Origin of the sequence: Sphingomonas sp. URHD0057, from assembly GCF_000620665.1 — a bacterium.
GTDB lineage: Bacteria > Pseudomonadota > Alphaproteobacteria > Sphingomonadales > Sphingomonadaceae > Sphingomicrobium.
In genome coordinates this window covers 397,851-454,845 of sequence record NZ_JIAU01000005.1, presented here as the reverse complement: position 1 = coordinate 454,845, position 56,995 = coordinate 397,851, and the positions used below count along the sequence as shown (strand labels likewise).

General features: G+C 65.1%; 51 protein-coding genes and 3 tRNA genes (2 of these 54 only partly in view). 24 read left to right on the top strand and 30 right to left on the bottom strand.

What is annotated here, in order from left to right:
- Positions 1-3,265, bottom strand: the 5' portion of a protein-coding gene (locus N539_RS0102450) for an NAD-glutamate dehydrogenase (RefSeq protein WP_037551729.1). It extends 1,376 nt beyond the left edge of the window; only the first 3,265 of its 4,641 coding nucleotides appear in the window; its start codon is at positions 3,263-3,265; the stop codon falls past the left edge of the window.
- Positions 3,266-3,372: 107 nt separating this feature from the next.
- On the bottom strand, positions 3,373-4,749 hold the full coding sequence (locus N539_RS0102445) for a PAS domain-containing protein (RefSeq protein ID WP_028968979.1): 1,377 nt from the start codon (positions 4,747-4,749) through the stop codon (positions 3,373-3,375).
- 137 nt (positions 4,750-4,886) lie between these two features.
- Between N539_RS0102445 and N539_RS0102440 the strand changes: the two genes are divergently transcribed.
- The 3 genes from N539_RS0102440 to N539_RS18085 all read left to right on the top strand — a co-directional run bounded on the left by N539_RS0102440 (position 4,887) and on the right by N539_RS18085 (position 10,067).
- Positions 4,887-4,962 (top strand) — tRNA-Thr (locus tag N539_RS0102440).
- Positions 4,963-5,319: 357 nt separating this feature from the next.
- Positions 5,320-9,222, top strand: a complete 3,903-nt coding sequence (locus tag N539_RS0102435; protein WP_156029709.1) for an NACHT domain-containing protein — start codon at positions 5,320-5,322, stop codon at positions 9,220-9,222.
- Between the two features lie 68 nt (positions 9,223-9,290).
- A complete protein-coding gene (locus N539_RS18085) occupies positions 9,291-10,067 on the top strand; it encodes a DUF4143 domain-containing protein (RefSeq protein ID WP_156029708.1) in 777 nt (258 codons plus the stop codon).
- Between the two features lie 24 nt (positions 10,068-10,091).
- Here the strand turns inward: N539_RS18085 and N539_RS0102425 are convergent, their stop codons facing one another.
- Together N539_RS0102425 and N539_RS15045 are read right to left on the bottom strand one after the other, a co-directional pair.
- Complete coding sequence (locus N539_RS0102425; RefSeq protein WP_028968977.1) at positions 10,092-10,694, bottom strand: hypothetical protein; 603 nt, start codon at positions 10,692-10,694, stop codon at positions 10,092-10,094.
- Positions 10,691-11,134 carry a helix-turn-helix transcriptional regulator gene (locus N539_RS15045; protein WP_037551727.1) on the bottom strand — a complete coding sequence of 148 codons (444 nt, stop codon included), beginning with the start codon at positions 11,132-11,134 and terminating at the stop codon, positions 10,691-10,693. Before N539_RS15045 ends, N539_RS0102425 begins: the two co-directional genes overlap by 4 nt.
- Before the next feature lie 110 nt (positions 11,135-11,244).
- On the opposite strand from N539_RS15045, the gene N539_RS15040 reads away from it, so the two are divergent.
- Positions 11,245-11,454 (top strand): helix-turn-helix domain-containing protein, encoded by a 210-nt coding sequence (locus N539_RS15040; protein WP_037551725.1) that lies wholly within the window; start codon positions 11,245-11,247, stop codon positions 11,452-11,454.
- Between the two features lie 215 nt (positions 11,455-11,669).
- Here the strand turns inward: N539_RS15040 and fahA are convergent, their stop codons facing one another.
- The 3 genes from fahA to N539_RS0102400 form a co-directional block, all read right to left on the bottom strand.
- A complete protein-coding gene (gene fahA / locus N539_RS0102410; RefSeq protein WP_231462824.1) occupies positions 11,670-12,938 on the bottom strand; it encodes a fumarylacetoacetase in 1,269 nt (422 codons plus the stop codon).
- Entirely contained in the window at positions 12,935-14,218 is a 1,284-nt protein-coding gene (hmgA, locus tag N539_RS0102405; protein WP_028968975.1) for a homogentisate 1,2-dioxygenase, read from the bottom strand. The genes fahA and hmgA overlap by 4 nt, the downstream gene beginning before the upstream one ends.
- Before the next feature lie 112 nt (positions 14,219-14,330).
- Positions 14,331-14,540 carry a hypothetical protein gene (locus N539_RS0102400; RefSeq protein WP_028968974.1) on the bottom strand — a complete coding sequence of 70 codons (210 nt, stop codon included), beginning with the start codon at positions 14,538-14,540 and terminating at the stop codon, positions 14,331-14,333.
- Between the two features lie 81 nt (positions 14,541-14,621).
- Here N539_RS0102400 and N539_RS15035 point away from each other — a divergent pair, with 81 nt between their 5' ends.
- Complete coding sequence (locus N539_RS15035) at positions 14,622-15,194, top strand: hypothetical protein (RefSeq protein ID WP_051531193.1); 573 nt, start codon at positions 14,622-14,624, stop codon at positions 15,192-15,194.
- Here N539_RS15035 and N539_RS15030 read toward each other — a convergent pair.
- Together N539_RS15030 and N539_RS0102385 are read right to left on the bottom strand one after the other, a co-directional pair.
- Positions 15,191-15,406 carry a hypothetical protein gene (locus tag N539_RS15030; RefSeq protein WP_037551720.1) on the bottom strand — a complete coding sequence of 72 codons (216 nt, stop codon included), beginning with the start codon at positions 15,404-15,406 and terminating at the stop codon, positions 15,191-15,193. The two genes, N539_RS15035 and N539_RS15030, sit on opposite strands and share 4 nt — an antisense overlap.
- 22 nt (positions 15,407-15,428) lie before the next feature.
- Positions 15,429-15,650 carry a KTSC domain-containing protein gene (locus N539_RS0102385; RefSeq protein WP_028968973.1) on the bottom strand — a complete coding sequence of 74 codons (222 nt, stop codon included), beginning with the start codon at positions 15,648-15,650 and terminating at the stop codon, positions 15,429-15,431.
- 56 nt (positions 15,651-15,706) lie between these two features.
- Between N539_RS0102385 and N539_RS0102380 the strand changes: the two genes are divergently transcribed.
- Positions 15,707-16,105, top strand: a complete 399-nt coding sequence (locus N539_RS0102380) for a DUF6491 family protein (protein ID WP_028968972.1) — start codon at positions 15,707-15,709, stop codon at positions 16,103-16,105.
- On the opposite strand, the gene N539_RS0102375 is transcribed toward N539_RS0102380, so the two are convergent.
- From N539_RS0102375 to N539_RS0102365, 3 genes are all read right to left on the bottom strand, one after another.
- Positions 16,098-17,063 (bottom strand): DMT family transporter, encoded by a 966-nt coding sequence (locus N539_RS0102375; protein ID WP_081774170.1) that lies wholly within the window; start codon positions 17,061-17,063, stop codon positions 16,098-16,100. The genes N539_RS0102380 and N539_RS0102375 overlap by 8 nt on opposite strands.
- Positions 17,064-17,138: 75 nt before the next feature.
- Entirely contained in the window at positions 17,139-18,140 is a 1,002-nt protein-coding gene (locus tag N539_RS0102370) for a threonine aldolase family protein (protein WP_028968970.1), read from the bottom strand.
- Between the two features lie 45 nt (positions 18,141-18,185).
- Positions 18,186-18,260, bottom strand: a tRNA-Thr gene (locus N539_RS0102365).
- A gap of 5 nt (positions 18,261-18,265) precedes the next feature.
- Here N539_RS0102365 and N539_RS18695 point away from each other — a divergent pair.
- A complete protein-coding gene (locus tag N539_RS18695) occupies positions 18,266-18,478 on the top strand; it encodes a hypothetical protein (protein WP_197018333.1) in 213 nt (70 codons plus the stop codon).
- On the top strand, positions 18,478-19,428 hold the full coding sequence (locus N539_RS17540) for a 2OG-Fe(II) oxygenase (protein WP_028968969.1): 951 nt from the start codon (positions 18,478-18,480) through the stop codon (positions 19,426-19,428). Before N539_RS18695 ends, N539_RS17540 begins: the two co-directional genes overlap by 1 nt.
- 37 nt (positions 19,429-19,465) lie before the next feature.
- Here N539_RS17540 and N539_RS0102350 read toward each other — a convergent pair whose 3' ends face one another.
- From N539_RS0102350 to N539_RS0102340, 3 genes are all read right to left on the bottom strand, one after another.
- The gene (locus N539_RS0102350) at positions 19,466-19,861 is read right to left on the bottom strand and encodes a cupin domain-containing protein (RefSeq protein ID WP_028968968.1); all 396 of its coding nucleotides are present in this window, start codon (positions 19,859-19,861) and stop codon (positions 19,466-19,468) included.
- Positions 19,862-19,871: 10 nt separating this feature from the next.
- Complete coding sequence (locus tag N539_RS0102345; protein ID WP_028968967.1) at positions 19,872-21,671, bottom strand: aminopeptidase P family protein; 1,800 nt, start codon at positions 21,669-21,671, stop codon at positions 19,872-19,874.
- A gap of 332 nt (positions 21,672-22,003) precedes the next feature.
- Positions 22,004-22,423, bottom strand: a complete 420-nt coding sequence (locus N539_RS0102340) for a hypothetical protein (RefSeq protein ID WP_156029707.1) — start codon at positions 22,421-22,423, stop codon at positions 22,004-22,006.
- Between the two features lie 180 nt (positions 22,424-22,603).
- Here N539_RS0102340 and N539_RS0102335 point away from each other — a divergent pair, with 180 nt between their 5' ends.
- On the top strand, positions 22,604-22,978 hold the full coding sequence (locus tag N539_RS0102335) for a PilZ domain-containing protein (RefSeq protein ID WP_028968965.1): 375 nt from the start codon (positions 22,604-22,606) through the stop codon (positions 22,976-22,978).
- A gap of 60 nt (positions 22,979-23,038) precedes the next feature.
- Here N539_RS0102335 and N539_RS15020 read toward each other — a convergent pair whose 3' ends face one another.
- On the bottom strand, positions 23,039-23,713 hold the full coding sequence (locus N539_RS15020) for a hypothetical protein (protein WP_051531191.1): 675 nt from the start codon (positions 23,711-23,713) through the stop codon (positions 23,039-23,041).
- A gap of 358 nt (positions 23,714-24,071) precedes the next feature.
- Between N539_RS15020 and N539_RS18330 the strand changes: the two genes are divergently transcribed.
- On the top strand, positions 24,072-24,248 hold the full coding sequence (locus N539_RS18330; protein WP_156029706.1) for a hypothetical protein: 177 nt from the start codon (positions 24,072-24,074) through the stop codon (positions 24,246-24,248).
- 70 nt (positions 24,249-24,318) lie between these two features.
- On the opposite strand, the gene N539_RS0102320 is transcribed toward N539_RS18330, so the two are convergent.
- Positions 24,319-24,732, bottom strand: coding sequence for a hypothetical protein (locus tag N539_RS0102320; protein WP_156029705.1), 414 nt, complete (start codon positions 24,730-24,732; stop codon positions 24,319-24,321).
- A 270-nt stretch (positions 24,733-25,002) separates the two neighbouring features.
- On the opposite strand from N539_RS0102320, the gene N539_RS0102315 reads away from it, so the two are divergent.
- Positions 25,003-27,069, top strand: coding sequence for a S9 family peptidase (locus N539_RS0102315; protein ID WP_028968963.1), 2,067 nt, complete (start codon positions 25,003-25,005; stop codon positions 27,067-27,069).
- Here the strand turns inward: N539_RS0102315 and N539_RS0102310 are convergent.
- Both N539_RS0102310 and N539_RS18325 read right to left on the bottom strand, forming a co-directional pair.
- A complete protein-coding gene (locus N539_RS0102310; protein WP_028968962.1) occupies positions 27,066-28,016 on the bottom strand; it encodes a PD40 domain-containing protein in 951 nt (316 codons plus the stop codon). The genes N539_RS0102315 and N539_RS0102310 overlap by 4 nt on opposite strands.
- On the bottom strand, positions 28,013-28,945 hold the full coding sequence (locus N539_RS18325) for a TolB family protein (protein WP_156029704.1): 933 nt from the start codon (positions 28,943-28,945) through the stop codon (positions 28,013-28,015). The genes N539_RS0102310 and N539_RS18325 overlap by 4 nt, the downstream gene beginning before the upstream one ends.
- 107 nt (positions 28,946-29,052) lie before the next feature.
- Here N539_RS18325 and N539_RS0102300 point away from each other — a divergent pair, with 107 nt between their 5' ends.
- From N539_RS0102300 to N539_RS0102290, 3 genes are read left to right on the top strand one after another with little or no spacing between them, the layout of a single operon-like run.
- Positions 29,053-29,436: an acyl-CoA thioesterase gene (locus N539_RS0102300; protein ID WP_037551973.1), complete on the top strand. Its 384-nt coding sequence runs from the start codon at positions 29,053-29,055 to the stop codon at positions 29,434-29,436.
- A 10-nt stretch (positions 29,437-29,446) separates the two neighbouring features.
- Positions 29,447-30,088, top strand: a complete 642-nt coding sequence (gene maiA / locus N539_RS0102295; RefSeq protein WP_028968960.1) for a maleylacetoacetate isomerase — start codon at positions 29,447-29,449, stop codon at positions 30,086-30,088.
- A gap of 26 nt (positions 30,089-30,114) precedes the next feature.
- Positions 30,115-30,900 (top strand): class II aldolase/adducin family protein, encoded by a 786-nt coding sequence (locus N539_RS0102290; protein ID WP_037551970.1) that lies wholly within the window; start codon positions 30,115-30,117, stop codon positions 30,898-30,900.
- Here N539_RS0102290 and N539_RS0102285 read toward each other — a convergent pair.
- Positions 30,897-33,761 (bottom strand): DUF2339 domain-containing protein, encoded by a 2,865-nt coding sequence (locus N539_RS0102285; protein WP_028968958.1) that lies wholly within the window; start codon positions 33,759-33,761, stop codon positions 30,897-30,899. The genes N539_RS0102290 and N539_RS0102285 overlap by 4 nt on opposite strands.
- A 92-nt stretch (positions 33,762-33,853) precedes the next feature.
- On the opposite strand from N539_RS0102285, the gene N539_RS0102280 reads away from it, so the two are divergent.
- Both N539_RS0102280 and N539_RS0102275 read left to right on the top strand, forming a co-directional pair.
- Positions 33,854-34,450, top strand: coding sequence for a TetR/AcrR family transcriptional regulator (locus N539_RS0102280; RefSeq protein ID WP_028968957.1), 597 nt, complete (start codon positions 33,854-33,856; stop codon positions 34,448-34,450).
- 40 nt (positions 34,451-34,490) lie between these two features.
- The gene (locus N539_RS0102275; protein ID WP_231462822.1) at positions 34,491-35,618 is read left to right on the top strand and encodes an L-lactate dehydrogenase; all 1,128 of its coding nucleotides are present in this window, start codon (positions 34,491-34,493) and stop codon (positions 35,616-35,618) included.
- Here N539_RS0102275 and N539_RS0102270 read toward each other — a convergent pair whose 3' ends face one another.
- The 6 genes from N539_RS0102270 to N539_RS0102245 all read right to left on the bottom strand — a co-directional run bounded on the left by N539_RS0102270 (position 35,619) and on the right by N539_RS0102245 (position 41,902).
- Complete coding sequence (locus N539_RS0102270) at positions 35,619-37,958, bottom strand: putative bifunctional diguanylate cyclase/phosphodiesterase (protein ID WP_037551717.1); 2,340 nt, start codon at positions 37,956-37,958, stop codon at positions 35,619-35,621.
- 2 nt (positions 37,959-37,960) lie between these two features.
- Positions 37,961-38,584 carry a hypothetical protein gene (locus tag N539_RS15010; protein ID WP_037551715.1) on the bottom strand — a complete coding sequence of 208 codons (624 nt, stop codon included), beginning with the start codon at positions 38,582-38,584 and terminating at the stop codon, positions 37,961-37,963.
- A gap of 47 nt (positions 38,585-38,631) precedes the next feature.
- Positions 38,632-39,912, bottom strand: a complete 1,281-nt coding sequence (locus N539_RS0102260) for a hypothetical protein (protein WP_156029702.1) — start codon at positions 39,910-39,912, stop codon at positions 38,632-38,634.
- Between the two features lie 56 nt (positions 39,913-39,968).
- A tRNA-Pro gene (locus tag N539_RS0102255) sits at positions 39,969-40,045 on the bottom strand.
- Between the two features lie 91 nt (positions 40,046-40,136).
- A complete protein-coding gene (locus tag N539_RS0102250; RefSeq protein ID WP_028968953.1) occupies positions 40,137-41,441 on the bottom strand; it encodes an FAD-dependent oxidoreductase in 1,305 nt (434 codons plus the stop codon).
- 146 nt (positions 41,442-41,587) lie between these two features.
- Complete coding sequence (locus tag N539_RS0102245) at positions 41,588-41,902, bottom strand: polyhydroxyalkanoic acid system family protein (protein ID WP_028968952.1); 315 nt, start codon at positions 41,900-41,902, stop codon at positions 41,588-41,590.
- 62 nt (positions 41,903-41,964) lie between these two features.
- On the opposite strand from N539_RS0102245, the gene N539_RS17535 reads away from it, so the two are divergent.
- From N539_RS17535 to N539_RS0102230, 3 genes are all read left to right on the top strand, one after another.
- Positions 41,965-42,774 carry a D-Ala-D-Ala carboxypeptidase family metallohydrolase gene (locus N539_RS17535; protein WP_051531187.1) on the top strand — a complete coding sequence of 270 codons (810 nt, stop codon included), beginning with the start codon at positions 41,965-41,967 and terminating at the stop codon, positions 42,772-42,774.
- 63 nt (positions 42,775-42,837) lie between these two features.
- Complete coding sequence (clpB, locus tag N539_RS0102235; protein WP_028968951.1) at positions 42,838-45,438, top strand: ATP-dependent chaperone ClpB; 2,601 nt, start codon at positions 42,838-42,840, stop codon at positions 45,436-45,438.
- A 39-nt stretch (positions 45,439-45,477) separates the two neighbouring features.
- The gene (locus tag N539_RS0102230; RefSeq protein WP_028968950.1) at positions 45,478-46,938 is read left to right on the top strand and encodes a tetratricopeptide repeat-containing sulfotransferase family protein; all 1,461 of its coding nucleotides are present in this window, start codon (positions 45,478-45,480) and stop codon (positions 46,936-46,938) included.
- Here the strand turns inward: N539_RS0102230 and N539_RS0102225 are convergent.
- Entirely contained in the window at positions 46,935-48,191 is a 1,257-nt protein-coding gene (locus N539_RS0102225) for an aspartyl/asparaginyl beta-hydroxylase domain-containing protein (RefSeq protein WP_028968949.1), read from the bottom strand. The two genes, N539_RS0102230 and N539_RS0102225, sit on opposite strands and share 4 nt — an antisense overlap.
- A 64-nt stretch (positions 48,192-48,255) precedes the next feature.
- Between N539_RS0102225 and N539_RS0102220 the strand changes: the two genes are divergently transcribed.
- Complete coding sequence (locus tag N539_RS0102220) at positions 48,256-49,269, top strand: hypothetical protein (protein WP_028968948.1); 1,014 nt, start codon at positions 48,256-48,258, stop codon at positions 49,267-49,269.
- Between the two features lie 54 nt (positions 49,270-49,323).
- On the opposite strand, the gene N539_RS0102215 is transcribed toward N539_RS0102220, so the two are convergent.
- Entirely contained in the window at positions 49,324-52,467 is a 3,144-nt protein-coding gene (locus N539_RS0102215; protein ID WP_028968947.1) for a TonB-dependent receptor domain-containing protein, read from the bottom strand.
- Between the two features lie 214 nt (positions 52,468-52,681).
- Here N539_RS0102215 and N539_RS0102210 point away from each other — a divergent pair, with 214 nt between their 5' ends.
- Positions 52,682-53,206 (top strand): hypothetical protein, encoded by a 525-nt coding sequence (locus tag N539_RS0102210; protein ID WP_028968946.1) that lies wholly within the window; start codon positions 52,682-52,684, stop codon positions 53,204-53,206.
- Positions 53,207-53,209: 3 nt separating this feature from the next.
- Here the strand turns inward: N539_RS0102210 and N539_RS0102205 are convergent, their stop codons facing one another.
- A complete protein-coding gene (locus N539_RS0102205; protein WP_028968945.1) occupies positions 53,210-53,413 on the bottom strand; it encodes a DUF2093 domain-containing protein in 204 nt (67 codons plus the stop codon).
- Between the two features lie 4 nt (positions 53,414-53,417).
- Entirely contained in the window at positions 53,418-54,815 is a 1,398-nt protein-coding gene (xseA, locus tag N539_RS0102200) for an exodeoxyribonuclease VII large subunit (protein WP_051531306.1), read from the bottom strand.
- Between xseA and purD the strand changes: the two genes are divergently transcribed.
- The 3 genes in view from purD to N539_RS0102185 are tightly spaced (at most 3 nt apart) and all read left to right on the top strand, a layout consistent with a single transcriptional unit that may run on beyond the window.
- The gene (purD, locus tag N539_RS0102195; RefSeq protein ID WP_028968943.1) at positions 54,808-56,067 is read left to right on the top strand and encodes a phosphoribosylamine--glycine ligase; all 1,260 of its coding nucleotides are present in this window, start codon (positions 54,808-54,810) and stop codon (positions 56,065-56,067) included. The two genes, xseA and purD, sit on opposite strands and share 8 nt — an antisense overlap.
- Positions 56,064-56,618: a hypothetical protein gene (locus N539_RS0102190; protein WP_028968942.1), complete on the top strand. Its 555-nt coding sequence runs from the start codon at positions 56,064-56,066 to the stop codon at positions 56,616-56,618. Before purD ends, N539_RS0102190 begins: the two co-directional genes overlap by 4 nt.
- Before the next feature lie 3 nt (positions 56,619-56,621).
- Positions 56,622-56,995: the 5' portion of a hypothetical protein gene (locus N539_RS0102185; protein ID WP_028968941.1), read on the top strand. Its footprint extends 121 nt past the window's final position; 374 of the gene's 495 nt are visible here — the first part of the coding sequence; it begins with the start codon at positions 56,622-56,624; the stop codon falls past the right edge of the window.

Here is a 56,995-nt window from a genome sequence, read left to right as displayed (position 1 = left end):
CGGCCTGGGTGATGCCAAGATTCGCGCCTTCGCCGATGACCTTGGCCCGGACCTCGTCCCCGTTGGTCCGCAGCGCGTCGTTGGCGGGGTCGCCGACGTCGGCGTTATTTTGCGCCGACGCCTTGATGTAGGTGCCGATGCCGCCGAACCAGAGCAGGTCGACCGGTGCCTTGAGGATCGCGTTGATGAGCGAAGCCGGGTCGAGCGCATGGGCGTCGACACCCAGCACCTCGCGCGCCTCCGCGCTCAGCGGAATGGACTTCTCGGTCCGCGGGAACACGCCGCCGCCCTTCGACATCAGCTTGCGGTCGTAATCTTCCCAGCTCGAGCGCGGCAGCTCGAACAGCCGCTTGCGCGCCTTCCAGCTCACCTCCGGGTCGGGATCGGGATCGATGAAGATATGACGGTGGTCGAAGGCCGCGATCAGCCGCAGCGTCTTCGACAGCAGCATGCCGTTGCCGAACACGTCCCCCGACATGTCGCCGCAGCCGACGACACTGATGAGGTCGGACTGAACGTCGATCCCCATTTCCAGGAAATGGCGCTGCACCGAAATCCACGCGCCGCGCGCGGTGATCCCCATCGCCTTGTGGTCGTAGCCATGCGAACCGCCGCTGGCGAAGGCGTCGCCGAGCCAGAAGTTGCGCTCGAGCGCGATGGCATTGGCAACGTCGGAGAAGGTCGCGGTGCCCTTGTCGGCGGCAACGACGAAATAGGGGTCGTCGCCGTCGTGAATGACGACGCCGTCCGGGTGAACGACCCTGTCGTTGACCAAATTGTCGGTGATCGACAGCAGCGAGCGGATGAATATGCGGTAGGTTTCTGTGCCTTCCGCGAGCCAGGCGTCGCGATTCGACATTGGCGGCAGCTGCTTGGGATAGAAGCCGCCCTTGGCGCCAGTCGGGACGATCACCGCGTTCTTGACCACCTGGGCCTTCATCAGGCCGAGGATCTCGGTGCGGAAATCGTCGCGCCGGTCCGACCAGCGAAGGCCGCCGCGAGCGACCGGGCCGCCGCGCAGGTGGATACCCTCGACGCGCGGGCTGTAGACCCAGATTTCGCGCCACGGCACGGGCGCCGGAAGACCCGGAACGAGCGAGGAGTTAAGCTTGAACGCAAGCGCTTCCTCGGCCGCGGGGGCGAAAGCGTTCGTGCGGACGATCGCGTCGACGACGCAGCGCAGGCGGCGAAGGATGCGGTCGTCGTCGATCGAGCGGACCTTGGCCAGCGAGCGGTCCATTTCCGCTCGGAATTTCTCAACCCGTGTCTCGCGGTCCTTGGCCGAAGGATCGTGCGACGCGGCGAACTGGCCGATCAGCGCGCGGGTGGCGTTGGGCGCGCGGCGCAGGGCGTCGACGATGGTCACCAGGCCAAAGCTGCTGCCGGTCTGGCGAAGGTAGCGGAACCAGGCGCGGAACCAGACCACCGCCTGGGTGTCGAGCGCCGCGTAAAGCACCAGCTGGTTGAACTCGTCGTCCTCCGACACGCCGCACAGGACGTTCGAAATGGCGCGCTCGATCTCGGGGACTCGCGCAAGGATGCTGGCGAGGTCGGCTTCCGGCCCGACTTCGACGACGAAGTCGTGGATATAGCCGAGGCCGTCGGTCAGGGCGCTCGGGCGTTCCTCGAGCACGCGGAAGCCGAAATTCTCCAACACCGGCACCGCTTCCGACAAAGCGATCAGACCACCGCGGCGATAGGTCTTGAGGCGCAGTTGCCGTTCAGGCGCATCTGCCGGGCGCGAGATACGGACGTTGCGGTCGGCATCGCTGGAGAGGCCGCTGAGGCGAAGGATGTCGGCGGCGCCCTCCCGCGGCGGGGTACGTGACCGATAGCTGTCGGTGAAGGCGCCGAGATAGGTCAGCGCAAGCCGCGTCGCGGGCGCGGCGCCAGCCAACTCGATCAGTTCGGCTTCGACCGCCGGGGTCCAGCCGCGAACCATCTCGACGACGGTCGAATCGAGCTTCTTGGCGTCCGGAAGTGGCGCTTCCTCGTCAATGTATTGGGTGTAGCGGATGAGCGCGAGGTCGCCGTCGCCGAGCTCGACCGACCAGCTGGTGATTTCGCGGCCAAGCTCGCCGATCAGGAGGTCGCCGATCGCGTTGCGCCGCGTCGTCGTCAGCTCCTCGCGGGGCAGCCAGACGAAGGTGAACAGCTGGCCCTTGAGGATGCTGCGCACCTGGACGAGGGCAGGCCGCGGGCGATCGGCCAGCGACATCGCCATCATCACCAGCTTGCGCACGCAATCATAGTCGACGGTGAGCAGCAGGTCGCGCGGAAGCGAGGCGACCGCGTGGCGCAAGGCTTTGCCGGAGTGGCCCTTCGAATCGAAGCCGAAATCCTCGTCGAGCTGCTTCAAGCGACGGCGAAGAACGGGCACGTCCTCGGGCGGCACGCGCAGCGCCTCGCTGGTCCACAGGCCCGCATGGACCCCGATTCCGGTCACCTCGCCCCCGTCGCCCAGCGGCACGACGACGAGATCGAGCGGGACGCGGCGGTGAACGGTCGAGCGGCGTTCGGCTTTGGCCATTAAAGGTTGCTCGCCGCCCGTCTGGAGGTAGCGCATCGCCCCAAACGCCCCGCCCTCGTCGGTCGGCGCGCCCGGAACGCTGAAGATGCCGAGCGCTTCGGACGGTTGCTCGTAGGGCCGTTCGACATGATAGCCGAGCAGGGTCATGGCCCCGTCCGCAAACCAGTTCAGCAGCGCGGCGCCCTCGGGATCCCCGATCGCCGCCGCGTCCGCGCGCATGCGATCCTGCAGCGCGTGCCAGTCACGGACTGCCAGGCGAACATCGGAGAGGACGCGCCGCAGGTCGGCCGCGACTTCCTGCCGGCCGCGCGCGTCGGCGCGGTCGAGCTCCAGGTACATCATCGATTCGCGGCGGGTCTTGTCGGCGCACAAGGCTTCGACCTGACTCAAGGTGCCGTCTCGTTCGCGGTCAACACAGACGACGGGATGAAGCAGGCGATAGATGGTCAGCTGGCGCGCGGCGAGCGCATTGGCTACCGAATCGACCAGGAACGGCATATCATCGTTGACGATGCCGATGCGCATGCGGCGGTTGCCCGCCTCGCCGCCGATCGACTCTATCTTCAGCGCGAGGTCGCCCTCGCGGCGCTTCGCCGCCACCTCGGCGAGGAATTCCGCAGCCTGGAGTTGCGCCTCGCGCGACAGGTCATGGGTCTCGCCGGGAAGAGCATCGCGAGTAAGTGCCTGGCGAATGGATTCGACCAGCGGCTGGGGCAGGCGCGTATGGGCCGTCATGGGAAGATTGATCGCTCCGCGACAGTGGGGCTTCGGGCCGCGGCTATAAACCCCTGCTCGCGAGAGGGACAACCCCGCCGAGCGACGAACGCGGCGTCAATTCCGCGTCAGGCGGCCTTGCGGATGGCGCGTTCGATCAGCGCTTCATCGTCGAGGATCGCGACCGGCTCATGGCTGCCATCGGCGCCGCGGCGGGTCACGATCACCGCGAATTCGTCCGCCGAAGGCAGGTTGGCGAGCGAGATCGTCGCGGCATGGCGCAAGCGAGCGCGAGCGATTTCGCCGCGCGTGTCCGGCTTGGCCTCGGGCCGGCGCGCCTGGCGCTCGGCGACGACCAGCGCCTTGAGGCCGCCGTGCTGCTTCTCGATGAAGTCCTGAAAAGTGCCGGCGGCGACGTCCTCGCGGTGCGCGAAGGACAAAGCGGCGGCGAACTCGGTCAGCCGCGCCTTGTCGTAGTCGATGCCGAAGATGAGCTTGACGATCGGCGTCATCGGGGCGCGGGCCTGCGCCTTGACGCCCGATTCTTCCAGCAGCTCGGCGTAATCGGCAGGGTTCTCGGCGGCCGCAATCGCGAAATCATAAGCCAGGGCCAGCGCGCGGTAGAGCGCCGAGCGCGTGCGCCCCTCGCCCGCTTTCACCGATTCGGCGGTCTCGCGAGCGGCCCACAAGCGATCCGCGAGGCCGGCATCATCGTCGAGCATCACTTCGGGAACCTCCGCCGCGTCGGCTTCGGCATCGCCATCGGCTTCCGCCAGCGGACCGTCCTCCCATGAGAAATGCGGCGGAGCGATCGGCGTCTCGGCCTGCAAGTCCGTCGGTGCCTCGACTTCGTCGGTCGACGACTCGCCGTACCAGCGCGGCCCTTCATCCGGTGCAACCGCCTCGTCGGCGCCGAGCTCGAGCACTTCTTCGTTCAAGGCCGCGGGCGTCGGGTCAAAGGCCGATTCCTCGTCGCCAAGCTCGCCGACCTTCTTCCAGTTGATCACGCCGTAGATGAAATCGATGGTGTCGCCGTCCGACGAGAAGGGCATCAGGATGCCGCGGTAGCAGATGTTCTCGTCGCGCTGGTTCTGGAACTCGGCTTCGAAGCCAACCGGAGCGCGGTTGGCGATGATCTGCATATAGTGGTCGGTGAGGCGCGACAGTAGCGAGCGGCTCGGCACTTCGGAGATGGTGCGCATGTCGTCGTCCAGTCCGCATTCGTCGCGGATGGCCGCGCCGAGATAGGGCATGGCCGGATTTTCGACGCCGCAGGTGAAGTCGAGCAGAACGCTGTGCGGCGAAAAATCCGCGACGTCGCCCGGCTCCAGGTCCTCGATCGAGGGAAAGTCGCGGCCGTCGAGCAGGGCGACCCAATGGTTATAGGCGCGGACGTGCATCCGCCGCTCGTCGGTGCCGATCGCCGCCGCAACATCGGCGGCAGCAGACGTTTCCGGAGCGGACTGTGGATCGAAGTCCCCCGAATGCTCGCGATAGCTGTCCATTTCGCCCGCTCACTTCCCTCCAATTTCCAGGCAAAATGGCGGAGCGCGGTTACCAAATTGTTAAGCATGTTTGTTGAAGGGGCGGTGCTTGCCCCTCCGACATCGCGCTGATAGGGGCGCACTTCCTCCGCGAGAGAGCCGCTTTAGCTCAGCTGGTAGAGCACATCATTCGTAATGATGGGGTCAGGTGTTCGAGTCACCTAAGCGGCACCACCCTTTATGGCGGAAAACTGCCATTCTTTGCCGCGCCGGTCAAGAGACACCAAGCGCCCCATCAGTCAAATCATCAGTCAGCTCGCCGGACTTCAGCGAACGTCTGCGGATCGCACTGAACGCTTAAGTCTTTGATTTTTAACAAATTACGAAATTCGTTCGGCGGCGTCCGTCTTTGTTTCAAGGGCACAACCGCAGACCCCATCACTATGAGTGACGTGCTCTCGACCCGTCCGGCTTGCCCCTTTTCATGAGCATTGTAAGCCACTGGGTGTGCAACGGACGTTTCTCCCCCGCCGATTGAGTTACTGGGTTCAGCTCGAAGCCCGAAGCGTAGCGAACGACGAGCTTCCGTCGTTGACGCAGCCGCTCGTGATCGTGGGCGACGCCGGAATGGGAAAAACGAGGCTCCTACAGTGGCTCGGCGACCAGCCGGGCTTCAGATTTGTGACTGCTCGGCAGCTGCTCAACCACCCGAAACCCCGAGACCTTTTGGGTAATGCTGGAACTCTCGTCATCGATGCGCTGGACGAAGTTGCGGGCCAGAATGACGGCGATGCGGTCGATTTCGTGTTGAGGAAAGTGGGAGAGCTTGATCGACCCCGGTTCGTACTTTCTTGTCGAGTTGCCGATTGGAGAAGCGCGACAGGGCTGACTGCGATTACCGAGCTTTACGAGGATTCCCCTTTAGAGCTTTACCTCGATCCCCTCGATAGTGAGCAAGCCCGCGAGTTTCTGAGCGGCAACCCGAAGATTGGGGCCGAACGAGCCCGCCAAGTCGCTGATCAGTTGGCGGCAAGAGGCTTTTCAGAATGGCTAGGCAACCCGCAGACTCTGTTAATGCTGGAGCCACTGCTGGAGGATGGCGAGCCTCCCGCAAGCACCGCAGCGTTGTTCGAACAGTACGTCGACAGGGTGTGGAAGGAGCACAGCGAGAAGAAGGCCCAGACCGCCCTCAACGCAAGCAACAGAGACGAGGTGCTCGATGCACTTGGAGCAGCTTTTGCGGCTTTGATTCTTGCGAACAAGACCGGCGTCTACCGAGGTTCGGCAGCGAATGCCCGAGAGAGTGATCTTCCGCTCGCCGAAGTTGCGAAGCTGCCCGGCGCGGCAAAACTCGATCAATTCGCGGCAAGTCGGCTTCTAAGAATTGATCATGACCGATTGAGCTACCAGCATCGCCGCATCGGCGAATATCTCGGCGCGCAGTGGCTTGCTAAGCGCAGCGATACTCCTCGAAAGCGCCAGCGCTTACTCAGCCTGTTCCGCTCGACGAACAATTTGGTGCCGGCACATCTCCGCGGTCTCCATGCTTGGCTCGCTTGGCATGATCACGAGCTTGCTAATGATGTATTCCGAGCCGACCCTATGGGCGTCATCGAATATGGTGATGCGGATACACTGACCTCCAAGCAGGCGTGTGCTCTTCTCGCGTCGTTGGAGCGGCTTTCAGAACGAAACCCGAGGTTTCGGGGGTGGGGAGAGTACCGCGCCAGAGGCTTGGTTCAATTATCAACGTTCGCCGCAATTCGGAAAATCCTCGCCGACAAGTCCCGGCCCTTCAATCTTCGAATGACCCTCATTGAACAGCTGGATTCCGCCGAGCTAGCCGCAGAATTCAGCGATCAGCTGGTCGCGCTACTCCGAGACGAGAGCGTGGAATATGCGATCCGGTATCGGTCTGGAGAGGTTCTTAGCAAACACGATACAGAACTGGATTGGCCCGCCGAGATCGAGGCACTCCGCGTTGGTGCAAAAGCTGACTCGGTCCGTCTAGCTGCAGAACTTCTCGCCCCGGTCGGGCTCGACAAGTTCAGTGACCAGCTGATTGTCGAAACGCTTCTGGCGGACGCGGGTCTCACGATCTGCGCAATTCCTCGTGAAAAGGTGCCTGACCGGGCTGCACGATTCTTCATCGTTAAGCGCAACCTACCTAGCGACCGGGCCGAAGGTGTCCTCGACTGCCTCAGCGCCTTTGCCACGACTCTGATACCGAGAGATGGCGGGATCGAGCATAACGAACTCATCGACTTTGCCTACGAGTTGGTTTTGGATCGGTTGGCGCTAGGCCCGATCGAGCCGAAGAAGTTGTGGTCGTGGCTTGAACCGTACGAAGAGCTTCACGGCTACAGTCGTGACAACCGCGATCGTTTGTCGGCGTGGCTGAAGGATCACGACGTCGAGCGGCGAGCGATCCAGCGTTACGTTCTTCTTGAGCGACCCGGCAAAAAAACGGTTTGGGAACGCGCTTGGAGGCTGGTTGACGTCATGCCGGGTCTCGCGCCTACCCATAGCGACGCCGTGGAATTGCTTGGACGTCTCGACGCATCAAAGCAGGATAATGGGCGTTGGCGCGACCTCGTCAACATTGTCCGACACGACGGCGAGATCGGCGCAGAGGTTCGCGACGCAGCCAAGCCGTTCGCGGAAGGCGATCCCGACGCGGCGAAGTGGCTGGCTGAGATTGCGACTCCAGCAAAGCCGGAGTGGCAAATTAGGCAGGAACAACGGCAGGCGCGCCAAACTCGAGAGCGCAAGAAAAAATGGGCTGAGCATAGACAGCACTTTGCCGAGCACCGTGATGCTATCCGAGCCGGAGACGCAAACTTCCTTCTGTCACCCGCCCAAGCGTATCTCGGTCTGTTCAGTGACATTGAGCGGGACGGACCCCCGATCGATCGCGTGAGACTCTGGCTTGGGGATGACTTGTCCGACGATGTGCTGGTCGGCTTGGACGCCTTCCTACATGCGGATATTTCCAAGCCTACACCCGAAGAAATCTCTGCCAGCTATGTCGCTGGTCGTCACTGGCGGGCCGCGCACATCATCGTTGTAGCGCTGGCCGAGCACGAGAAAGCACACGGCAATTTTGCCGGAGTGCCCGTTGATCGCCTAGTGGCTGGCCGATTGGAGCTTGAGCAACATGGCTTCGGCCGGATCGACGGCTCACAGCTTCCTGCCCAGCTCGATGCAGCTCTCCGAGCTACGCCTGGCGCGTACGAGCGCTATCTTCGGCTCTTGGTAGAACCGAGCCTAAGGAGTCGGCGAACCTACGTGCCCGGACTCTACCAAGTCATGCGAACGCCGCTGGATAGCGGACTAGCGGACTCGCTGGCGAGTGAATGGCTATCTGTCTTTCCTCGCGTGGCTGGCGAAGTTGAAGAGGAGCTGATCGATCGGCTGATTAGAGCCGGCGAGTTTGAGAAGCTTCAAGCGGTCGCCACCCGCCGCGCGCGAAACAAACTGGATGAGCGTCGCTCGCGAGACTGGCGGGCAGTCCGGTTGCTAACCGACTTTGAAAAAGAAAGTGCGCTCGCACGCGGCGTTGCAACGCAAGACCGCGATTTCCTTTGGACTCTTCGCGCACGATTTGGTGGGCGGCGCGACTCTGACGGGATTAGGATACTCCCAGTTCGGTTGGCCGCGTGGATCGTAAGAGAATTCAGGGCTGCCTTTCCCTTAGTAGGTCATCCCACGGGCGTTTCGAGCGGCGACACCAATCCATGGGATGCATCTGACTATCTTGCCCATTTGATCGGCCGCATCGGTGAAGAGGTTTCCGACGAGGCCATCGCTCTTCTGAGCGGCCTAATGGCAATAGATGACAGCTACACCGAATACCTACGGTCGGTTTCGGCAGAGCAGGCGTCCAAAAGAGCCGACCAAGATCATCAATCGCCCTCGATCGACGATATCAAGGCAATCGTTAACGATGGTCCGCCCCGCTTTGTGGAAGATCTGCAAAGGGTCGTCGTCGAAGAGCTCGACCGTGTTCAGTCGACGGTTCGGGCCGATGACGTCGATAGCTGGAAGGGCTTCTATGCGGATACGAATCCGTCAAAGCTTCAACCCAAGCACGAAGAGGATTGCAGCGACTATCTAATCACGCTGCTCCGACAAAACCGCTACGGGCTGGAGTTCACGCCGGAACCGCATCTCGCTGCCGATCGGGAGGGCGATATCGGTTGCTCGATCGGTGGTCTTTGGCTCCCGATCGAGGCAAAGGGCCAATGGAATCCGGACCTCTGGACGGCCGCTGATAACCAACTTCAGGCGCAGCAATCATGTGACCACCGAGCTGCCAACCGGGGCATCTATCTGGTCTACTGGTTCGGGGTTCGGGGCAAGCGCCTCACTAAGCCGCCCAACGGCATCTCCTTCCCCAATTCGCCAGCCGAACTGGAACAGGCGCTGACGGAGAATAGCGCCGCTGCTCAGAGCGGTCGCATCATCGTCAAAGTTCTCGACGTGAGCAGGTGATCTCTAACCGACCGCCGCTCCCTCGCGTTGAGACGTATCAGTATCTGGAGCTGAGACAGGCGAGTGCCGTGGCGGTCGACACCGAAGCGGAAGAAGCCGAACCCTTGCGGCCATTCGAACTGGTCACTCATTTCGAGCGTGGGGGATTTGTGGACAGTTTATACGCTGCAACCATTCGGCGGAGCGAAGAATGGCGCGATGGGTACATTCGCGAACAGCTCCCCATGCTTCCACAGCGACCGAACGGGGAGGTGATCAATCCATCTGATTTTTGGATCGCACTAGCTAGATTTCAGGGCGAGCCAGAGGAAGCGCTCCGCCGTAATCTTCGATTGGATAGAGTCACGTTCGGATTGATAGTCATGACTCTACTTGATCACGATCTCATCAATCGGCTTGAGTTCTGGCCTGAGACTGAAGCCGACACCCGCACTCCACTCATTTATATTCGCGACAGCGGCCTTTGGCATCGCTTCTACGCGGCAATTCGCGATCCCACTGGCGGAGGTCCGAACACTCGGTTGGAAGGCAAGGCTTGGGAGGCTTTCAATGTGGAAGCGCTGAGAGGAGCGGTGGCTTCTCGGGCGCGCCCTTATGTTTGGCGGCGTGACAACATCGGCGAGATAGACCTCGTCCTTGATTGGGTGAGCGGTGTTCGGTGGGGAATCGAAATTTCCCGATCGCCCTCGAAGCGACCATCGCCGGGCTTCCATCTTGGATGCAATGCGCTGGACTGCCAACGACGCATGGTTGTGTGCCCCTCCACCCACGAAAGCGGTGGCGGGTCTACTGAGACCTTGCGACTTGAAGACGCTCTCTTCGAGATTGCGAGAGGCCCAACCTAGCCGCACGTACGAGAAACGCCGAACTTACTTGAGCGACGCTAGTGCATCCTCAAGCGTTCCCGCTCCGGTCCGAGAGAGGATTTCCCTTTCATAGGGACCGGAGAGTGTCGTCTCAATTTGGTTTGCTTTGGCCGCCATCAGATAACTTATTCCATCTTCGCCGAGCGGCGCGCGGGCGACACTCGCGATCGCAAGGTCAGCAACGTGCGCTGCTGTAAGGGGCTGAATGTTCGCTGCGATGCTGGTGTAAAAGACCAGATCAATCCCGGAAAAGCCGTGGAGCTGCTCGACCTTCACCCTATTCGCGTGCCCAGCTGGAGGATTCGAATAGTGCCTTGTGCGATCGTTAGTGCGCGTCTCTCTGCGCCAGAGCATGTCCATCGCGTTTTCTGACGAGGTATCGAGAACGAGAAGACAGGCCCGAACGTACGCGCCCGCTTCGCTGACCGGGACAAGGGTGGGCGCATCCCCGCGCGTCTGACTCTTGCGAGCAAATTCTACTCTAAAAGGCGTGTCCACGGGGGACAATCTCTCGACGATTACCGCATTGATCTCATCACCGGGATCATCGATGAGCGATCCGTACGCGAGAATGCCGACGGTAGAGTGGCAAGCGCCAAGTGTCATACCTCGTTGCAGTCTGGCGCATTTTCGCCGGCTCGCTCGATCCAAGCTTCCACGTCCGCGCGCCGGAATGCCACGCGGCGGTCGGAAACGCGAATTTGTGGTGGCAGGCGTCCTTCCTTCCGCATCTTCCATAGCGTGGTCCGGGAAACGCTCAGTGCCTTGGCAACCTGCAATTGAGTCATCAGCTCCTTCACCGGCATGCGGCCAATCACATCCCTAACCGGCAGCGTGACTACCGTCGGCTCCAAGACTTGGTTATCGTTTAATTCCATCTGTTCTTTCACCCGTTCCAACTCCTCGATTGACGCACCAAGTTGACGCTCAAATTCCACGAGTTCGGTTATCATCTTCTGCGTGCGCTGGCCGACATACCGCAGTTGGCTCAACTCACGTTCCACGAATTGCCGCGTCGCGCGGCGCGCTGTGCTATGCCCGTTCATGAACCCATCTTATAAGAAATTCTTATTGATAACAAGCGACCTGCTAGGGCCCTTGGGAGTTCGCAATAGCTAGGTCAGCCCCCTCATCTCGATACGCTGCACTTGGGAGCGTGCTGCGCACCGAGCGCAATGCAGCCGAGCTGACCCAAGCCCAGTTGGCATCTGCCCTCGGTTGGAGTCAGCCTACCATTGCGGAGGTCGAGTCCGCACGACGTGGTCTCAATGTTTTCGAGTTCATCGACTATGCGCGAGCGCTCAACCGCGACCCGATTGACCTCTTCCGAGCGGTGGCCCAAGCCGACAGCGGACATGTCGAGTGACGGGATTCCATCAGTCATTCATCAGTCACGCGATGAAGCTTCAGGCCGCCATGTTTGATCATAATTAACACTAAACCGGGTCTTCAGTTAAGTCGGACGCGACTTAAGATTAAACAACGTTAAGCGAGACTAAGCACGATTTCAGGGTGGATAATTCGTAATGATGGGGTCAGGTGTTCGAGTCACCTAAGCGGCACCACCTCGCGACGCGCGGGCTAAAGAACCGCCGCGGAAACCACCCGGCCGACGCATTCGCCAAGGCCTATCCGCACCGCCCCCTCCCCTTCGCACCAGGCGCGCAGGGTCACTTCGTCGCCGTCCTCGAGGAAGCTCCGCGTTTCGCCGGACGCGAGCTCGATCGGCTGCGAGCCGCCGCGGCTGATCTCCAGCAGCGAGCCGAGCCCGTGGCTGTCGTCGGTCGACAGCGTGCCGGTCCCGATCAGGTCGCCGGGCTGGAGATTGCAGCCATTGCTGCTGTGGTGAGCGATGATCTGAGCCGCGCTCCAGTACATCGCGGCATCGGCCGAGCCGCGCGACAGGAGGTGCGGCGGAAGCTTGGCCTCCCGCATCTGCGCGGTCGACAGGCTCGCTTCGAGCTCGATGCCGAGCGCGCCGGCCGCGCGGTCGTCGGGATCGTCGAGATAGGCGAGCGGCTGCGGGTCGCCCGACGGGCGTGCCGGCATCGGCTTGCGGAACGGAGCGAGCGCGTCCGGACTGACGATCCACGGGCTGACGCTGGTCAGGAAATTCTTGGCGAGGAATGGGCCCAGCGGCTGATACTCCCACGCCTGAAGGTCGCGCGCCGACCAATCGTTGAGCAGACAATAGCCGGCGATATGGTCGCCCGCCTCGCCGATCGGGATGGGCGAGCCGAGGTCGTTGCCGCGTCCGACCCAGATGCCGAGCTCGAGCTCATAATCGAGGCGTCCGCTCGGACCATATTCGGGCCCGTCCGCGGTCGGCGCCCGGCGCTGGCCGAAAGGACGGATCACCGGTTCGCCGCTCGCCCGCACCGAGCTTGCCCGCCCGTGATAGCCGATCGGCACATATTTGTAGTTGGGCAGCAGCGGGTTGTCGGGACGGAATTGCCGGCCGACGTTGGTCGCGTGGTGAATGCCTACGTAGAAATCGCTGTAGTCGCCGATGAGGCAGGGAACGTGGAGCCGAACCTCGCTCTGGCCGATCAGCTGCGGCTCGACATCGTCGCGATAGCGCCCGTCGGACAGCAGCTCCGCCACGCGTGTGCGCAGCTCGCTCTGGGCCGAGGGACCGCGGGCAAGCCAGGCGTTGAGCACCGGCTGCGAAAGATCCCCGCGCCAATCCTCGTCGAGCAGGTCGGCGATCGCCGCGAGATCCAGCACATAGTCGCCGATCGCAACGCCGGGACGACGCCTGCCTTTGGCCTCCGAAAAGATCCCGAGCGGAAGATTTTGGAGCGAAAAGTCGCTGCCCTGAGCGCTGTGGACCCAACTGGCGTCGCTCACGGCAATTTCGCCTTGGGAAAGCCGGTCCAGGCCTGATCGTAATCGGGCTGGGCGCGGTCGAGCGCGAACTGGGTCGGCCGGTACGGCCAGCAGCTCTCGACCATGAAGGCGAGCGTGTTTTCGACCTTCGCGGGCTTGAGCTCGGCCGCGCCGGCTTTCTGCCAGCTGTCGAGGTCGGGGCCGTGCCCGCTCATCAAATTGTGGAGCGACAGGCCCCCGGGCTGAAAGCCCTCCGCCTTGGCGTCATAGGCGCCGTGGATCAGTCCCATCGCCTCGCTCATCACATTGCGGTGGAACCACGGCGGCCGAAAGGTGTCCTCCGCCACCATCCAGCGCGGCGGGAAGATCACGAAATCAGCGTTGGCGCGGCCCAGCACGTTGCTCGGGCTGGTGAGAACGGTGAAGATCGACGGATCGGGGTGGTCGAAGCTGACCGTGCCAATGGTGTTGAACCGCGCCAGCTCATAGCGGCAGGGTGCGTAATTGCCGTGCCAGGCGACGACGTCGAGCGGCGAATGATCCAATGTCGTGGTCCACAGCGAACCAAGCGACTTCTGGACGACCTCGGTCGGCTCGTCGCGGTCTTCGAACCAGGCGACCGGGGTCTCGAAGTCGCGGGGGTTGGCAAGGCCGTTGGAGCCGATCGGGCCGAGCTCGGGCAGGCGCAGCGGAAGCCCGTGATTCTCGGCGACGTAACCACGCGATTCTTCGGAGACCTCGACGTGGAACCGGACCCCGCGCGGGACGATCCCGATCCAGCCCGGCGCGACCTCCATCCGGCCGAGCTCGGTGACGATCTCAAGTGTGCCCGATTGCGGCAAGATCAACAGCTCGCCGTCCGCATCGACGAATACGCGCCGGTCCATCGACTTCGACGCCCGGTAGAGGTGGACGGCGGCGCCTTCGAGGTCGGCGGGATCGCGGTTGGCGAGCATCGTCACCATGCCGTCGACGAAGTCGGCCTCGGCGGGCAGATCGCCGGGCGGATCCCAGCGCAAGCGGTTGGGTGCGAGCGGCTCCTTGACGGTCCCAGGAGCGAACAGCTTCGCGCCGGCGTACGGCGTGAACGGGCGATGGTCGGCGGTCGGCCGCATCCGATAGAGCCAGCTGCGCCGATTCTCGTGCCGTGGCGAGGTAAAGGAGCTTCCCGAAAGCTGCTCGGTATAAAGGCCGAAGGCGGGCCGCTGCGGCGAGTTGCGGCCCTTGGGCAGCGCGCCGTCGACGGCCTCACTTTCGAAATGGCCGCCAAATCCGGTCAGGTAGCGAAGCGCGTCGGTCATGCGGCGCGGTTAGTGCGTCGCTCGCACAAACTCAAACGGGCGCGGCCCTGAAAGAGCCGCGCCCGCGCCGAGGCAGGGACTCGCGGACCCGCCTCGCAAGAGCGTTACGAGGTCAGTTGTGGTTGACGTTGACGTCGATCTTGTCGGGGACCTCGACCGTCGTCTTGCTTCCGCCGAGACCGAGCTGGCCGCGGAACAGGAACAGAAGCACCAGCACAACGATGATCAGCAGGACGACCGCCAGGACCCCGCCGCCGCCACCGCCATTGCCGGTCTCGACCACCGTCGTGTGTTCGCGCTCGGTGCCGTTGTCGTCGGCCATGGAAACTCTCCCTGTTTGAGCTGTTAACCTGGCGAAACGAACGAACTTTGGTCGCGGCGGTTCCGCGATGAGGAGAAGTGCATGACGATTCGGATAGCGGCGATTTCGATGGCGGTGCTGGCCCTGTGCGGCTGCAAGCAGACTAACGAAAATGCGACGGAGGCAAACGAGATTACGGCGACGACGGTCAACGAAACCGCGACCGCGCCCTCGCCGTCGACGGAGAATGCCGAAGCGAACGTCAGCCTGCCCGACGACCGCACGCCGCTCGAAGAGCCGAAGGGCCCGATCGACGCGAAGAGCGCCGAAGGAGCCGGTCAAGTCGTCCAGCATTATGGCGCGTTGATGGAGCAGGGGCATTGGACGGAATCCTGGAAGCTTTGGTCCAGCGCCGACGCCGCAAAGGCTTTCGATCGCAACTGGCGAAACGCTTCCGAAGTTCACATGGAGATCGGCAAGCCCCGCGACAGCGAAGGCGCCGCGGGATCCATCTACATCACGGTTCCGGCCGTCTTCTATGGCAAGACCAAGGCGGACGGATCGTTCCGGCGCGGCGCGAACATGATCCTGCGGCGCGTCAACGACGTGCCCGGCTCGACCGAGGCGCAACGCCGCTGGCACATCGAGCGCGTCGAGTGGACTTCAGGCGGCTAGACCCGGTTCAGCGCTTCTTCGAGTTGCTTCGCCTCATCCGGAGTCACCGGTGCGCCGTCGGCGTCGGTGACCTGCACCTCGTTCCCGCCGGCGTTGTTCGTGCCGTCGTCGGACGGCGCTGCGAAATCATAGGCGAACCAGATGATCCCGGCGGCCCACAGCAGGGCCATCCAGCGGCTCTTGAAGATCGTGCTGTGCTTGATCGGGATCATGCCCCCGTCTCGCATGCGCGATTTAAGATTCGGTTGCCTGATCCTCGTGGACGATCTCGCGGTGAGGGAAACGATCGCGAATGCGGGAGTTAAAATAGACGCCCTTGGCAAAAGCCGAGCCGAGCGCGCTCGCGACCTCCTGCGGGACGCCCGAATAGACGTAGCGCCGGCCGGTCACGAACTCGACCCAGAGCTCGTTCTTGTCGGGGCAATAGACGTAGCGGCGGATGACCGTCGACGGCATGAACCTGTAACGCGCAAACGCGCACCGACGATCCGAGTGCAGAAAGGAAACAGCTGATGGCCAGGTCCGCATTGATCCTGATTGGCGTCGCCGCGGTCGGCGTCGCTGCAGCATGCGCCAACCAACCGGTTGCGGCTCCGCTCGTCGCGCAGAGCTCGGGGCGCCAGTGCTTCCTCGCGCGCGACGTCAACGGCTACACGCCGGTCAGCGATGACGCGGTCGACGTCAAGGTCGGCGCCAATCGCTACTTCCGCCTCAGCCTCGACGGCTCGTGCCCGCAATCGGCGTTCTCCCGCCGGGTCGCCCTGCGCACCACCGGCGGCGGGGACTGGATCTGCCAGGGCCTCGATGCGGAGGTCGTGGTTCCGTTCGTCGCCGGCGCCCAGCGGTGCCTGGTCAACGACGTCCAGCCGATCAGCAAGGAAGCGTGGCTGGCGGATCGCCGCGCTAGGTAGGGCCCGGCGAAGCGATCCGTCGCCGGCTGCGGCTCAAGGCGGCAACCATTCCGCCCAGCGCCAGGAGCGATCCGGCGATGGTCAGCGGCGTCCAGCGATAATCCTCGAGCCAGGTCGAAAAGCCCATCGCGATGATCGGCACGAGGACGCTCGAATAAGCGGCCTTGCCCGGTCCCAGCTTGCGAACGACCGGATAATAAAGACTGAAGTTCACCACCGACGCCGCCAGCGCGAGATAGAGCAACCCGGCCCAGTAACCCGGCCGCATATCAATCGTCGGCGGACCCGCGAGTGCCAAAGCGATGATCGTATCGATCACTGCACCGACCGCCATCGACCAGGCGAGCATCCCGAACAGCGGGAAGCGGCGGATCTCCGGGCGCGCCTGCAATACGTTGGCGGTCGCCGCGCCGAGCATGCCGAGCGAGGTCAGCGCGATCCCGGAGACGATCTGGGGTGCCGAGGCCGCATGCTCGCGCAACTCATGGTCAAACAGCAGCATGACACCGGCGACCGCGACCGCCGAGCTCCACAGGAAGCGCCGCGTCGGCCGCTGCCCGAGAAAGGCCCAGGCGAGCAGGCTCGACGGGATCAGCAGCAGGGCGAAGACGGTCGCGACCACGCCCGAGGTGATGTGGCGCTCGGCCAGATAGACCGCGTCGAAATTGAGGCAGAACTGGCAAAAACCGAGGACGATCGCCGGAACGATCGCCTCCCGGCCGAGCCGCAGGCTGTGGCCACGGGCGCGCGCAAGGAGGGCCATCCCGACCGCGGCGATGGCGAAGCGATAGGCGACCGACCATTCGGGCGCGACCACGCCGAGCTGGCCGCGGATCACGATCCAGGTCGAACCCCAGATGGCGGTGAAGATGGCGAACGGGATGGCGACGTCGCGCAGGCGCTCGCCGGCCGGGTTGTCGCTGCTCAATTCGCCACCGGCGAGATCACGCGGGCTCATCACGGCCGACTTAGCGGCGCGCGTCGCGCTTTCGCCAATCAAAGGCCGGTCGCTGGCGATAAGTCGCGCTTATGCTCAGAGCGCCGCAATCGCCGCCGCGAGCTGCTCGACGGCATCCTGGTCCGAATCCCAGCTGGTCACGAACCGCAACTGACCCGGACCCCATTCGTAGAAGTCGAAGCCTTGAGCCCGCAACGCGTCCGCTTCCGGATCAGTCATGCGAACGAATAGCTCATTCGCTTCGACCGGGTAAACCAGGCGATCACCCGCCGCCTTGGCTAGCACTTGGGCCGCTGCATTGCCGGCGCGGGCATTATCGAGCCACAATCCATCCTTAAGCATCGCCAGGATCTGCGCGCCCATCATCCGGCCCTTCGACAACAGATGACCCGCGCGCTTGCGCCGCACCGCGACTTCGTCGGCAAGCTCGGGCCGGAACAGGATCAGGACCTCGGCATTGAGGCCGCCGTTCTTGACGAAACCGAACGACAAAGCGTCGACGCCCGCGCGCCAGGTGGCGTCGGCGGGGCTGTCGCCGGTCGTTGCCAAGGCATTGGCGAAGCGGGCGCCATCCATGTGCAAGGCGAGACCCCGCGACTTGGCGAATTCGCCCAGCTCGGCGACCTCGGCGGCACGATAGACGAGGCCATATTCGGTCGCATTGGTGATCGAGATCGCCGCGGGTTGGACCTGGTGGACGTCGTCGCGGATCGCGTCGCACGCAGCCGCCGCCATTGCGGGAGTGACCTTGGCGCCCGGCCCGTCGAGCAAGACGAGCTTGGCGCCGCCGGTGAAGAAGCCGGGCGCGCCCGCCTCATCGACCTCGATATGCGCATCGCGATGGCAGAGGATGGCGCGATAGGGTGGACAAAGGGCCGCCAGCGCGAGGCAGTTCGCGGCGGTCCCCGTGGTGACCCAGAAGGCGCGCACCGCGGTTTCGAACAGCTCGGAAAAGGCGCCATCGAGCGCCTGGCTCCATTCGTCGCCGTCATAGGCCGTGTCGAGCCGGTTCGAAGCGATGATCGCCTCGATCACCTTGGGGTGCGCGGCAGCGGCATTGTCGGAGAAGAAGCGCATCCGTGGCGCATGACCGCCGGGGAAGAGCCCGTCAATGTCGGGAAATGGTGCTGCCGGTGAGGATTGAACTCACGACCTCAGCCTTACCAAGGATGCGCTCTACCACTGAGCTACGGCAGCACTTTTTGAGGAAGCCGGGCGCCTATGACGGCGCGGCCCTCGCGCTGTCAACCCGCCTTGCCGCGCGGACCCGCTGGAGGCATGTGCAAGATATGTCGGGCAAGGACAAACAGCGCGAGGAACGCCTCGCCGCGGCGCTGCGGCAGAACCTCAGGCGTCGCAAGGCGCAGGACCGCGCAAAATCGGCGTCGGCCGCGGAAGCCAAACAGACCGACTGATGGACGGGGACCACCAGTTCAGGTTCGGGATGGAACTTCTCATCGACCCGACTGACGCGGGCGGTTGGCGACGCGCAGTCGAGCTGATCGAAGCCGCCGCACGCGACGGTCACGGCGAAGCCGCCGAGCGCTGTGCCCTGTTCGAATTCATGGGCGTGGGACGGCGGGTCGACTTGGCCAAGGCACTCCACTGGCTCGCCAAGGCGGCTGAGCTGGGGTCGCGGTCCGCGGCTCAGCAGCTGATCATACTCGCGGACGACCGCTTCGTGACGGCGGAAGAGGCCCAGGCCGGCACATCGTGGAGCGACCTGGCGTCGCGCATTGCGATCGATCGGCGACTGCGTCCGCCGCCCGGCCGGGAATTGTCGGGGAAGCCCTTGATCCGGGCGTTCGACCGCTTCGCCTCGCCGGCCGAATGCGAATGGCTGATCGATCGCGCCGGCCGGCGGCTCGCGCCCGCGAGCGTCAGGGACCCGAACAGCGGCGAAGCGGTCGCCGACCCGGTCCGCAACAACCGATCGGCGGCCTTCGACTTCGCCGACCTCGACCTGATCGTCGAAATGATCCGCGTCCGACTTGCGCTGGCGATCGGTGCCGCTCCGCCGTTCCTCGAGGCGTCGCAAGTGCTTCATTATTCGGTCGGGCAGGAGTTCAAGCCGCATCACGATTATCTCGACCCCGCCTCCTCGCTGGCGGCCGAAATCGCACGTAACGGTCAGCGCGCGGCCACGGTGCTGATCTACCTCAATGAGGATTTTGAGGGCGGTGAAACGCGCTTCCCCGCGATCGGCTTCGATTATCGCGGAAAGACCGGGGACATGCTGATGTTCTCCAACCTCGATCCGGCGGGCCGGCCCGAGCCGGCCAGCCTGCATGCCGGCCTGCCGCCGACCCGCGGTGAGAAATGGATATTTTCCCAATGGGTGCGGGACCGCCCGATCGGGGCGTAAGACGCCGCGCCGGCACATCGATTTGGGTGCTCCATCGCTAGCGCGGCCGGTGAGTCGTGCCCTTCCCTGCGGTGATGAACAACGCCACCACCGGGCCGTCGGCATCTGCCGTATGCCAGGCGCCGGGCGGGTTGATCGCATAATCGCCGGGGCCAAGCGCGTGGCTCTGCTTCGTCCCGTCCGCCAGCTCCTGGTGCAGCGTCAAATGACCCTGGACGACGCAGACCACTTCGTCGCCGGACGGATGCATCTCCCAGCTCGTCCACGGCTCCTCGAAGCGATAGAGGCTGACCAGCCGGCCCTCGTCGAGGTCGTCGCCGTGCCTCTCCATATAGCCATTGTACCAGTCCATCCCGGTGAACTGGGGCTGGGGGATGGCGCGAGCACCGCGGCCGAGATGGATCGGAAAGTCGAAGAGCGAAATGCCGTTCACCGCTCGACGTTCACAGCTCGATTGGGGCGCAGGCGGCCTGGAGCCAGGCCAAATCGTTGCCCTCCAGTTGCGGGCCGATCTTCGCCAGCACGTGGGCGTGATAGCAATTGAGCCAGATCAGCTCTTCGGGCTCGAGCATCTGAACATCGATCAGGCGGCGGTCGATCGGAGCGAAAGTCAACGTCTCGAAACCGAGCATTTCCTTCTCGGCGCCCTCGATGTCGCGCGGCACGACCAGCACCAGATTCTCGATGCGGATGCCGTACTCGCCGGTCTTGTAATAGCCGGGCTCGTTGGAGATGATCATGCCGGCCTGGAGCGGCTCGTCGCCGCCGCTTTGCGAGCTGCCCACCGGCGAAATCCGCTGCGGTCCTTCGTGCACCGCAAGGAAGCTGCCGACGCCGTGGCCGGTGCCGTGGGCGTAATCGAGGCCGGCCTCCCACAACGGCCGGCGGGCGAAGCTGTCGAGCTGACTGCCGCGCGTCCCCTTGGGAAACACCGCGGTCGCGATCGCGATGTGGCCCTTGAGAACTCGCGTAAAGCGGTCACGCATCTCTTCGGTCGGCTCGCCGATCGGGACGGTGCGGGTGATGTCGGTGGTACCGTCGACATATTGGCCGCCTGAATCGATCAAATAGAGCGTGCCGGTCTCGAGCTTGCGGTTGGTCTTCCCGCTCGACTTGTAATGGACGATCGCGCCGTTCGGCCCCGCGCCGGAGATGCTGTCGAAGCTGAGATCGCGCAGCTCAGGATTCTCGCGGCGCAGCGATTCGAGGTGGTCGGACGCCTTCAATTCGTCGACGTCGCCCTTGGGCGCCTCGTCGTCGATCCAGCGCAGGAAGCGGGAGATCACTGCGCCGTCGCGGGCCTGCGCCGCTTTCTGACCGGCGATCTCGGCCGGGTTCTTGAGCGCCTTGGGGAGGATCGTCGGGTCGCGTAGCGGCACGATCTTGGCGCCGGCCTTGTCGAGCGCCTCGAAGATCGCGGCGACGGCGCGCTCGGGGTCGACGACGACGGTCTTGCCGTTGAGCTCAGAAAGCTCGGCCTCGAACGCCGCCCGCTCATGGAGGCGGACACCGTTGCCGAGATGCTGACGGACGTCGGAGCCGATCTTCTCCGACGCAACGAACAGGTCGGCGGTGCCGTCCGAGTGTACGACCGCATAGGCCAGCGCGACCGGCGTGTGGGTGACGTCGGCGCCGCGGATGTTGAATGCCCAGGCGATTGAATCGAGCGCCGACAGCACCGCCGCGTCGGCATGATGCTTGGCCAGCCAGTCGCCGATCTCGGTGCGCTTTTCCGCCCCGGACTTGCCGGCATATTGATCGGGCTGAACGACCAGATGCGCCTTCGACGCCTCGGGCCGGTCGGTCCAGATCTCGTCGATCGGGTTGCGCTCGACCGGGACCAGCTCGGCGCCGCGGCTCGCGAGCGATTGCTTGGCCTTCTTCACCCAGTCGCGGGTGTGCAACCAGGGGTCGTAGCCGATCCGCGCGCGCTCGGGCGCATGCTCCTCGAGCCATTGTGTGGTGCTCGTTTCGGGCACCGACTGATAGCTCCACTCGGTCGCGCTGACCTGGCTGCGGACTTGCAGCGTGTAGCGGCCGTCGACGAAGATCGCCGCTTCCTCGGGAAGCACCACCGCCGAACCGGCGGAGCCCTGGAAACCGGTGAGCCAGGCGAGGCGCTGGGCATAGCTTCCGACATATTCGCTCATATGCTCGTCGGTCAGCGGCACGACGAAGCCGTCGAGCTTCTCGGCCTTCAATTGCTCGCGAAGTGCGGCGAGGCGGTCGGCGTAACTGGACATGGCTAATTCCCTTGGGGCTAACTCCCTTGCCTGTCAGCTAGTCTCAAGAGCGCCATTGTTAAAGGGCGGTCCACCCGGGGGGTGAGTCAACTTGGTCAACTTCGCGCGCGAAACGCAGCGATTGCAGCGAGGCTACGCGCTTGCTCGGGGACTGGGGCAGTTGTTGTGAAGGCAGCGGGGTCCCCGCTGCCGCGGGGATGACGAAGGGTCGTATCGCTTTCATCGACGAGCCTATGCGCTTGTGGAGGCGCTGTAGGACAGCGAATTCGTGCCGCCGCCGAATGTCTGCTTTCGACCCATTGCGGACATCGTGGCTGGGTGGGGCTGACCCGTTAAGGGGCCGATTTCGGCTCAACAATTTTCAAGTTAGTAATTTTCGACACCATCAATCGGACACCGGTATCGTGACTGTACATCATCCCACTGGGCTCGCGTTGAACAACTGTACCGGTAAATATGGCGCCAATCTCGCGATCGGGGTCTGATTCATCGACTGCTGTACGCAGAACTTTTTCTGCTTCAGGGGTCATTCGAACTAAAGCAATTCCGAAGCCGCACCCGTCAGCCAAAACCAACGACCGTTCTGTGAAATCGGTCACATAGTGACCTTCGAACGTGAGTGTCATGCCAACATGTTCGGTTGCGTCGCCTAAAATCTCGCAAAGGAGTGGTGGCTGGGTAGGCTCGCCCGCGCTAGCCCGTGGGGCGACAACTGCCAAAAGAATCGCGATGGCGGGCTGATAATACCTCACGGAATCTCCCTTGGTGCCACCGAGCAAGCAGGGTGATATATGATTGCTCGCCAACTCCAAAATCATGAGCGCGACGTCCTGCCTCCAAGCAATTGAAGCGTCCGCTTTCCACCCACTCCAGACATTCGGCGTTTACTTCCTGGCAGGACCGCCATGGTACGCCTTCGCTACCGGCAAGACATGGCTAGCTCCACCCCCTCCCCCGAAGACGCCGCGTCCGATGCGGACCGCCGGGCCTATCCGCGGGTCGAAGTAGCGTTGCCGGCGTTCCTTCAAGCCGATGGCGAGCGGCATTTCGTCCGCATTCTCGACCTGTCGGCCGGCGGCGCGAAGCTCGATTGCCCGGCGAGCCTGGCGAGCGGGACCCGCGTGATGCTGGATTGCGGAACGCTCGGCCGCGCGGCGGTGGTTCGATGGCAACACGCCGGCGTGCTGGGCCTGTGCTTCGACAGCGAGCTGGATGCGCGGGAAATCTCGGCGCTGATGGCGCGCTCGAAAGCCGTCGCGGCGTGGCGGAAGGGAACCCGAGTAGCCGCGGGCGAGCTCGAGCAATAGTGTTGCGAAGCTAGAGATCGCGATCGACATCCAGCCGTCCCCGTCGTTTCAGAAGGCATCCTAATCGCCCCCGAGGAGCAATGTCATTCCGGCAATGATGAGGATGCAGATCAGGAAGCCCAGGATAGAGCCGGCAAGCGCGATCGGCCAGCGTCGGCGGGTGGCTTTCACGAACCACTTGGCCTCCACTCCGATGTAAACAATGGTCGCCGCCACGACCAGCAGCAGTCCGCCCTGCTGGAGCGAGGCGTTGCTGACGCGGATCGCGGTCGACGCCAGGCTCAGCGCGAGCGCAAATGGCGCAGCGAGATAGCATTGTGCGTAAAAGGGCCGTTGGAGCGTGTCGCGATTGACAAACAGGCGCGACAGCTTCGTTTCGATCGCGGCCATGGCGACGGGAAACAAGGCGAAACCCATGATACGCAGCACGATCAGGCTGGTGTCGTCGTTGACCAGGTCCGCAAGGCCGCTTTGATTGCTGACGATCGCACTGTCGCCGACCGCCTGAAGTTCGACGACGTGCGCAATGACGACCGTGACGAGCAGGAAGATCGGCGGACTTAGCGTGGCGCGAAATTGATCCGCGCTTTTCTTCTGCAGCTCGGTCATCGCATAGTCCATCGTGCGGAGCGGATGCCGGACCGACCGCCACAGCGTGATCGGGTAGAACAGGAGCCAGGTCATCAGCTCGTAGAGCAACTCGTCGATCGATTTGAGGATGTGGAAGAAGATCATCGTCGACTGCCCCCGCCGTCAGCGTTCCTAGCGGCGCGGCGGCCGGCGTAACTGGACATGGACGAGCCCCCTTGCCCCTGAGCTAGGCCATCGGCCGCCCTTCTAAAAGGCCCGGCCGTCCGGGAGGTGAGGCAACTTGGTCAACTTCGCGGGCGAAACGCAGCGATTGCAGCGAGGCTCCGCGCGCGGGCTGGCGCGAGGGTGACCAGGGTTCGTATCGCTTCATCGACGAGCCTATGCGCTTGTCGAGGCGCTGTAGGACAGCGAATTCGCGCCGCCGCCGAATGGCTGCTTTCGACCCATTGCAGACATTAGGACGCGCGGCACTCAGGAAGATTTGCTAAGGCGTGGAACGTCTATGCCGTTCCGGACCGCCATTGCCGCGCTCTTGCTTTCGATTGTCAGCTTCTTGCTGCTGGCTTCCGCTGCCGGCCTTCGGTACGCCTTGATTACGTCGGGCGGATTTGTGGTGCTCGGCTTGGTCCTAAGGGAGAATGAGAAGGCCAAACGAGCAAAAGACGGGCGTCTGGACTGAGGAGTAGCCTGCGTTACCTTTCCGCCCATTGCGGTCATTAGCCGGGCCTCGAAGAAAGGCCGACTTTCGCTCATGCCAGCTCGGCGTATCGGGTGAGTTGGCGACGGTCTGCAACGCGCGTCCAAAGAAAGGCGCCTGCGATCGCGCCAAGGATCAGGGACAGGCCAGCACCAGTTTCGAACCACAACGGCCCGTCGACCAGTCCCCGCGAAAACAGATAGACTGTTTCTATCGCGACCAGCATGCACATCGGCAGAATGTGAAGATAGGGTCGCACCCCTGCAATCAATGCGATCGCGAACCCGGCCGCCACCGCTGCGAGCGGTGTCAGAAGGCCGGCCCCGATGAGCGTCGGAACAGTGTCCGAGTAATCAACGTGCCCGAAGATTACCTCCTGCACGAACCAGGTTCCCGCATAGAGCACGATTTCACCCACGATGATGGCGACGATGCTGCGTGCGGCTTGAATCGCAATTTTCCTCATCGGCTCGATCCTCTCTGGGCTCGCCCCGATCACACATGCTCACTTATCGATTGCAATATGAATAGATGTGGACGGCAGCCGCAGACGGAAATCGACGGTTCAACGAAAATCCAATCCGGGAGACGCCGTGCTTGCCGGACGCGGAGTTCTGGGCGCGGCGCGCTGAGTTTACATCTGGCGGTAGGGCTAACGTCTGCTTTCCACCCGAAGCAGACATGTGCGTTGCCGCTTCGCTCTTTCCGTCGCCGGTGACCGCGTTAAGGACGGGACATGGACAAGCCCGTCGACATTCCCGCCCCGCCGAGCGCCGAGCAGCGGCCCTACAGCTACGAAGCGCATGGCGTCACCATCGAGGATCCGTGGCATTGGTTGCGCGATGCCAAATATCCGAACGTCGATGACCCCGACGTGCTCGCTTACCTCCACGCTGAGAACGATTATTTCCAGAATTGGGCCAAGCGGCACGAAGCCTTGATCGAGCAATTGTTCGAGGAGATGAAGGGGCGGATCAAGGAAGACGACAGCTCGGTCCCGATCCGCAACGGCGACTATCTCTATTGGTGGGCGTTCAAGCCCGGCGCGCAATATCGGACGTGGTACCGCAAGCCGGTCACGGGCGGCGACGATCAGATCATCTTTGACGAGCCGGTCGAAGCCGAGGGCCGCGAATATTTCCGCCTTGGCGCGCTCGAGGTCAGCCCCGACGGGAAGCTGCTCGCGACGCTTGCCGATTATGATGGATCGGAGCGGTTCGAGCTGCGCATCCGCGACCTTGCGACCGGCACGGACGTGGAGACGGTCACCAAGGTCGGCATCGGCCAGCCGGTGTGGACGAGCGACAGCGCCGGCGTCGTCTTCACCGAGGTCAACGACAATTGGCGCAGCTATCGCGCCCGCTATCACCGGCTTGGGAACCCGCCGGAGGACGCGGTTACGCTGTACGAAGAGACCGAGGAGCTTGGCTTCAGCGTCGGGGTGCATAAGGCGAAGGACAAGAGCCTGATCTTCGTCACCACCGGCGACAACGCGACCAGTGAGGCGCGGTTCGTCGCGGCCGCCGACCCGTCGCAGCCGCTGACACTCATCTCACGCCGCAAGCCGGGGCGCGAATATCATGTCGATGCGGCGCACGGGAAATTGTGGGTCTACACCAACGACGACCACGTGAACTTCCGGCTCGCCGAGGCCGATCCGGCGGCGCCGGATGAGTGGCGGACGGTCATTGCCGGGTCGGATCGCGCTTATTTGACCGGGGTCACCCCGTATCGCGACCATCTCGCGGTCAGCAGCCGCATCGACGGCCTCGACCAGCTGATGCTGCGCACCTACGCCGGGGAAGAGAGCCGCATTCCGTTCGCGGAAGCGACCTATACGGCCTCGTTCCAGGGCAATCCCGAGTTCGCGCCCGAATCCTATCGGCTCGGCTTTTCGTCGATGGTCACCCCGACGACGACCTACGACTATCACCCCGAGAGCGGCGAGCTCGAGGTTCGCAAGGTCCAGGAGATCCCGTCGGGCTACGACCCCTCGCAATATGCGAGCGAGCGGCGGATGATCGAGGCGCGCGACGGGGCGATGGTGCCCGTCTCGGTCGTCTACAAAAAGGGCTTTGAGAAGAACGGCGAGGGCAAGCTCTACCTTTATGCCTATGGCGCTTACGGGATCGCCATCCCGCCGGCGTTCAACCCCAACCGGACCAGCCTGCTCGACCGCGGCTGGGCCTGCGCCATCGCCCACATCCGCGGCGGCGACGACCTCGGCTATCAATGGTTCCTCGACGGCAAGCTGACCAAGCGCACCAACACGTTCAACGATTTCGTCGACGTCGCGAAGGGCCTGGCCGAGGCGAAGTTCACGCGGCCGGGGCGGATCGCGATCAACGGTGGCTCGGCCGGCGGCGAGCTGATGGGCGCGGTCGTCAACAGCGACCCGGAGCTGTGGGGGGCGGTCGTCGCCGACGTGCCGTTCGTCGACGTCCTCAACACCATGCTCGACGACACGTTGCCCCTGACCCCCGGCGAATGGCCCGAATGGGGCAATCCGATCATCGACCAAGCGGCGTTCGCGCTGATCCGCAGCTACTCGCCGTACGACAATGTGAAGGCCCAGGCGTATCCGCCGATGCTGATCACCGGCGGCCTCACCGATCCGCGCGTCACTTATTGGGAACCGGCCAAGTGGGCGGCGAAGCTGCGCGCGACCAAGACCGACGGGAACCTGCTGATGCTCAAGATCAACATGGGCGCTGGCCACGGCGGCAAGTCGGGCCGGTGGGACAAGCTGCACGAGATCGCCGAGACCTACGCCTTCATGCTGACGCAGGTGAGCGGCGGTTAGCGTCCGAAGTCGGGGACCAGGCTGCGCAGGTCGATCGTGTAAATGTTGCCCTGCCCGCTCAGTGCCGAGGCCAGACCTCGACGAATCGTCTTGAAATCAAGCCGCAGTTTGTTGTCGCCGAAGAAGCGTTCGCTGGTGAACACCAGGGTGTGGCCGTCGGGCTCCAGCCGGGGGCTGTAATCGCGTTCGGGCGTGTTGACCGCCGGCCCCAGATGCTGGGGCGCCTGCCACTGCCCGTCCGCGCCGCGCCGGGCGAAGTAGATGTCCCAATTGCCCGCCCCGTCGGGCAGCCCGAATGCGGAGAACAGCATGAAGCTTTGGTCGGCGGCGATCACGGGCTCGCCAACGAACTGGCCGGCATTGATGATGTCCGGCAGGCGCTCGGGCGTTTCATAGCGGCCATTCGAAAACCGCGAGCGGTAGATCGCCATGCCACCCGGCCCGCTTCGGGGGTCCCCGGCGAAATAGATCGTGCCATCGGCGGCGATCGACGCGAACTCCTCTCGGCCCCCTTCGCCGTTCGCGTCGGGAACGGAGTTGAGCGGCGCGGGAAAACGCTGGGGCTGCCCCCAGCCGCCGCCGGATTGCCGATCGACATACCAGATGTCGTAGTCGCGCTTTTTCTCCCCGGGATGGATCGGCCGGTCGGAGATGAACAGCATCCGCCTGCCGTCCGGCGAGAAGACCGGATCGAAATCGTGGCCGCGGCCGCTGAATGGCGCCAGTTTCGGCGGGCCCCAATGCCCGTTGGGCAGGCGGCGGCTGTAGAAGATCGTCTCCATGTAGAAATGCTGGACGCTGGACGAGTACCACAGCTCCTTGCCGTCAGGCGTGATGGAGCCGCCGAACTCGTTGGCGTTGGTCGAGATGAGTCCGGGCTCGACCATTTTGGGCTGCGGGGAACCGACGGCAGCCGCAACGGCGAGCAGGATCGGCAGTCTGATCATTTGCGGCCCTCCGCTGTGCTGGCGGCGATGACGTAGACGTTGCCGAGGCCATTGCGGGCGGTGGCCCAGCCACGGCGCAGCGTTTGCGGCGTAAGCAACACTTGCTGGTCGGTGGCGAAGCCGTGCTCGCTGGTGAAATAGAGCCAGCGGCCATCCGCCGAGAAGCTCGGGCTGGACTCGGCCGCCCAGCTGTTCACGTCGGGACCCAGCCGCGTGGCCGGCCCCCATTGGCCGCCAACGCGATGACTGATGTAAAGGTCGCTGCGGGTGTACGGATTGCCGGGCGCCAGCGGCTGATCCGGACGGCCCGCCGACGCAAAGATCATGACCTTTTCCTGAGGATCGAGCGCCGGACCGCCCTCGGGATAGTCGCTGTTGACGCCCGCGCCGACCGACCTCGGCTCGCCAAATCCCGCTGCGGTCGGATCGGCGACGTAAATGTCCCCGCCGCCACTGCCTGAAGAGACGAAGTAGAGCTTGCCCGAACGGGTCAGGATGGGTCCGACTTCATTGCCGGAGGAATTAACGGCACCCTGGACCCGCTTGGGCTGACTCCACCCTTTCGCGCCGCGGACGACCGTCCAAATATCGAAGTCGCCCTTGCCGTCGCGATCCGAGGCGAAAAACAGCCGGCGCCCGTCGGGAGAAAAGGACGGCGTTCCGTCGTAGGCAATTCCGGAAAAGGGCGCGACCCGCGGTTCGCCCCAACGGCCGCGCTTGCGTTCGGCGACCACCAGCACTTGCCGATAGTCGGCGACGCGGACGACGTAGACGATTGTGTTCCCATCGGGGGAAAAAGCTGCCGAGCGCTCGTCCATTGGAGTGAACAGGAGCGGCTCCGCCGGTTTGGCTCCGTGTAAAGACGGTGCGGCCAGCGCCGGCGATATGAGGGTCAGCGCCATTGCGAGTCCCAGCTTCCCGGCAGCCATGCTCCATCTCCCCTTTTGGTTCGGCACGGTGGACTTCGACCGGCATCCGCGGGCAAGGCGTCTTCGATTGAGAGGATCGCGCCTTGGACGAACGACCCGTCTTCGAGATGAGCCTGACCGCCGGGCCCGGACACATCGACGTGCTCGGCCACGTCAACAATGCGGTGTGGGTGCAGTGGATGGAGCAGGTCGCCGTCGCCCATTGGACCAGCGTTGCCAAAGCGGAGCATCAGGACGCCTATTTCTGGGTCGTGGTCCGGCATGAGATCGATTATCTGCGCGCCGCGGTGGAAGGCGAGCGGCTGAAAGCGCGGACCTGGGCCGGCGAGAAGCCGCAAGGTGCTCGCTACGACCGCCACATGGAGTTCATCGGCGAGGACGGGAAGGTCCGGGTGCGCGCGCGCAGCTGGTGGGCGATTATCGACAAGGCGACCGGAAAGCCGATCCGCGTTCCTCCGCAAGTGGTAGCGCCGTTCCTTGGCGAAGAGTAACAGCCGCCGGATGGCTCGGCCGATCCTCTACGATTATTTCCGCTCGTCTGCGGCCTATCGCGTGCGCATCGCGCTCAATCTCAAGGGCGTCGATTACGAGAGCCGTCAGGTCGACCTCCGCGATGGCGAGCAACAATCGGCCGAGTATCGCGCGCTCAACCCGCAAGGGCTGGTGCCGATGCTCGAGATCGACGGGCATAAGCTGACGCAGAGCCTGGCGATCATCAATTATCTCGACCTGCGTTATGCCAACGTGCCGCTGCTCCCAGCCGCCGCGGCCGAGCGTGCGCACGTCGTCGCGATGGCGATGACGATCGCCTGCGACATTCATCCGCTGAACAACCTCCGCGTGCTCAAATATCTGAAGGACCCGCTCGGCCATTCGCAGGACGAGATCGACGCCTGGTACGCGCACTGGATCGGCGAAGGGCTGCCGGCGCTGGAGGCGATGGCCGCGCCCACGGCGAGCAAGTTCCTGTTCGGCAATGCACCGACCGGCGCCGACGTCTGCCTCGTGCCCCAGCTCTATAATGCGCGGCGCTACCACCTCCCGCTCGACGCTTACCCGACGTTGCTCCGGGCCGAGGAGAATGCGAACAACCTTGAGCCGTTCGCCGCCGCGCATCCGGACCGGCAGGGAGTGCCCGCATGAACCGTGTCGATTCGATCAACCGCGGAATGTCCGACGTCCGCCCGCTCGAGGCCGTCGACATTCCTTCGCTCGAGGGCCGGGTCAGCGCGGAGGAATGGGCGATCCGGGTCGACCTCGCCTGCGCCTATCGCATGGTCGCGCATTACGGCTGGGACGATTTGATCTTCACGCATTTGTCGGCGCGCGTCCCGGGGGACGAACATCACTTCCTCCTCAACCCGTACAATCTGATGTTCGAGGAGGTGACGGCGTCGTCGCTGGTCAAGGTCGACGCCGTGGGCAATCCGGTCGAGCCGACGCCGTTTATCACCAATCCGGCGGGCTTCATCATCCATTCCGCGATCCACATGGCGCGCGAGGATGCGCATGCCGTCATGCATCTTCACACGCCGCAAGGACAGGCGGTCGCGGCGCACGGCGAGGGGCTGCTGCCGCTGACCCAGACCGCGATGCTGATCCGCGGCGACGTTGCCTTCCACGACTATGAAGGCGTCGCGGTCGACATGGACGAGCGCGAGCGGCTGGTCGCCGACCTCGGCATGAAGAACGCGATGATCCTCCGGAACCACGGCACGCTCGCCGTCGGCAAGAGTGTCGGCGAATGCTTCATCCGGCTCTATTATCTCGAGCGCGCGTGCCAGGCGCAGGTGATGGCGCTGTCGGCCGGGGACTCGCTCAGCCACCCGCCGCAAGGGTCGCCCGAGGTGACCGCGCAGCAAGGCGCAATCGGCCTCCCTCTCGCCGCCAATCTGCTCGCCTGGCCCGCGCTCAAGCGCAAGGCCCACCGCCTCGACCCGAGCTTCGCGAGCTAGGCCGGCAGCGCCGCTTTGTCGGTGCCGAGCTGGCGGGCATAGAGCCAGCCGATGCCGATGAGGCTGAACCCAAGCGCGACGAAGGACGCGATTCGCGTGACCCCCTCAAGCCCCGACGCGTCGAACAGGAACACCTTGACGACCGCGGCCAGCATCAACGCCAGGGAGGCGATGCGCCAGTCGCGCTGCTGCCGGACGATGCCCCAGAGGAGAAAGCCGATCGCCAGCGCAATCGCGAGGATCGAGCGGAGGATGTCCTCGGCGACCGGCAGGCCCGGCGCCGTCAGCAGCGATCCATGGAACAGCTGCCGAAGCTCCGAGAAAGCGAACAGGACCGCGAGGATCATTTGCATCACCGTTAGGACCCGAGCAGCCTGCGCCGAGACCGCGGCGACCTCGCGCTTCGCCGCCACCGACAGGACGAAAGCGAGAGCGTAGGCGGGCAGCAACCAATTGACGAGCGGCCACCGCCCGACCGCCTGTTCCGCCCACAGAGGGTTGTGCAGCAGCAGCGTGTAGAGCGTCAGGTGAGCCGCGCAGGCGATCGCGAGCGTCGCCGCGCCCCACGGCTTGCCAAAGCGCAGAGCGAGGACGGCCAGACCGGCCAGCAACGCCTCCCACGTCGTCCGCTCCGCCATGCCGAGGCTGACGAACTCCGGCGTCGTCGCGATGGCGAACACATGCTTGTAGAGGCTGTGCGCGCCGACGCCGATCAGCAGGCCCGCGATCGCCCAGCCGCCCCTGCGCTCAAGCGGTCGGAGGTGCACCGCGGCGATGGTCGCGGCGGCGATGGCCAAGCTCGGGACCAGCAATTGCTTGAGGCTGTCGAGCACCGAGGGCACGTCGGTAACGAGCATCGCCGCGCCGCCCAGCGATTCGACCGCAGCGCCGCTCCACAGCAGCAGCGGCCACAACGCCCAGGCAAGGATGATCGCCGTGCACGACGCCATCGCCGGGATCAGCCGCTGGTCGATGCGGCGGCCAATCAACACCGTCGCTGCAAGCAGCGCGGGTCCGATCAGCGGCTCGAGCTGCGACGGAAGGGGCGTGGCCGCGGCCACGTAGAGGAAGACCGGCGCGAGGGCCTGCGCCGCTGCGCGGCCGAAGGGGAACCGACCGCGCCATGCGAACCACGCGGCGATCGCGGCCTGGAACGCCCAGTGAAGCGTATCGATCGCGGTGGAAGCGGCGACGCCATCGACCGCTTGCGCGTAGGGGTAAGCGACACATCCCGCGGCGGCGAAGATCCATGCGATCGGCTCGAAGCGCGAATCGCGCGAGATCCAGCCGAGCTCGAGCAGGGCGATGCCAAGGAGCCCGATGGCGACTGCCGCCGCCCAGACCGGCAAGAGCAGCAGGACGGCGGCGCCCAGAAGAACGGCCGTAACCGTACCAAGCAAAGCGAAACGCGCGTCGCTGGTGCGATCCGCCTTCGTCCAGCCTATGGCAGCGCATCCGCCCACGAAGATCGAGAGCCCAAGCGCGAGCAGGCCGAACACCAAATCGTTCGAGCCATCGGCATGATGAAAGTGGAACATCGGGAGGAGAAGCCCGCCAAGCCCGACAGCGCCGATCTCCGCCGCCTCGACCAGGCCGCCGCGACGCCACAGCCGCCACGTTGCCGGCACCCCGTAGATCAAGAAGATTCCGCTCATCACGAGGGCGAAGTTGGTCGCCTGAGGCGCGGTCCACGCGCCGAGCAGAAGCAAAGCGATCAGCAGGCCTACGGCGGGCAATCGCGCGAGTGAGACGTGGCGCTCGGCGAGCCAGACGATCGCTGCCGAGAGCAGCGCGAACAGCCCCCAATTGAGCAGCGCGAAACCACCGGTGGCGACCAGCGCCGCCATCTGCGCGGCGGCAACAATCGCGGCCACGAGATGAAGCTGATCCTTACGCTCACCGGCGAAGCCGAGGGCCGGGATCGCGACACCGAGCAGGAGCAAATAGAGGCCAAGGGAGATCGAGCTTGGCGCATCGAGCGCCCGTCCGAGCAGGAGAACAATGCCCCAGCCGAAGCCGCCGATCATCGCGCTGATCCCGAGCCACGCCCAGCGCTGATTGCGCGATAGCGCGCAAAGTCCCGAGACGGCGAGCGCGAGATAGATCGAAAGCAGCGGCACGTTGGGTTCGGTCGAGCCGACCAACGCCGGGGCCGCCAGCCCGCCGGCCAGGCCCAGAAGCGCGCTCGGCGCTCCGAACCGCGTCGAAAGAAACATTGCGAGCGCGGTCACCGCCGCCATCCCGACCATCGCCGTCACCGGGCTTACGAGCTGATAGAGGTTCACCGCGACGAGGATGCTGGCGTAGAGGCTTGCGATGCCCGCGCCGGCGAGCGCCTGGCGCACCCGCACATCGCGGATGCGCGCCTCCAGCCGCGACGCCAGCTCCGCGCCGGCGATCAGCGCGGCGCCGAACGCCAGCCCCGAGATGACGCGGATCGGTGGCGTCAGCAGACCCGATTCGATCGACAGCTTGACGATCAGCATCCCGGCGACGGCAAGCGTGATGCCGCCGGCCCAGATCGGGAGTCGGCGCCCGAACAACTCCTCGAAGCCGATGCCGAGGGCCCACGGTTTGCGTTCGTCCTCTTCGTCAGCTTCGGCAACTTCGACCGACTCGCTTTCGCGCTCAAAAGAGGGTTCGTCATGGACGGCGATGACCGCCAGTTCGGTGGTAGTCGCGGGCAGCGGTTCATCTTGCATTTGGGGAGCGGCTGGCTCGGCGACCGCCGGCTCGGACGCGGTCGGCGCGAACGCATGTCCCAAGTCGAAATCGTCCAGTCGCTCTTCGATACGGCGGAGCCGCGTCTGCTGCTGAATCACGAATCCGACAAGGACGACGAGGACAAGAAACGTGACCATGAAAGGCCCTCCCGCAAACCTCATTATCATAAATTGAACACTGTTCAACATAAAAATTGGACAGTGTTCAATTAAGCTCTTAAGACCGATCCATGGGTCGCCGATCGGACCACAGCAGGACGGAGCTCCGGGAGCTGATCGTTGCCGAGGGCCATCGGCAAATGGCCGAGCACGGCTTCGCGCGCTTCTCCGCCCGCCAAGTGGCGCGGGCGATCGGCTATTCGATCGGGACGATCTACAATCTGTTCCCTACCCTCGACCGCCTGATCGTCGCGATCAACACCCGCACGATCACGATGTGGACCGCTTTCGTCGGCCAGCGATTGGACGGCGTCGGCGACGATCGCATCGGCGTGCTCGTCCGGGCCTATTTCGAATTCGCCAGCGAACACACGAATCTATGGATGGCGATTTACGACCATCGCCTTCCCGCCGGCATGCCGCTGCCGCCGGAGGACGACGAAACCCGCCGGGAGCTCACCTTGATCGTGGTTCGCGAGTTGGCGGCCCTGCTTCCGCACCTGGAGGATACCGACGTCGAGCGCCTCGCACGGTCGTTGATCGCAACGGTGCACGGCCATTGCACCTATGCGCTCAACGGCAGCTTCGAGCTCATGGGCGAAGTGGATCCGGTCGGTTTGGCACTGGACCGGGTGCGCGAGGCGATCGCGGCGGCCAAAGCCGGCTAGTGCCTTGCGGCGCCGTCCCTCGGCTGCGATGCAAGCGGCCGTGACAAGAAAAGCGGCATCGGTCACGGATTATCGCGCGCTGGCGAAGGCGCGATTGCCGCACTTCCTGTTCGAATATGTCGACGGCGGCTCGTACGACGAGGTCACGCTGCGGCGGAATGTCGAGGACCTAAGGGCAATCGCGCTTCGCCAGCGCGTGCTGCGCGACGTGTCGGCGATCGATCTGTCCGCCGAACTTCTCGGCAAGCGCTGGAGCATGCCCGTGGGGCTTGGACCCGTCGGCCTCTCCGGCCTGTACGCGCGGCGCGGCGAGGTGCAGGCGGCGCGCGCCGCCGCTGCAGCGAACGTTCCGATGGTCCTGTCGACGGTCAGTGCCTGCTCGCTGCGCGAAGTCGCGGCCTGTGGCCATGTCCCCTGGTACCAGCTCTATTTCGTCAAGGACCGCGGGTTCGTCAGCCACTTGATCGCGCGGGCGAACGAGGAAGGCTGCAGCGCGCTTTTCCTCACCGTCGATCTCGCGGTGCCCGGATCACGCTACCGCGACGCGCGTGCGGTCGGCGGGCGCTTGCGAAGAGCGGCGGAAGTCCTCGCCCGCCCCTCATGGTTGTGGGATGTGGCCATCCGCGGCCGGCCGATCAGCTTCGGCAATCTGGAGCCGATCGTCGGGAAAAGTGCCCCGCTCGCCGACTTCCAGAGGTGGATCCACGACAATTTCGACGCCTCGGTGAGCTGGAAGGACGTCGCCTGGGTGCGCGAGCAATGGAAGGGGCCGCTGGTCATCAAGGGCGTCCTCGACCCCGACGATGCCCGCGAGGCGCTGGCGCACGGTGCGGATGGAATTGTCGTTTCGAACCATGGCGGGCGCCAGCTCGACGGCGCATTGTCGAGCGCGCGCGCCTTGCCGTCGGTCGCGAACTCGATCGGCGGGAAAATCCCTGTGCTCGCCGACGGCGGCGTACGTTCGGGGCTAGACGTCGTCCGAATGCTCGCGCTCGGCGCGGATTTCGTTCTGCTCGGCCGGGCGTGGGCCTATGCCCTCGCCGGCCGTGGCGAGGCCGGGGTGGCCCACGTGCTGAAGCTGATCGAGGCGGAGATGCAGGTCGCGATGGCGCTCACCGGCTGCGCGAGCATCGCCGAAATCGACGAGGCTTTAATCGACCGGCGCTGATCAGGCGACGTTTCGCACCGACGCCCCATCTTCGCGGAACAAGCGGTCGACGTCGGCGAGGGTCATCGGCTCAGCGAACAGGAAGCCCTGCACCGACGAGCAGCCGTGCGCCCTCAGCTCCATCAGCTGGGCGGTCTCCTCGACGCCTTCGGCCGTCGTCTCGATGTTCAGCGCGTGCGCCAGCTCGGTGATCGCGCGCACGATCGCGCTTGCGCCCTCGCGCGTCAGCAGGTTCTGGATGAAGCTCCGATCGATCTTCAATTTGTCGAACGGGAAGCTCTGCAAGTAGCTGAGCGAGGAATAGCCGGTGCCGAAGTCGTCGAGCGCGACGCGGACGCCGAGCGAGCGAAGCGAATACAATAGCTTGAGCGTCGCCTCGCTGCCTTCGAGGAAAATGGATTCGGTAATCTCGACCTCGAGCCGACCGGGGGCGAGACCGCTCGTCGCGAGCGCCCGCAGGATGGTCTCCTGCAGGGCGCCACGGTGGAACTGCACCGGCGAGACATTGACCGCGATGCGGATGTGGTCCGGCCAGCGGGCGGCCTGGGTGCAGGCCTCGCGGATAACCCAGGCGCCGATCGGGACGATGAGCCCGGTGTCCTCGGCGATCGGAATGAAGTCCGCCGGAGCGATCAGCCCGCGCGTCGGATGATTCCAGCGCAGCAGCGCCTCGAACGAGCAGACCCGGTTGTCCTCGAGATCGAACAGCGGCTGATAATATAGTTCGAACTGCCCATGGTCGAGCGCCAGCCTAAGGTCGGTTTCCAGCTGGCGGCGCTCCTGCGCCCGCTGATTCAGGCTTTCCTCGAAATAAGCGAACGTGCCTCGCCCCGCTTCCTTGGCCCGGTACAAAGCGAGATCGGCGTTGCGCAGCAGGGTTTCGCCATCCGCGGCGTCGTCAGGCGAGATCGCAATGCCAATGCTGGTCGAGGGCACCAGCTCATTGCCGTCGACACTGAACGGCCTGGCCATCCCCTCGAGGATATCGCGGGCCAGGCGGTCAATCGCGTCGCGATCTTCGCCCACGCGCTGGAGAACGACGAACTCGTCGCCGCCGAGACGGGCGACGAAATGGCCCTTGGCAGCCTGCTGCAAGCGTTGGCCCGCCTCGAGCAGAAGTGCGTCGCCGGCAGGATGGCCGAGCGTGTCGTTGATCACCTTGAACTGGTCGAGGTCGAGGCAATGGAGCGCGAACAGTCCGCCGGCCCCATCCGAGGAGCGGAACAGATGCTCGAGCTGCTGCTGGAACATGGTGCGGTTGGGGAGGCCGGTCAGCACGTCGTTGAAGGCGAGCTGGGTGATGCGCTGCTCGCGCTCGGCGATCTTGCCGACCATGTCGTTGAAGCTCTGGGCGAGCCGGGCGAGCTCGTCGGTGCCGCGCACCCGGACCTGCACGGGCTCGCCGGCGGCAAGCCGCCCCGCAGCCTCGTCCAGCCGCGCCAGCGGCTGCGTGATCCTACCGGCCGCCCGCCACGTCGCCAGGGCGACGGCGAGCAAGCCGAGCAGCGTCATGACGGCCAGCGCCCACTCGAGCTTGCGCGCATCCGCCAGCGCCTCCCCCTTGGGATAAGCGAGCAGCAGGATCGCCCGCTCGTTTTCGGAAAAAGCCGGCAACGGCTTGGCGAGGGTAATCGAGGGGGTGCCGGCGACCCGCATCTCGAACGCCGCGCTGCTGTTCATGTGGCTTTGGGCAAGCGCGGTCGAGGTCGCGCTGAGGGCGGACATCGTGCCGGCCGCTTCGGCCCAGCTGCCCGAGCCCTTGGCCAGAACCGCCGCATGCAAAGGAATTGCCGACAATTGCTCGAGCGCGCGCATCTCGCGACCGTCGAGGTCCGCGGCGAACACCACCCAGCCGATCAGGGTCGGGGCCATGATCGGCGCCGCGACCAGCTGGCGCGGGCGCCCGGCGAGGACCGTGACGCCGGTCAGGCGCCCGGCGTCGAGCGGCTCCCACAGCGCCGCGGCCTGGGCATTGCCGATCGACGGATCGATCGCGGACACATGGCCGTCGGCGGTGACGATGAAGGCCGTGCGCACCTTGAGCCGCGCGGCCGCATTGCCGAGGGCCGAGCGCATGGTCGCCTCGTCGCCGGTCGCGACCGCGGCGCGGAAGCCGAAATCGCGCGACAGCAGTTGCGCGGCGTTCTGCAGCTCATGCGAACGCTGCTGCCACAAACGATCATAGACCGCGCCGCTCGACTGCAGCTGGCTTTCCACCTCGCGCGACGCGGAGCCCGCGATGAAAATATAGAGCGCTGCCGACACGGCGAGCATGGCGACCGCGAACAGGAGCGCGAACTGGACCGTTAACCGTGCGCTGAGCGACCGAAACGATCGCATGCTCAATAATCCATGGGCATCGGCGCCGGCGGCGGGCGCAAGCGGATCGCGAAGCTCGCATTGCGCTGACCGGGGGCGACGCCTTGCTGCACCGTACCACCCGGCGCGCGCAGATAGGGATGCCAGGCGGTTAGCCTGCCGGGGGCGTTCGGGGCGTCGGGGAAGCTCGCCACCCCTTGGCCGTTGGTTCGTGCCGTCCACACGCTGTCGGTGATGACGATGAAGGCGCTCATCTGGTCATGGATGTTGCAGCCGAGCGCCACCACCCCGGGCTTGTCGAAATGCACCGTCCGCGACTGATCCCTGGCGAACAGTTTGAGCTCGAAGCGCTTGGCCGGGGAAAAAGAATAAACGTGGTGCTTGGTCGGGTCGAAATTGGGGAAGGAGACGTCGGCACCGACGGGGACGATCGACAGGAACGGGTGGAACTGAATGTTCTTCTGCGACACGGTGTAGCGCCCGCCGGAGCGCGGCGCGCGGGCGGCATTGCCCGTCGGGTACAGCGTCACGACCGCGTCGCGTACCGGCCGGCCCGCGGCATCGACCACGCGCACAGAAAGCGGCGCAGCCCCAAGGGGCGCCGCAAGGCCGAGGCTTGCCGCGAGGAACAGGAATTTACGCATCATTCCTGAAATTAAGCCGAAAAGGTAAATGCGGCGGTGTGCGGGTGTGGTTACCAGTGCATTCGCAGTTCGGCTTGCGCCTGCGTCTGCTGTTGCCGCGGAGCGAGGCCGTGCTCCTCGAAATTTCCACTTCGGCTCGAGACATGGAGCACTTCGAGCAGGCCGGTGAAACGCCCGAATTCGCGCTTGCCGGCGGCCATCGCCGACCAGCCGTGCTCGTCATATTCATCGGTCCACCAGCGGCCGCGGTTACGCGTGCCGAAAGCTTCGGCGCGAACCGACAGTCCGAAGGGGCCAAACGGCCCCGTCAACAGCACGAACGCCGAGCGGAAGCGGTTGTCGATCCAGCGCCGGCCCTCCTCGACATAGCCCATGCGGGTGCGGCCGGTGAGCGCCTGTGCGCGCAGCTCGGCGCCGCCGCCGAGATCGGCGACCAGGCCGAGATTATCGAATTGCGTGTGCCAACCCCATTCCGGATCCGAAGTCACGTCCTCGGGATCGGCGCGGTTGTCGTAACGGAACAGCTCGAAACGAACCGGGACCGGCGGCTGCCAGGCGAGCTTGGCGTAATAGCCGGGCCGGTGAGCGAAACCCTTATGCAGGTCGATCAGCGGGTGGGTGTAGGGCGCCTGTACGCCCGCCCAATCAGGCCCCAGCGGCGGCAGGGGCTGGCGGCGGAAGGCCAGCGTCGTGCGGTCGTGCAGCGCCCAGCCGCGGAAGGTCAGCAAGGTACCGGCGGTATCGTTGGCGGCGATGACCGCCACGGTCGCGCGAAGCTGGTGCCCGCCCGGGGCCGCCGCGAGCATCGCTTCGGCGGCGAGCGGCCGCACCTCCTCCCCGATCCAGCTGTTGATCGCCGATGGGGTGATCGAATCCCGGACATGCCAGTCAGCGCCCTCATGCTCGAGGCTGACCGGGGGCCACATCAGCCCGATCCGCGCCGACGGCGCGAGCCCGGTCGTGCGCATCGGCTTGAAGGTCAAATAGGCCTGGCTGAGCCCGGCCTCGGTGCGTTGACCGCCCTGGAGGGAGCCGACGATGGTGGCGCCAAGGGACCAGGTGAATTGCGGCTTCCACACCAGGCTCACATTGCCGAGCTGCGGGCGGAGACGGAGGTCGCCGCTGCTGCCGGCGCGGAGCTTGCCGAGGGCGCCGTCGACCCAGCTCTTCTCGCCGTCGACCGCGACGAGCCGGACATCGCCGCTCAGTTCGAACGCGTCGGGCGAGAACAGGTCGGATTGCGCATCGGCCGAAGTCGCACAAAGCGCGGCGAGCGCGCAGCCCACTGGGCTCGCACTGCGTCGGATCAGGCGTGCGATGGCGCGTGCCATGCGCCTACGGTTAAGCGAACAGGGTTAACATTGTCGCCACCAACGCGTGGCAGTGATGGTCGGGGAGAGAGGATTCGAACCTCCGGCCCCTGCCTCCCGAAGACAGTGCTCTACCAGGCTGAGCTACTCCCCGACCGGAACCCGCTTTAGCTGCGACAAGGGTCGCGGCGGGAGCCAAGGCCGCGGCTAGATAGATGGGGGTTTAGGTTAGCGCAAGGCGGCAATCAGCGGCCCAGCGTTTGCAGCCACTGCTGGTGGCGGACGAACTTCTCGCGCGGGGAGCCGGGGCGAGCGTTGGCAGCCTCATTTTCCTCGATCTTGCGCCAGTCGTCGTAGTCGGTCGGCATCACGCCGCGGCTTTCGAGCAGGCGTTTCAAGCCCGCCGCGCCCGCGCGATCGCCGGCGGTGCCCGATGGCATGGCGGCGGCGACCAAATCGGCGACCTCATAGCCGTCGGGCCGGTTGGTGCCGATCGTGCCCGAAGGGCCGCGCCGCGCCCAGCCGACGGCGTAGAGCCGGTCGGCGATCCGCCCGCCTTCGTTGAGGAACTTGCCGCCGCGCTCGTCATACGGGACGCCCTCGATCGGAGCGCTCGAATAGCCGATCGCGCTGATGATCAGCGACGTCGGGACCTCGTAGGTCTCGCCGGTACCGCGGGCGGCGCCTTTCTCGTCGAGCTCGGTGCGCTCGACGACGATCGTCTCGGCTTTGCCGTCGCCCTCGATCCTGAGCGGCTTGGCAAAGAAGTCGAAGATCATCGTCTTGCGCTTGTTGGCGCGGATGTCGGCGAAGTCGCGCAGGATCGTCACCGACTTGCGCTGCCCCGGTTCGAGCGCGTCATCGGCCTCGCGCGGCGGAAAATCGTTGAGATCGACCACCGGCTGCGCCTCTTCCAAATGACCGAGCTCGCCCAGCTCCTTGGGAGTCATGGCGATCTGGTGCGGGCCGCGGCGGCCGAGGATGGTGACGGTGCGGATCGCGGAATTATCGAGCGCGTCCAGCGCGTGGCCGACGATGTCCGAGCCTTCGAACTCGCGCCGCGACTTCGACAGGATGCGCGCGCAGTCGAGCGCGACATTGCCGTTGCCGATCACCGCGGCGTGGGTTCCAGTCAGCGGCGGGTCGAGGTCGGCGTAGTCGGGATGGCCGTTGTACCAGCCGACGAAATCGGCCGAGCCGATCACTCCGCCAAGCGCCTCGCCGGGGATTCCGAGCTTGCGGCTGTGCGGCGAGCCGACGGCGAGGATCACCGCATCATAGAGTTCGAGCAGCTCGGCGACTGAGACGTCGCGGCCGACGCTGACATTGCCGATGAAGTCGACGCCGGCGCTGTCCGCGACTTTGTCGTAGCGCTTGCTGACCGCCTTCAACGACTGATGGTCGGGCGCGACGCCGAAGCGGATCAGGCCGTAGGGCACCGGGTAGCGGTCGAGAATGTCGACGCGGGCCTGATCGCCATAGGCCTTTTCCAGCGCTTCGGCGGTATAGAAGCCCGCCGGTCCCGACCCGACAATCGCGAAATGCCGCATTCATTCTCCCGTCATTGCGAGCCCTTCGACGCCGCCGCGGCGTCGCTCAGGATAAACTGCGCGAAGCAATCCGGCTGGCTTGCCGCGTCGCGTAGCCTGTCCTCGAGCTGGCGTAGCCAGACCCGGGGGCTCCTCGCAATGACGAATTACTTGGAATGATCCTCCAGCAGGACGTTGCCCTTCCGCTGCAGCGCGGCCTGGATGACGCCGGCGAACATGCCGAGCATGCCCGGCAGGAGGACCTTGAGGTGCACCTTGTCTTCCATGACGTCGATCGCCGCCGTCACCGTCTGCCCCATGGCGGCGACATCGAGGTTGAGCTGGTCGCCGGACCAGCCCGACTGCACCTGCGCCCCGCCCGGAATATGCTCCTGCAGCTTGTGGATGTTGTTGGCGATCCGCCGCCGCGCCTCGTCCTTGCCGAGATTGTGCGGGAGATCGAGGTCGATGGGCTGGGTCATTCGTGCGATGTTGCCCGCCGTTCAGCGCTTTTCAAGGCAGGCGATGGGAGTATGGTTCCGCCATGCGCGCCGCCCTCGCTTTGCTCGTGTCCGCTCAGGCGCCGGTCGGTGTTCAGCCCCTGCTCGCGCCGGTTGCGATGGCCCCCGCCCCGTTCGATCCCGCCGCCGAGTACATCACCGCCGGCCAGGACGAGCCGGGCTATCGGTCCTGGTATCTTGGCGGCCCGTGGCGCGCGGCGCAGGTCAAGTCGTTCAACGAGTATCTAAACAGCTATCAGGTCGGCGGAATCCTGCCGACCTGGCAGCTGCTTCGCACCGCGACCTCGTGGCAGGAGTGCGGCGGCCAGCCCTTCGAGATTCCGCCGAGCGAGGAGTGGCCGCACATCGTCCAGACCCTGCGCTACATCCACGATTATGTGGTGCCCGCGGTGGGGCCGGTCGAGCCGGTGTCGGGCTATCGCAATCCGAGCCTGAACCAGTGCGCCGGCGGCGCGCCGGAAAGCGCCCACAAGCATTATTCGGCCATCGACATGGTGCCGTTGCGGCCGATTACGCGCATCGATATGATGCGTGCGCTGTGCGCGACCCATTCGCTGCACGGCGCGCAATATAATGCGGGCCTCGGCTTCTACGCCTTCATGCGCTTCCACATCGACAGCACCAAGTTCCGCCGCTGGAACATGGACCCGGCGGTCGCCGCCGAATGCCCGGCGATCGTCCATCCGGAAGACATCGCCAGCGTCGGCCAGCCCCTGCCGCAAACGTCGCCGGCGCCGGCCGCCACGCCGGCAACGGCAGCGCCGCCGGCCGCCACGACCGCCCCGTCGCCGACCGAAGTCGTCCACACGCCGGAGCGCGGTTACCAGCGTTAGACTCGGGCCTTGTGTTGCCCTATTGCAACACACATATCCCTCGCCAACGAAGAGGGGATTTGAATGGATTTTGAGAAGCTCACCGACCGCGCGCGCGGTTTCCTGCAGGCCGCGCAAACCATCGCGGTCCGCGAGAATCACCAGCGCATCGCACCGGCGCATCTGCTGAAGGCGCTGCTCGACGACGAGCAAGGCATGGCCGCCGGGCTGATCCAGGCGGCCGGCGGGGACGCGCAGGCGGCACGGCGCGAAGTCGACTTGCTGGTGTCCAAGATTCCGGCCGTCACGGGCAGTGGCGCCACCCAGGCCCCCGCGCTCGACGGCGACACGATCCGCATTCTCGACCAAGCCGAGCAAATCGCGAAAAAGGCCGGCGACAGCTACGTCACGGTCGAGCGCATCCTGCTGGCGATGGCGCTCGCCAAGAATACCGATGTCGGCGGCGCGCTCGCCAAGGCGGGGCTGACGCCGCAAAATCTCAACGCTGCGATCGACAAGCTGCGCGGCGGCCGCACCGCCGACACGCAATCGTCCGAAGACCGCTACGACGCGCTGAAGAAGTTCGCGCGCGACCTCACCGAAGCAGCGCGCGAGGGCAAGCTCGACCCGGTCATCGGCCGCGACGAAGAGATCCGCCGCACCATCCAGGTGCTGGCGCGCCGCACCAAGAACAATCCCGTGCTGATCGGCGAGCCGGGCGTCGGCAAAACCGCGATCGCCGAAGGCCTCGCGCTGCGCATCACCAACGGCGACGTCCCCGACGGAATCAAGGACAAGCGCCTGCTCTCGCTCGACATGGGCTCGCTGATCGCCGGCGCGAAATATCGCGGCGAGTTCGAGGAGCGCCTCAAGGGCGTGCTCGACGAAGTGAAGCAGGCCGCGGGCGACATCATCCTGTTCATCGACGAAATGCACACCCTGGTCGGCGCGGGCAAATCCGACGGCGCGATGGACGCCTCGAACCTGTTGAAGCCAGCCCTGGCGCGCGGCGAGCTGCACTGCATCGGCGCGACGACGCTCGACGAATACCGCAAGCATGTCGAGAAGGATGCGGCGCTCGAGCGGCGCTTTCAGCCGGTGTTCGTCGGCGAGCCGACGGTGCCAGACACCATCTCGATTCTGCGCGGCCTCAAGGAGAAGTACGAGCTTCATCACGGCGTCCGCATCACCGATGGCGCGATCGTCGCCGCGGCGACGCTCTCCAACCGCTACATCACCGACCGCTTCCTGCCCGACAAGGCGATCGACCTGATGGACGAGGCGGCGAGCCGGATCCGGATGGAGGTCGAGTCCAAGCCCGAGGAGATCGAGAATCTCGACCGACGGATCATCCAGCTCAAGATTGAGCGCGAAGCGCTGAAGAAGGAAAGCGACAAGCCGAGCAAGGAGCGCCTCGCCAAGATCGAGGAAGAGCTCGCCAACCTCGAGCAGCAGTCCGCCGAGCTGACCCAGCGGTGGCAGGCGGAAAAGGACAAGATCGCGGGCGAAGCCAAGATCAAGGAGCAGCTCGATGGGGCGCGGCTCGAATTGGAGCAGGCGCAGCGGAGCGGCGATCTCGCCAAGGCCGGCGAGCTTCAATACGGGCGCATTCCCCAGCTCGAGAAGCAACTCGCCGAGGCGGGCGCTGCAACCCACGGCGCCATGCTGCGCGAGGAAGTCACCGCCGAGGACATCGCGGGAGTCGTCAGCCGCTGGACCGGCATCCCGGTCGAGCGGATGATGGAGGGCGAGCGCGAGAAATTGCTCCAGATGGAAGCGACGATCGGCGCGCGCGTGATCGGCCAGGAGGATGCGGTGAAGGCCGTGTCAGCCGCCGTTCGCCGTGCCCGTGCGGGCCTGCAGGATCCCAACCGTCCGCTCGGGTCGTTCCTGTTCCTCGGCCCGACCGGCGTCGGCAAGACCGAACTGACCAAGGCGCTCGCCGAATTCCTGTTCGATGATTCGACCGCGATGGTCCGAATCGACATGAGCGAGTTCATGGAGAAGCATGCCGTCGCCCGGCTGATCGGCGCGCCGCCCGGTTACGTCGGATATGAGGAAGGCGGCGTGCTGACCGAGGCGGTCCGGCGCCGGCCCTATCAGGTCGTTCTGTTCGACGAGGTCGAGAAGGCCCACGGCGACGTCTTCAACGTGCTTCTGCAGGTGCTCGACGACGGTCGCCTGACCGACGGCCAAGGCCGCACGGTCGACTTCACCAACACCATCATCATCCTGACCTCGAACCTCGGCTCGCAATATCTCGCCGCGCTGGGCGAAGACGAGCCGGTCGAGAAAGTGGAGCCGCAGGTGATGGAGGTCGTGCGTTCGCACTTCCGCCCTGAATTCCTCAATCGCCTCGACGAGATCATCCTGTTCCATCGGCTGAGCGCCGGGCACATGGGGCCGATCGTCGACATCCAGATCGCTCGGCTCGGCAAGCTGCTCGAGGACCGCAAGATCCGGCTCGACCTGACCGACGCCGCGCGGGCCTGGCTCGGCCGCGTCGGCTACGATCCCGTTTACGGCGCCCGGCCGTTGAAGCGCGCGGTTCAAAAGTATCTGCAGGATCCGCTCGCCGACAAGATCCTGGCCGGCGAAATCGCGGACGGATCGGTGGTCCGCGTGGACGAGGGCGACGGCGGACTCAAGCTCGAGCCAGTGAGCCAGCAGCGCGCAGCGGCCTAGAGACTCGACGCCGCGCACATCGGCCGCTTAGGTGAGCGAGTGACGGAACCGAACTGGCACGCGCTCGGCGTCGAAGCAGCACAACGACTTCGCGAAGGGCGCGCAGGCGACGCCGCCGAGCTTTTCGAGCGCATGGCTCAATTGCGCCCAGAGCATGCCGACACCTGGTTCAACCTCGGCTATGCGTGCCGCGCCGACCGCCAATATGAGGCTGCGCTCGACGCTTATTCAGAAGCCCTGGCGCGAGGCGTGTCGAGCCCGGAAGAAGCCCATATCAACCGCGCCGTGATCCTCGCCGAGTTCCTCCACAAGGTGCCGGAGGCTGAGGCGGAGCTTCGCCAGGCGGTCGCAGTCAATCCGCAAGCGCTCACGGCGTGGCTCAATCTCGGGGGCATCGAGGACGACCTCGGCGAGCCCGCTGCTGCGCGCGAGGCGTATCGGCAGGCGCTCAAGGCCGATCCTCGAAGCGGCCGCGCGCTTGCGCGGCTCGCGGCCATTGACGTCCACGAAGGCGAGCACGAGCGCGCGGCGAAGCTGCTTGGCGATTCACTTCAGCAAGGCGCGCGGAGTGCCGAGGACGCCGCGGAGATGCTATTCGGTCTCGGCGCGGCGCTCGACGCCGGCGGAGAATATTCGGAGGCATTCCAGGCCGTTACCGAGGCCAATCGAATGGCGGCCGGCGTTCGCGCGCCAACCGGACGCTACGACCGGGCGCAGCATGAGCGTCTGGTCGACGCCCTGATCGCCATGCCGCCGATCCAGTCGGCCGGGCCGTGGCCGGCGGACAAGACGCCGATCTTCATCTGCGGGATGTTTCGCTCGGGCTCGACCCTGGTCGAGCAACTGCTCGCGCGTCACCCCGAGGTCACCGCGGGCGGCGAGCTGGAGTTCATTCCGGCCATGACCCGCGAGGACCTGGCGCCTTACCCCGAGCGCTTGACCGGCACGTCGGCGAAGCAGTTCGAAGCGCTTCGCGACAAATATCTGGAGCAGCTGCAGCGGCTGTTTCCGGACGCTGCGCAGGTCACCGACAAGCGCCCCGACAATTTCCTCCACCTGGCGCTGATCAAGGCGCTGTTTCCCGCCGCCCGCATCATCCACACGGTGCGCAACCCGCTCGACACCATCGTGTCGGCCTTCTTCCTCTATTTCGGCGACGCGATCCGATATGCCGACCAGGTGGACGATATTGTCCATTATTACACTCAGTACCGCCGGCTGATGGACCATTGGCGAAGCCAGTTCGGCGCCGACGTTCATGACGTCGACTACGACCGCCTGGTGATCGACCCGCGAAGCGAGCTCGAGCCGCTGCTCGCTTTTTGCGGGCTTGAATGGGACGAGGCCTGCCTGGCCCAAACGCCGAACGAGGCCGTGCGAACGGCCAGCAATTGGCAAGTGCGCAAGCCCCTTCACGCGAGGTCGTCGGGGCGGTGGAAGAATTACGCGCGCGAGCTCGAGGGCGCGCGCCGACGGCTGGCCGACCTTGGCCTGCTCTAATCCTGCTCCTGCAGGGCGAAGAACCGCACGAGCAAATCCTGCTCCTCGGTCGTCAGGTGCGGATTCCACACATCGAAGATCAGCACGACCCGGATCTGGTCGCTCGAGTTGTGCGCTTCGTGTTCGATCGTGTCGTCGAAGGCAAAGGCGTTGCCCTCCATCCATTCGCGCGTCTCACCCCCGACGCGGAACCAGCACCCGGGGGGAACCACCAGCGGCAGGTGAATAATCGTCCGCGTATTGGTGACCCCGGTGTGCGGCGGAATCCGCGCGCCCGGCCGCAGGATCGAAAAGAAGGCGGATGGCGCCTTGCCCGGAATGCGGTTGACCGGCACCAGTTGGAGCGCGGCCGCGGTCGCCGGGCAGCGGTCGAGAACCGGTTGATTGGGCTCCCCATATTCCCACAGGAAGCAGGCGCCCCAATCGAGCGATTGGTCGAGTTCCGTCCATTTGTTCTCGGGCAGGCCCTTGTCCATCCGGACATAGGGGCGAAGCGCCTCCCCCGGATCCTCCAGTAGCGCCAGGCCTTCCGCACGGATCGCGGCGGTGTGCGCTTCGATATCGCCGAGCCACGGAAACAGCCGCTTGTCGAAGAATTCGTCGGCGGGGAGGAAGGGGTAATGAAGACCGTGGCATTCGTTGCTGTAAATCGCGCGCCGGCCAAGCATGTGGGCCATGCACGCATTGAAGCGGCGAAGATCCGGATCGGCCGCGCGATCGGCGCCGAACTCCTTTTCGATTTGGCCGGAAAGCGCCGCCGAGTGGGCGGTGAGATAGGCCTGGCCGCGGCGGATTGCGTCATCCATTACCGGCGGGCGATCGACCGACGAGGACGCGACCTGGACGACCGCGCTCCAGCCTACCGCCGCTTCTTTCGCGTGGCCGGTCCGCTCCTCGAGCTCGGCTTTGCGCAAAAGCGCGATGAAATGGAACCGGTCGGCTTCGATCGCGCGCTCGAGTGCCGAGCGTTCCAGCTCGTCATCGCCCTGGGCGCGGGCGGCGGACGCCAGGTTGATCCACAACGTCGGCTCCCGGGAGTCGATCTGCGCCGCCTTCTCGAAGAGAGCCGCGGCTTGCTCAGGCTGATTGTCCGCCAGCGCCCGCATCCCGCGAGCATTGAGCGCGACCGGGTCTAGCGGATTGACCTCCAGGGCTCGGTCGAGCGAGCGAAGCTCGTCCTGAAATTGCCCGCGCTGGCGAGCGGTCATCGCGGCGACGAGGTGCTTCTGTACTTCGGCCGTCACATCGGTCATGCCCCGGCATAATCACAGGCTCCGAACCCGTGCAAGCGAGCCAGGTTCGTCAGGGAACAGCGAAGTGGGTCACGAGGATCGCGATAATCTCGGACCGGAGTGGCTGGCATACCGGTTCGACGAAGCCACCGATACGATCCGCTTCGTCGATTATGATCGGGAGACGCGCGGCTCGGCGCCGTTTCTCGCCGTCAATCATTTGCCCGAGAGGCCCTACCGCGCCGAGCCGCGCGAACGGGCAAAACGGCTCGCGCCGGCGACCGCGCCAATCCAATTTGTGTTTCATTCGGGTTTTTGCTGCTCGACGCTGTTCACCCGCTGCTTCGATCAGCCCGGGTTGGCGACCGGTTTCAGCGAACCCAATATTCTTAATGACGTCGTCGGCTGGCGCAAAAGGGGTGCGCTGCCGGCCGAAGTCGGGCGCGCCCTCAGCGATGCAATCAGCCTGCTCGCCCGGCCCTTCGGAGGCGACCAGCTCTCGGTCGTGAAGCCTTCGACCATTGCCAATGGCCTGGCCGCGGCGATGTTGAAGCTGCGCCCTGAAGCGAGCGCGGTGTTGATGTACGCACCCTTGGAAGACCATTTGCTTTCACTCGCGAAGAAGGGCTTTGATGGCCGGCTGTGGGGGCGCGAGCTGTTCATGGCGATGCGAAGGGAGCAGTTGCTGGACCGCCTTGGCCTGACCGACACGGACTTTCTGGGCCTGATGGATCTGCAGATCGCCGCTTGCGCCTGGCTCGGTCAGCAGTGCCTGTTCTCCGATTTGATCGAGAAATATCCAGGCAGGGTGCGCTCGCTGTCCAGTGATGCGTTTCTTGCGCGGCCGAAGGAGGCCCTCGAGGGGGCGGCCGGACTGTTTCAACTCGCCCTGACGTCCGAGCAGGTAAGCGCGGTGGCGGGCACGGTGCTCACCCGCAATTCCAAGGATGGAACCGCGTTCGGCGCAAGCGCGCGCGATGACGAATATCGCGCGGCACGGAGCGTCTACGGGGATGAAGTCGGAAAGGTTGCCGAGTGGGCCGCACTGGTTGGCGAGGCCGCCGGCATTGCCACCGACCTTCCCCACCCTTTGACATAAAAAAAAGGGGCGGATCCGAAGATCCGCCCCGAATGCCTGGACTAGCCGCGAAGTTTAGAACTTCAGGCGGACCGTCGCCGAATAACGACGGCCCAGGGTTTCGAACGTCGACGGGAAGGTGTTGCCACCGACCGCCGTCGTCGACCCGGCCTCGCCACCGACCAGCGGCGGGTCCTTGTCGAAGATATTGATCGCAGAGAGCGTAAGCTCATAGTGATCGGTGATCGAGAAGCGCGTCGTCAGGTCGAAGTAGTTGAACGCCGGAATGCGGTTGGCGTTGAAATGCTGCCCTTCGATCGCGCAGCCATTGCAGGTGATTGGACCTTCGAACAGCGGCGGCAGGTTGTTCGGCGCGCCATGCTCATACTGGAAGGCGCCGATGTGCCGCCACAGCAGCGACACGTCGATCGGCTTGAACGACAGGGTCGTCCGCTGGCTCCACGACCACTTCGGCTGAAGCTGGCCAAGGGTGATACCGCAGTTGACGCTGAAGGTGCCGGCGCAGTTCGGGCCGAAACCAAGCGACGGGATCGACGACAGCCGCGAATCGCGAGTGTAGTTGCCGGCGAAGTTGAGGATGAGATCCGCGAAGCCGACATTCCGGCGATAGTTTGCCGTCAAGTCGAAGCCGCTCGTCTTCAGTGCGCCCTGGTTGGTTGTCCTTGCGAGCAGACCCGGAGTGGTCGCCGGATCGCCGCTGAGGCCGCCAAGCGCCGGGTTACGACGAATGGCCGTACAGTCGGCCGAAGTCGGGGCGCCAGCCGGCGGACTCGCCGGATTGTCGCCGAAACAAGCGCGGATCATGTCGCCCGGGAGCGGCACGACGATGCCGTTCTTGATCTTGATGTTGTAGTAATCGAGCGAGGCGTTGAAGCCGGGCAGCAGCTGTCGCGGCGTCACAACCACGCCGACCGTCCAGGTATGCGCGGTTTCCGGCTTGAGCGTGGGGTTGCCGCCAACGGTGATGTTGACCTGGCCCGAGATCGGCTGCGGGATTTGGCCGATCGTGCCCGCTGGGGCACCCTGCGCAAGGCAGATCGCCTGAAGCGCCGGGTTGGTGATGTTCGGATTGAGCGGAACATCTTCGGTGACAAGCGCAGGATTCGCAGTGCCCTGACAGGGGTCGGTCCCGAGGTTGGTCAGCGCAGTAACCACCGGCGTGAACAGCTCGGCGATGTTCGGCGCGCGGACCGCCTGCTGGTAGTTGCCGCGGAACTTGATCGCATCGAACGGCGCCCAGGTGCCGCCGATCTTGTAGGTGTCGGCGCTGAACTTTGGCTTGCCTGCGGCGTCGACCACATAGTGCGAACGGCGATAGCCAGCCTCGAGGGTCAGCTCGTCGAAGAATGGACGGTCGGCCGCGATTGGGACGATCAATTCTCCGAACGCGTCTTCGGCGGTGTAGCCACCTTCGACCGCCAGGATCGCGCCGCCGGCGCCACCAAGCTCACCCGGAACCTGCGCAAGAGCGTCGGGACGGGTGTGAGCGGTGTAGTCGCGATGCTCGGCACCGATCGCGAAGGCGATAGGCTTGCCGGCCCACGGCAGCGAGAAGCCGAAGTCACCCGACACGACGCCATGGACCTGAGCCAGCGTCGCACCGCGCGAGATCGTGCTTTCGATGCCGCCGATGAAGCCCGCCATCTCCGGCGTGATGCTGTTCGGCTGGCCAAACAGGTTCAAGGGCACGCACCCGGCGCTGAGATCGGCGCACTGCGTCGGATCATCCGGATTGGTGTTCAGCGCCTGCTGGACGCGGCTGGTCGACACGTAGTTCTGACGGCGCTGGACTTGCTCCGACTCGCCATAGGCGCCGTAAACGTCCAAGTTGATGTTCTGCGTGATGTTCCAGGTCGCGCCCGCCTTGAAGTCGAAGATGTTGGTCTGGAACTGGTCCACACGCGGACCGACTTCGGTCGTGCGGCGATAGACGGCCGGGATATCCAGGGCGGGCTGTTGGCGGCATGTCGCCAGGTCATTGATCGGAGCGGGGATTGGACCGTCCGGGCCGGGCACAGTTTGGTGCTGACAGATGAACAATGCTTCGGCGTCGGTCAGGAACGGGTTGAAGCCCGGGATCGTCAGATGGGTGCCGAACAAGCCCGACGGCGCCGCGATGCTGCTGTTGGTGGTCTTGGTGAAAAGCGCCCGCCCATAGACCGAGACGGCATCGGAGATGTCGTAATGCGCCTGCCCGAACGCATTGTAGCGCTGGAACGGCGTCTGATAGACGTTGTACGGGTTGAAGTTGAAGGTCCGGTAGGACGGAATGAACGCCGTTGATTCGGGGTTCACCTGGCGCTTGCCGGTGCCCGGGAACGCCACTGAAGTCGGGATCGAGGTCGAGGAGCTGCCGCCGCATCCGCCGGTCGCGGAGGTAATGACGCACTCGCCGAACTCACGGTTGGCGAACGATACCGGATCGGTCTCGATATAGCCGATCGCTAGCACCGCATTGCCGCGCCCGTCATCGAAGTTGGCGCCGAGGGTGAGGTCGGTACGGAAGGTGTTGCCGTCACCACGCTCAGTGATGCCTTCCTGGACGCGCATGTCGACGCCGGCAAAATTCTTCTTGGTGATGAAGTTGACGACACCCGTCACGGCGTCGGCGCCGTAGGTGGTCGAGGCACCGCCGGTCAGCACGTCGATGCGATCGATCAGCGACAGCGGGATGTTGTTCAAGTCGACCGCACCGGCCGTGGTCGCGGGAACCAGGCGGGTCGAGTCGAGAAGGACGATGTTGCGCTTCTGGCCGAGGCCGCGAAGATCGACCGTGGCGGTACCGTTGTTGCCGTTGTTGACGTTCTGGCCAAAGCCCGGGGACACGCCCGGGATGGTGCGCAGGATCTGTTCGGCGTTGGTCGACTGGCGAAGGTTGATTTCTTCCTGTCCAACGACCGCGACCGGCGAGGACGACGTTAGGTTGGGGTTACGGATCAAGGTGCCCGTGACGATGATCTCGCCGCCACCCTGGGCCTGCGCCGGCGGAACCGCTTCTTGCGGCTGCGCACCCGGGCCCGCATCTTGAGTTGTGCCGGCCTGCGTCTGGCCTTCGGTCGTTGCGCCACCCGGAGCGGTGGTGTCGGTCGTACCGGCCGGCGGCGCCGGCGACGCATCCTGCGCATAGGCAGGCATTGCCGCTACTGCGAATCCCGCAATCACGGTCGTCGCCAAAAGCGATCGATAGCTCTTAGACATTCTGATCCCCTTCTGAACCCCGAGGCCGCAGCCACGAATCTTCGGCCGCTCTGTTCGGCACTGATGTACGGTTCCTACGGGTAGTTGCCGTGGCGAATCAATCAGACGAGTCGTGCGAGCGACAAATCGTGGCGGTAATGTTGCATTTGGGGCACAGGTTGCTTTCCGCCCTCACGGTGGCAGGAATCGCACGAAGCTCGGCGGGGAGAATGGCATGCGCGTGATTGTTTCGCTGGCCGCGATCGCGATTCTCGCGTCGGCCTCGACCGCGGCGAAAGGTCCGCCCGCGCCGATGTCGCCCTACATCAACGCTCTCGAGAATTGCCGGACGCTGACCGACCCGGCGCAGCGCCTCGCCTGTTACGACAAGACCGCGCCGGCGCTGATCACGGCATCCAAGAGCGGCGAAATCAACATCGTCGACCGCGGTCAGTTGCGCCAGGCTCGCCGCTCCCTGTTCGGGTTCTCGATGCCCAAGTTGCCCTTCTTCGCCGGCGACCAGAGCGCCGGCGACACGCCCGACCAGATCGAATCCACGATCAAATCGGTGCGCGAGGGGAACGGGCGCTATCAGGTCGTCATCGCCGACGGCAACGCGGTCTGGGAGACCACCGAGGAATCGATTAGCCTGAGGGAACCAAGGCCTGGCCAGAAGATCGTCATCCGGCGCGGTCCGATGGGCAGCTATTTCATCCGCATCAACGGCCAGACCGGCGTCAAAGGCCGCCGCGTCGGCTAGCGCTCAGTCGTCGCGCTGTTCGGCCTTCAGGCTGGCTTCGGCGTCGACATAGGGTTCCTGCCGCTCGATGCTCCAATAGCGCAGCTCGTGGAGCGGGATGCGGGCGCCGGTGACGGCGCAGACCACGTGGTCGCCGTCGGACAGCAAGCGGAACGTCCCCGCCAGATAATGCACGCGCGCGGCCTTGCCGCTTCCGGTCATCAACATCGCTCTATTCCTCTGGCGGGTCGAACAGGCCCGGCTGGGGCGGAATGTAGGATTTGCGCGCCTTTCGCTCAACCGCCGGCGGACTCGCGCTCCCGCTTCCAACCGTCGCATCGACCGCCCCATCTCCGAACTGCAGCGTCAGGAGCGCTTCGGCCCTGGCTTCGGCGGCGCTGGTGAGCGTCTTGCCGCCGCGGCTGGTGACCCGCGCAAAGCCGCGCGCCAGCGGCCGGTCCGGATGCACCAGCTCGGCCATTTGCCACAGCGCCGACAGCTTCTCCGTCAATCGCGTGATTCGCTGATCGACAAGGTCCCGGCGCAGCCGCCCGGCGACGAGATTCATGTCCGCGCGCGCGTGGCCCGCGCGTGCTGCGAGCGAGCGCGGGAGGCGCTCGCCGAGCTCGTCGACGCGCTGGATGGCGGGGGCGAAGAGGGCGCGCGGCTCGGGCCAGCGGCACAATGTCAGCTCGAAGCGCTCGCGGTCGCGCTCGGAGCGGCGGGCCAGGCATTGTTGCGCGCGATGGGCCAGCTCGGTGAGCTGAGCCGCCAGTTCCGAGCGCACCGGCACCGCCATTTCCGCGGCCGCGGTCGGAGTCGGCGCGCGGCGGTCGGACGCGTGGTCGATGAGGGTGGTATCGGTCTCGTGGCCCACGGCCGAAATCAGCGGGATCGGACAGTCCGCTGCGGCGCGGACGACCTCTTCCTCGTTGAACGCCCACAGATCCTCGATCGAACCGCCACCGCGGGCGACGATCAGCAGATCCAGCCGCGGCTCGACCGCCGGGAAGTCGCGAATCGCCTCGGCTATCTTCGCCGCCGCGCCTTCACCCTGAACCGGGACCGGCCACACGATCACGTGAGTCGGGCAGCGGTCCTCGAGGCGGTGGATGATGTCGCGGATCACGGCGCCGGTGGGCGAGGTTACCACGCCGATGACGCGCGGCAGGAACGGCAGCTTGCGCTTGCGCGCCGGGTCGAACAGCCCTTCCGCGGCGAGCGCTTTGCGCCGCCGCTCGAGCAAAGCGAGCAAGGCGCCCTCGCCGGCCAGCTCCATGACCTCGATGACGATCTGGTATTTGGAGCGGCCGGGGTAGGTCGTCAGCTTGCCGGTGGCGATGACTTCGGCGCCGTCTTCCGGCCGGAACGCCAGCGAGACCGCGCTGGTGCGCCAGATGACCGCGTCGATGCACGCATTCTCGTCCTTCAGGGTGAAGTAGTAATGGCCCGAGGCATGGCGCTTGAAGCCCGAAATCTCGCCGCGGACGCGGACGTTGCCGAAGGCGGTCTCGATGGTCCGCTTGAGCACGCCCGAAAGTTCGCTGACGCTCAGCGGCGGCGAATTGTCGCCGGGGGCGACGTTCGCTAACAGGCCGCCACGCGTATCGTCAGGGAGATCCATGGACATTTTGCTCTTGGGGTCGGGCGGCCGCGAAGATGCGCTCGCCTGGAGGCTTAGGCAATCGCCAAGCTGCGGCCGGCTGCTTGCGGCGCCGGGCAATCCGGGCATCGCGCGGTGGGCGGAATGTGCGGCCATCGACCCGTGCGATTCCGGCGCGGTGGTCGCCCTCGCAAAGGAGCAGGCGATCGACCTCGTCGTGGTTGGGCCGGAAGCGCCGCTGGTCGCCGGCGTCGCCGATGCCTTGCGGCAGGCCGACATCGGGGTGTTCGGGCCCAACGCGGCGGCCGCCCGGCTCGAAGGCTCCAAAGGCTTCACCAAGGACCTGTGCAAAGCCAACGGAATCCCAACCGCCGACTACGTCCGGGCCGAGCGGGCGGCCGAGGCCCGCGAGGCGCTGAGCCAGTTCGGTATCCCGGTCGTGATCAAGGCCGACGGCCTCGCCGCGGGCAAGGGCGTTACGGTGGCCATGAGCCGCGCCGAGGCCGAAGCGGCAATCGACGCCGCGGGCGACGGGCCGCTGGTCATCGAGGAATTCCTCGAGGGCGAGGAAGCGAGCCTGTTCGCGCTGGTCGACGGCGCCGCCGCGGTGCCGCTGGCCTCGGCGCAGGATCATAAGCGGGTCGGCGAAGGTGACACCGGCCCCAACACCGGCGGCATGGGCGCCTATGCCCCCGCGCCGGTCCTCACCGCCGAGCTGCAGAGCCGCGCGATGGAGGAGATCGTGCTTCCGACCGCGCGCGCCCTCGCCGCTGCGGGAACTCCATTCAGCGGCGTGCTGTACGCGGGACTGATGCTTACGGCGCAGGGCCCCAAGCTGATCGAATATAATGTCCGCTTCGGCGATCCCGAGTGCGAAGCGATCATGCCGCTGATCGACGGCGACTTCGCCGAATTGCTGCTCGCCGTCGCCACCGGCCGGCTCGGCGAGATCGCTCCGCCCAGGCTCTCGCCGCAGCATTCGATGACGGTGATCGTGGCGGCGCGCGGCTATCCGGGGACGCCAGCCAGCGGCGGCGCGATCCGTGCCATCGAAGCGGCCGAGCAAGTCGCCGGCGTCACCGTGTTCCACGCGGGAACCGAGCTTGTCCAAGGCGGCTTGGTCGCCAAAGGCGGCCGTGTGCTGGCGGTGACCGCGGTTGCCGATACGTTCGCGAATGCTCGGGCGCGCGCCTATCGCGCGGTCGACCAAATCGATTTCGCCGACGGTTTCCACCGCCGCGATATCGGCTGGCGTGAGCTGCAGCGGGAGACCGCATGAACACCCTGTGGAGCTATTTCTGGCCGCTGCTCGCCGTGGGCCCGGTGATCGGGATCGTGGCGGGATCGATCAGCTTCCGCCTGCCGCCGGCCGCGGTCAAGGACAAGCTCGAGGGGGTCCCGCTGGCGACGCACGACTTGCGCCGCAAGCGATGGCTGGCCCTTGGGATCGGTGCGGCGGTCGCGATCGCCGCGGCGGCTTTGTGGGCCGGACCGATGCACGCCGCGGACTTGTTTGCCCAACGAGTCGAACGGGACGCCCGCCTCACGCTCGACAATTATGAAATGTACCAGGTCACGGGGCGGCTTCACCGCCGCCCGCTCAGCCGCCGACTGATCCTGTCCGGACCAGCCGACGACTTTCAGCGTAGCGAGCTCAGTCGAATCCTGGCCCTCATTCCCGGCGTGCGCGAAGCGCGGTGGTCGACCGGCGGCGGCGTTCCGCTCATCGTCGAAAGCGGCGCAGCGACGATCCTGGGCTTTCTTTTCGGCGTGCTGCTCGCCTATTTCGTCGAGCTTCGCCGACGCTTCAACGCTCAATGGAATTGGTAAGAAATGGATTTCATCCGCGAATATTGGTGGCTCATTCTGATCGCTGCGGCGGCGGTCGCCCTCGCTTACCTGGTGCTGAGGCCACGCCAGCGCGTCCAGCTCACCGACAGCGCGCCGCGGCGGCCGCACATGCCGGCCAGCGGGCGCGACCGCGAAGGCCGCGGGTTTGCCGGCGAAGCGGCCGCGGCGACCAGCGACGTGACCGGCGAGATCCTCGGCGCCTCGGTGCACCGTAAGCTGTCACGGGCGAAGGATCCCGCCGACGACCTCAGTCTGTTGAAGGGAGTCGGACCCAAATTCGCCGATGCGCTGCATGCGCTCGGCTTTCATCGCTTCGAGCAGCTCGCGCATCTCACGCCCACCGAAATCGAGCGCCT

Coding starts and splice junctions, on each gene's coding strand:
- N539_RS0102300 (WP_037551973.1), top strand. CDS start 29,053: ATGAGCCTGACCGCCGGGCCCGGACACATCGACGTGCTCGGCCACGTC.
- N539_RS0102425 (WP_028968977.1), bottom strand. CDS start 10,694: ATGACACTTGGCGCTTGCCACTCTACCGTCGGCATTCTCGCGTACGGA.
- N539_RS15035 (WP_051531193.1), top strand. CDS start 14,622: ATGACGATTCGGATAGCGGCGATTTCGATGGCGGTGCTGGCCCTGTGC.
- N539_RS15045 (WP_037551727.1), bottom strand. CDS start 11,134: ATGAACGGGCATAGCACAGCGCGCCGCGCGACGCGGCAATTCGTGGAA.
- N539_RS18325 (WP_156029704.1), bottom strand. CDS start 28,945: ATGGCTGCCGGGAAGCTGGGACTCGCAATGGCGCTGACCCTCATATCG.
- N539_RS0102215 (WP_028968947.1), bottom strand. CDS start 52,467: ATGTCTAAGAGCTATCGATCGCTTTTGGCGACGACCGTGATTGCGGGA.
- N539_RS0102385 (WP_028968973.1), bottom strand. CDS start 15,650: ATGCCGTCGACGGTCATCCGCCGCTACGTCTATTGCCCCGACAAGAAC.
- N539_RS0102315 (WP_028968963.1), top strand. CDS start 25,003: ATGGACAAGCCCGTCGACATTCCCGCCCCGCCGAGCGCCGAGCAGCGG.
- N539_RS0102310 (WP_028968962.1), bottom strand. CDS start 28,016: ATGATCAGACTGCCGATCCTGCTCGCCGTTGCGGCTGCCGTCGGTTCC.
- maiA (WP_028968960.1), top strand. CDS start 29,447: ATGGCTCGGCCGATCCTCTACGATTATTTCCGCTCGTCTGCGGCCTAT.
- N539_RS0102205 (WP_028968945.1), bottom strand. CDS start 53,413: ATGTTGATGACCGGAAGCGGCAAGGCCGCGCGCGTGCATTATCTGGCG.
- purD (WP_028968943.1), top strand. CDS start 54,808: ATGGACATTTTGCTCTTGGGGTCGGGCGGCCGCGAAGATGCGCTCGCC.
- N539_RS0102375 (WP_081774170.1), bottom strand. CDS start 17,063: ATGAGCCCGCGTGATCTCGCCGGTGGCGAATTGAGCAGCGACAACCCG.
- hmgA (WP_028968975.1), bottom strand. CDS start 14,218: ATGACCGACGCGCTTCGCTACCTGACCGGATTTGGCGGCCATTTCGAA.
- N539_RS15030 (WP_037551720.1), bottom strand. CDS start 15,406: ATGATCCCGATCAAGCACAGCACGATCTTCAAGAGCCGCTGGATGGCC.
- N539_RS0102345 (WP_028968967.1), bottom strand. CDS start 21,671: ATGTCCAGTTACGCCGACCGCCTCGCCGCACTTCGCGAGCAATTGAAG.
- N539_RS0102290 (WP_037551970.1), top strand. CDS start 30,115: ATGTCCGACGTCCGCCCGCTCGAGGCCGTCGACATTCCTTCGCTCGAG.
- N539_RS0102380 (WP_028968972.1), top strand. CDS start 15,707: ATGGCCAGGTCCGCATTGATCCTGATTGGCGTCGCCGCGGTCGGCGTC.
- N539_RS0102285 (WP_028968958.1), bottom strand. CDS start 33,761: ATGGTCACGTTTCTTGTCCTCGTCGTCCTTGTCGGATTCGTGATTCAG.
- N539_RS0102250 (WP_028968953.1), bottom strand. CDS start 41,441: ATGCGGCATTTCGCGATTGTCGGGTCGGGACCGGCGGGCTTCTATACC.
- N539_RS18330 (WP_156029706.1), top strand. CDS start 24,072: ATGCCGTTCCGGACCGCCATTGCCGCGCTCTTGCTTTCGATTGTCAGC.
- N539_RS0102260 (WP_156029702.1), bottom strand. CDS start 39,912: ATGGCACGCGCCATCGCACGCCTGATCCGACGCAGTGCGAGCCCAGTG.
- N539_RS0102370 (WP_028968970.1), bottom strand. CDS start 18,140: ATGCGCTTCTTCTCCGACAATGCCGCTGCCGCGCACCCCAAGGTGATC.
- N539_RS0102280 (WP_028968957.1), top strand. CDS start 33,854: ATGGGTCGCCGATCGGACCACAGCAGGACGGAGCTCCGGGAGCTGATC.
- N539_RS15010 (WP_037551715.1), bottom strand. CDS start 38,584: ATGATGCGTAAATTCCTGTTCCTCGCGGCAAGCCTCGGCCTTGCGGCG.
- N539_RS0102210 (WP_028968946.1), top strand. CDS start 52,682: ATGCGCGTGATTGTTTCGCTGGCCGCGATCGCGATTCTCGCGTCGGCC.
- N539_RS0102190 (WP_028968942.1), top strand. CDS start 56,064: ATGAACACCCTGTGGAGCTATTTCTGGCCGCTGCTCGCCGTGGGCCCG.
- N539_RS0102400 (WP_028968974.1), bottom strand. CDS start 14,540: ATGGCCGACGACAACGGCACCGAGCGCGAACACACGACGGTGGTCGAG.
- N539_RS0102270 (WP_037551717.1), bottom strand. CDS start 37,958: ATGCGATCGTTTCGGTCGCTCAGCGCACGGTTAACGGTCCAGTTCGCG.
- clpB (WP_028968951.1), top strand. CDS start 42,838: ATGGATTTTGAGAAGCTCACCGACCGCGCGCGCGGTTTCCTGCAGGCC.
- N539_RS0102225 (WP_028968949.1), bottom strand. CDS start 48,191: ATGACCGATGTGACGGCCGAAGTACAGAAGCACCTCGTCGCCGCGATG.
- N539_RS0102335 (WP_028968965.1), top strand. CDS start 22,604: ATGGCTAGCTCCACCCCCTCCCCCGAAGACGCCGCGTCCGATGCGGAC.
- N539_RS0102320 (WP_156029705.1), bottom strand. CDS start 24,732: ATGAGGAAAATTGCGATTCAAGCCGCACGCAGCATCGTCGCCATCATC.
- N539_RS17540 (WP_028968969.1), top strand. CDS start 18,478: ATGGACGGGGACCACCAGTTCAGGTTCGGGATGGAACTTCTCATCGAC.
- xseA (WP_051531306.1), bottom strand. CDS start 54,815: ATGTCCATGGATCTCCCTGACGATACGCGTGGCGGCCTGTTAGCGAAC.
- N539_RS0102245 (WP_028968952.1), bottom strand. CDS start 41,902: ATGACCCAGCCCATCGACCTCGATCTCCCGCACAATCTCGGCAAGGAC.
- N539_RS0102445 (WP_028968979.1), bottom strand. CDS start 4,749: ATGGACAGCTATCGCGAGCATTCGGGGGACTTCGATCCACAGTCCGCT.
- N539_RS15020 (WP_051531191.1), bottom strand. CDS start 23,713: ATGATCTTCTTCCACATCCTCAAATCGATCGACGAGTTGCTCTACGAG.
- N539_RS17535 (WP_051531187.1), top strand. CDS start 41,965: ATGCGCGCCGCCCTCGCTTTGCTCGTGTCCGCTCAGGCGCCGGTCGGT.